The sequence below is a fragment of the Glycomyces sp. YM15 genome, from assembly GCF_016918015.1.
In the GTDB taxonomy this organism is placed as follows: domain Bacteria; phylum Actinomycetota; class Actinomycetes; order Mycobacteriales; family Micromonosporaceae; genus Glycomyces.
Map to the genome: position 1 here is coordinate 1 of NZ_JAERMK010000005.1, position 55,245 is coordinate 55,245.

At 70.0% G+C, this 55,245-nt stretch carries 55 protein-coding genes (1 of these 55 only partly in view); 19 read left to right on the top strand and 36 right to left on the bottom strand.

Translation table 11 applies throughout. From position 1 onward, the window contains the following. Positions 1 to 156 precede the first annotated feature (156 nt). The 5 genes from gatB to JHY01_RS07000 form a co-directional block, all read right to left on the bottom strand. The gene (gatB, locus tag JHY01_RS06980; protein WP_205324902.1) at positions 157 to 1,677 is read right to left on the bottom strand and encodes an Asp-tRNA(Asn)/Glu-tRNA(Gln) amidotransferase subunit GatB; all 1,521 of its coding nucleotides are present in this window, start codon (positions 1,675 to 1,677) and stop codon (positions 157 to 159) included. Between the two features lie 4 nt (positions 1,678 to 1,681). Beyond that, positions 1,682 to 3,181 (bottom strand): Asp-tRNA(Asn)/Glu-tRNA(Gln) amidotransferase subunit GatA, encoded by a 1,500-nt coding sequence (gatA, locus tag JHY01_RS06985; protein WP_205324903.1) that lies wholly within the window; start codon positions 3,179 to 3,181, stop codon positions 1,682 to 1,684. 3 nt (positions 3,182 to 3,184) lie between these two features. Further along, entirely contained in the window at positions 3,185 to 3,484 is a 300-nt protein-coding gene (gene gatC / locus JHY01_RS06990; protein ID WP_205324904.1) for an Asp-tRNA(Asn)/Glu-tRNA(Gln) amidotransferase subunit GatC, read from the bottom strand. Positions 3,485 to 3,838: 354 nt separating this feature from the next. Further along, on the bottom strand, positions 3,839 to 5,764 hold the full coding sequence (locus tag JHY01_RS06995) for an ABC transporter ATP-binding protein (RefSeq protein WP_307814295.1): 1,926 nt from the start codon (positions 5,762 to 5,764) through the stop codon (positions 3,839 to 3,841). Continuing rightward, positions 5,761 to 7,515, bottom strand: a complete 1,755-nt coding sequence (locus JHY01_RS07000) for an ABC transporter ATP-binding protein (protein ID WP_205324905.1) — start codon at positions 7,513 to 7,515, stop codon at positions 5,761 to 5,763. Before JHY01_RS07000 ends, JHY01_RS06995 begins: the two co-directional genes overlap by 4 nt. Before the next feature lie 267 nt (positions 7,516 to 7,782). Between JHY01_RS07000 and JHY01_RS07005 the strand changes: the two genes are divergently transcribed. Continuing rightward, on the top strand, positions 7,783 to 8,370 hold the full coding sequence (locus JHY01_RS07005) for an alpha/beta fold hydrolase (protein ID WP_205324906.1): 588 nt from the start codon (positions 7,783 to 7,785) through the stop codon (positions 8,368 to 8,370). Positions 8,371 to 8,405: 35 nt separating this feature from the next. Here JHY01_RS07005 and JHY01_RS07010 read toward each other — a convergent pair whose 3' ends face one another. The 3 genes from JHY01_RS07010 to JHY01_RS07015 all read right to left on the bottom strand — a co-directional run bounded on the left by JHY01_RS07010 (position 8,406) and on the right by JHY01_RS07015 (position 9,861). Continuing rightward, positions 8,406 to 8,945 (bottom strand): GNAT family N-acetyltransferase, encoded by a 540-nt coding sequence (locus tag JHY01_RS07010; protein WP_205324907.1) that lies wholly within the window; start codon positions 8,943 to 8,945, stop codon positions 8,406 to 8,408. A 75-nt stretch (positions 8,946 to 9,020) separates the two neighbouring features. Next, complete coding sequence (locus tag JHY01_RS26460) at positions 9,021 to 9,149, bottom strand: DUF1761 domain-containing protein (RefSeq protein ID WP_240192501.1); 129 nt, start codon at positions 9,147 to 9,149, stop codon at positions 9,021 to 9,023. A 70-nt stretch (positions 9,150 to 9,219) separates the two neighbouring features. Then, on the bottom strand, positions 9,220 to 9,861 hold the full coding sequence (locus JHY01_RS07015) for a dihydrofolate reductase family protein (protein WP_205324908.1): 642 nt from the start codon (positions 9,859 to 9,861) through the stop codon (positions 9,220 to 9,222). 75 nt (positions 9,862 to 9,936) lie between these two features. Between JHY01_RS07015 and JHY01_RS07020 the strand changes: the two genes are divergently transcribed. Continuing rightward, entirely contained in the window at positions 9,937 to 10,431 is a 495-nt protein-coding gene (locus JHY01_RS07020; protein WP_205324909.1) for a helix-turn-helix domain-containing protein, read from the top strand. A 36-nt stretch (positions 10,432 to 10,467) separates the two neighbouring features. Here the strand turns inward: JHY01_RS07020 and JHY01_RS07025 are convergent, their stop codons facing one another. Together JHY01_RS07025 and JHY01_RS07030 are read right to left on the bottom strand one after the other, a co-directional pair. Next, the gene (locus tag JHY01_RS07025; RefSeq protein WP_205324910.1) at positions 10,468 to 11,094 is read right to left on the bottom strand and encodes a tyrosine-protein phosphatase; all 627 of its coding nucleotides are present in this window, start codon (positions 11,092 to 11,094) and stop codon (positions 10,468 to 10,470) included. A 138-nt stretch (positions 11,095 to 11,232) separates the two neighbouring features. Next, positions 11,233 to 12,024 (bottom strand): helix-turn-helix domain-containing protein, encoded by a 792-nt coding sequence (locus tag JHY01_RS07030; RefSeq protein ID WP_205324911.1) that lies wholly within the window; start codon positions 12,022 to 12,024, stop codon positions 11,233 to 11,235. Positions 12,025 to 12,151: 127 nt separating this feature from the next. Between JHY01_RS07030 and JHY01_RS07035 the strand changes: the two genes are divergently transcribed. After that, complete coding sequence (locus JHY01_RS07035; RefSeq protein WP_205324912.1) at positions 12,152 to 12,517, top strand: nuclear transport factor 2 family protein; 366 nt, start codon at positions 12,152 to 12,154, stop codon at positions 12,515 to 12,517. 49 nt (positions 12,518 to 12,566) lie between these two features. Here the strand turns inward: JHY01_RS07035 and JHY01_RS07040 are convergent, their stop codons facing one another. The 8 genes from JHY01_RS07040 to JHY01_RS07075 all read right to left on the bottom strand — a co-directional run bounded on the left by JHY01_RS07040 (position 12,567) and on the right by JHY01_RS07075 (position 20,791). Beyond that, positions 12,567 to 13,721 carry a response regulator gene (locus JHY01_RS07040; protein WP_205324913.1) on the bottom strand — a complete coding sequence of 385 codons (1,155 nt, stop codon included), beginning with the start codon at positions 13,719 to 13,721 and terminating at the stop codon, positions 12,567 to 12,569. A gap of 76 nt (positions 13,722 to 13,797) precedes the next feature. Further along, a complete protein-coding gene (gene erm / locus JHY01_RS07045) occupies positions 13,798 to 14,601 on the bottom strand; it encodes an ErmE/ErmH/ErmO/ErmR family 23S rRNA (adenine(2058)-N(6))-methyltransferase (RefSeq protein ID WP_205324914.1) in 804 nt (267 codons plus the stop codon). Positions 14,602 to 14,792: 191 nt separating this feature from the next. Then, entirely contained in the window at positions 14,793 to 16,322 is a 1,530-nt protein-coding gene (locus JHY01_RS07050; protein WP_205324915.1) for a cation acetate symporter, read from the bottom strand. Continuing rightward, positions 16,322 to 16,672, bottom strand: a complete 351-nt coding sequence (locus tag JHY01_RS07055; RefSeq protein WP_205324916.1) for a hypothetical protein — start codon at positions 16,670 to 16,672, stop codon at positions 16,322 to 16,324. The genes JHY01_RS07050 and JHY01_RS07055 overlap by 1 nt, the downstream gene beginning before the upstream one ends. 70 nt (positions 16,673 to 16,742) lie before the next feature. Next, positions 16,743 to 17,492, bottom strand: a complete 750-nt coding sequence (locus JHY01_RS07060) for a LytTR family DNA-binding domain-containing protein (protein ID WP_205324917.1) — start codon at positions 17,490 to 17,492, stop codon at positions 16,743 to 16,745. Between the two features lie 106 nt (positions 17,493 to 17,598). After that, a complete protein-coding gene (locus tag JHY01_RS27245) occupies positions 17,599 to 18,603 on the bottom strand; it encodes a sensor histidine kinase (RefSeq protein WP_374199509.1) in 1,005 nt (334 codons plus the stop codon). A 152-nt stretch (positions 18,604 to 18,755) separates the two neighbouring features. Then, positions 18,756 to 20,435, bottom strand: a complete 1,680-nt coding sequence (locus JHY01_RS07070) for a cation acetate symporter (RefSeq protein ID WP_205324919.1) — start codon at positions 20,433 to 20,435, stop codon at positions 18,756 to 18,758. Then, the gene (locus tag JHY01_RS07075) at positions 20,432 to 20,791 is read right to left on the bottom strand and encodes a DUF485 domain-containing protein (RefSeq protein ID WP_205324920.1); all 360 of its coding nucleotides are present in this window, start codon (positions 20,789 to 20,791) and stop codon (positions 20,432 to 20,434) included. Before JHY01_RS07075 ends, JHY01_RS07070 begins: the two co-directional genes overlap by 4 nt. Positions 20,792 to 21,095: 304 nt before the next feature. Here JHY01_RS07075 and JHY01_RS07080 point away from each other — a divergent pair, with 304 nt between their 5' ends. Continuing rightward, complete coding sequence (locus JHY01_RS07080) at positions 21,096 to 21,515, top strand: VOC family protein (protein WP_240192502.1); 420 nt, start codon at positions 21,096 to 21,098, stop codon at positions 21,513 to 21,515. Between the two features lie 169 nt (positions 21,516 to 21,684). Here JHY01_RS07080 and JHY01_RS07085 read toward each other — a convergent pair whose 3' ends face one another. Then, positions 21,685 to 22,185 (bottom strand): hypothetical protein, encoded by a 501-nt coding sequence (locus JHY01_RS07085; protein ID WP_205324921.1) that lies wholly within the window; start codon positions 22,183 to 22,185, stop codon positions 21,685 to 21,687. Between the two features lie 274 nt (positions 22,186 to 22,459). On the opposite strand from JHY01_RS07085, the gene JHY01_RS07090 reads away from it, so the two are divergent. The 3 genes from JHY01_RS07090 to JHY01_RS07100 all read left to right on the top strand — a co-directional run bounded on the left by JHY01_RS07090 (position 22,460) and on the right by JHY01_RS07100 (position 24,842). Next, a complete protein-coding gene (locus JHY01_RS07090) occupies positions 22,460 to 23,374 on the top strand; it encodes a peptidase inhibitor family I36 protein (protein ID WP_205324922.1) in 915 nt (304 codons plus the stop codon). Positions 23,375 to 23,486: 112 nt separating this feature from the next. Next, positions 23,487 to 24,347, top strand: a complete 861-nt coding sequence (locus JHY01_RS07095; RefSeq protein ID WP_205324923.1) for a peptidoglycan-binding protein — start codon at positions 23,487 to 23,489, stop codon at positions 24,345 to 24,347. Between the two features lie 15 nt (positions 24,348 to 24,362). Continuing rightward, positions 24,363 to 24,842, top strand: coding sequence for a hypothetical protein (locus tag JHY01_RS07100; protein WP_205324924.1), 480 nt, complete (start codon positions 24,363 to 24,365; stop codon positions 24,840 to 24,842). Between the two features lie 77 nt (positions 24,843 to 24,919). Here JHY01_RS07100 and JHY01_RS07105 read toward each other — a convergent pair whose 3' ends face one another. From JHY01_RS07105 to ligA, 5 genes are all read right to left on the bottom strand, one after another. Next, positions 24,920 to 25,261, bottom strand: a complete 342-nt coding sequence (locus JHY01_RS07105; protein WP_205324925.1) for a hypothetical protein — start codon at positions 25,259 to 25,261, stop codon at positions 24,920 to 24,922. 72 nt (positions 25,262 to 25,333) lie between these two features. After that, positions 25,334 to 25,789, bottom strand: coding sequence for a VOC family protein (locus tag JHY01_RS07110; RefSeq protein WP_205324926.1), 456 nt, complete (start codon positions 25,787 to 25,789; stop codon positions 25,334 to 25,336). Positions 25,790 to 25,867: 78 nt separating this feature from the next. After that, a complete protein-coding gene (locus tag JHY01_RS07115; protein WP_205324927.1) occupies positions 25,868 to 26,839 on the bottom strand; it encodes a sigma-70 family RNA polymerase sigma factor in 972 nt (323 codons plus the stop codon). 107 nt (positions 26,840 to 26,946) lie between these two features. After that, positions 26,947 to 28,974, bottom strand: a complete 2,028-nt coding sequence (locus JHY01_RS07120) for a bifunctional diguanylate cyclase/phosphodiesterase (RefSeq protein ID WP_205324928.1) — start codon at positions 28,972 to 28,974, stop codon at positions 26,947 to 26,949. Between the two features lie 336 nt (positions 28,975 to 29,310). Beyond that, positions 29,311 to 31,551, bottom strand: a complete 2,241-nt coding sequence (ligA, locus tag JHY01_RS07125) for an NAD-dependent DNA ligase LigA (RefSeq protein ID WP_205325153.1) — start codon at positions 31,549 to 31,551, stop codon at positions 29,311 to 29,313. Positions 31,552 to 31,740: 189 nt separating this feature from the next. On the opposite strand from ligA, the gene JHY01_RS07130 reads away from it, so the two are divergent. Then, on the top strand, positions 31,741 to 33,177 hold the full coding sequence (locus tag JHY01_RS07130; RefSeq protein ID WP_205324929.1) for an alkaline phosphatase PhoX: 1,437 nt from the start codon (positions 31,741 to 31,743) through the stop codon (positions 33,175 to 33,177). Between the two features lie 79 nt (positions 33,178 to 33,256). On the opposite strand, the gene JHY01_RS07135 is transcribed toward JHY01_RS07130, so the two are convergent. After that, complete coding sequence (locus JHY01_RS07135) at positions 33,257 to 33,580, bottom strand: PIN domain-containing protein (protein ID WP_240192503.1); 324 nt, start codon at positions 33,578 to 33,580, stop codon at positions 33,257 to 33,259. Positions 33,581 to 33,675: 95 nt separating this feature from the next. Between JHY01_RS07135 and JHY01_RS07140 the strand changes: the two genes are divergently transcribed. Genes JHY01_RS07140 through JHY01_RS07150 form a run of 3 tightly spaced genes read left to right on the top strand, consistent with a single transcriptional unit; the run spans position 33,676 to position 35,785 of the window. Continuing rightward, positions 33,676 to 34,422 (top strand): ABC transporter ATP-binding protein, encoded by a 747-nt coding sequence (locus JHY01_RS07140; protein ID WP_205324931.1) that lies wholly within the window; start codon positions 33,676 to 33,678, stop codon positions 34,420 to 34,422. Between the two features lies 1 nt (position 34,423). Continuing rightward, positions 34,424 to 35,161, top strand: a complete 738-nt coding sequence (locus JHY01_RS07145) for an ABC transporter permease (RefSeq protein ID WP_205324932.1) — start codon at positions 34,424 to 34,426, stop codon at positions 35,159 to 35,161. Between the two features lie 9 nt (positions 35,162 to 35,170). Next, positions 35,171 to 35,785 (top strand): TetR family transcriptional regulator, encoded by a 615-nt coding sequence (locus JHY01_RS07150; RefSeq protein ID WP_205324933.1) that lies wholly within the window; start codon positions 35,171 to 35,173, stop codon positions 35,783 to 35,785. Between the two features lie 37 nt (positions 35,786 to 35,822). On the opposite strand, the gene JHY01_RS07155 is transcribed toward JHY01_RS07150, so the two are convergent. Then, positions 35,823 to 36,563 (bottom strand): VIT family protein, encoded by a 741-nt coding sequence (locus JHY01_RS07155; RefSeq protein WP_205324934.1) that lies wholly within the window; start codon positions 36,561 to 36,563, stop codon positions 35,823 to 35,825. 178 nt (positions 36,564 to 36,741) lie between these two features. On the opposite strand from JHY01_RS07155, the gene JHY01_RS07160 reads away from it, so the two are divergent. Both JHY01_RS07160 and JHY01_RS07165 read left to right on the top strand, forming a co-directional pair. Further along, positions 36,742 to 39,153 carry a DUF4153 domain-containing protein gene (locus JHY01_RS07160; protein WP_205324935.1) on the top strand — a complete coding sequence of 804 codons (2,412 nt, stop codon included), beginning with the start codon at positions 36,742 to 36,744 and terminating at the stop codon, positions 39,151 to 39,153. Positions 39,154 to 39,285: 132 nt separating this feature from the next. Then, complete coding sequence (locus JHY01_RS07165; RefSeq protein ID WP_275889702.1) at positions 39,286 to 39,939, top strand: sulfotransferase family protein; 654 nt, start codon at positions 39,286 to 39,288, stop codon at positions 39,937 to 39,939. A gap of 5 nt (positions 39,940 to 39,944) precedes the next feature. On the opposite strand, the gene JHY01_RS07170 is transcribed toward JHY01_RS07165, so the two are convergent. Genes JHY01_RS07170 through JHY01_RS07180 form a run of 3 tightly spaced genes read right to left on the bottom strand, consistent with a single transcriptional unit; the run spans position 39,945 to position 43,277 of the window. Further along, positions 39,945 to 40,958: a methionine synthase gene (locus JHY01_RS07170; RefSeq protein ID WP_205324937.1), complete on the bottom strand. Its 1,014-nt coding sequence runs from the start codon at positions 40,956 to 40,958 to the stop codon at positions 39,945 to 39,947. Further along, on the bottom strand, positions 40,951 to 42,063 hold the full coding sequence (gene mnmA / locus JHY01_RS07175; RefSeq protein WP_205325154.1) for a tRNA 2-thiouridine(34) synthase MnmA: 1,113 nt from the start codon (positions 42,061 to 42,063) through the stop codon (positions 40,951 to 40,953). Before mnmA ends, JHY01_RS07170 begins: the two co-directional genes overlap by 8 nt. Before the next feature lie 56 nt (positions 42,064 to 42,119). Then, positions 42,120 to 43,277, bottom strand: a complete 1,158-nt coding sequence (locus tag JHY01_RS07180) for a cysteine desulfurase family protein (protein ID WP_205324938.1) — start codon at positions 43,275 to 43,277, stop codon at positions 42,120 to 42,122. A gap of 312 nt (positions 43,278 to 43,589) precedes the next feature. Between JHY01_RS07180 and JHY01_RS07185 the strand changes: the two genes are divergently transcribed. Next, entirely contained in the window at positions 43,590 to 44,501 is a 912-nt protein-coding gene (locus tag JHY01_RS07185; RefSeq protein WP_205324939.1) for a hypothetical protein, read from the top strand. 58 nt (positions 44,502 to 44,559) lie between these two features. On the opposite strand, the gene JHY01_RS07190 is transcribed toward JHY01_RS07185, so the two are convergent. From JHY01_RS07190 to JHY01_RS07200, 3 genes are all read right to left on the bottom strand, one after another. Continuing rightward, complete coding sequence (locus tag JHY01_RS07190; protein ID WP_205324940.1) at positions 44,560 to 45,171, bottom strand: biotin transporter BioY; 612 nt, start codon at positions 45,169 to 45,171, stop codon at positions 44,560 to 44,562. Between the two features lie 324 nt (positions 45,172 to 45,495). Further along, positions 45,496 to 46,425: an electron transfer flavoprotein subunit alpha/FixB family protein gene (locus JHY01_RS07195; RefSeq protein ID WP_205324941.1), complete on the bottom strand. Its 930-nt coding sequence runs from the start codon at positions 46,423 to 46,425 to the stop codon at positions 45,496 to 45,498. Positions 46,426 to 46,434: 9 nt separating this feature from the next. Then, positions 46,435 to 47,205, bottom strand: coding sequence for an electron transfer flavoprotein subunit beta/FixA family protein (locus JHY01_RS07200; RefSeq protein ID WP_240192504.1), 771 nt, complete (start codon positions 47,203 to 47,205; stop codon positions 46,435 to 46,437). Positions 47,206 to 47,354: 149 nt separating this feature from the next. Between JHY01_RS07200 and JHY01_RS07205 the strand changes: the two genes are divergently transcribed. Further along, positions 47,355 to 47,672 carry a PLD nuclease N-terminal domain-containing protein gene (locus JHY01_RS07205; RefSeq protein WP_205324943.1) on the top strand — a complete coding sequence of 106 codons (318 nt, stop codon included), beginning with the start codon at positions 47,355 to 47,357 and terminating at the stop codon, positions 47,670 to 47,672. Positions 47,673 to 47,675: 3 nt separating this feature from the next. Here JHY01_RS07205 and clpX read toward each other — a convergent pair whose 3' ends face one another. From clpX to JHY01_RS07225, 4 genes are all read right to left on the bottom strand, one after another. After that, positions 47,676 to 48,977, bottom strand: coding sequence for an ATP-dependent Clp protease ATP-binding subunit ClpX (clpX, locus tag JHY01_RS07210; protein WP_205324944.1), 1,302 nt, complete (start codon positions 48,975 to 48,977; stop codon positions 47,676 to 47,678). A 303-nt stretch (positions 48,978 to 49,280) separates the two neighbouring features. Then, positions 49,281 to 49,943, bottom strand: a complete 663-nt coding sequence (locus JHY01_RS07215; RefSeq protein WP_307814298.1) for an ATP-dependent Clp protease proteolytic subunit — start codon at positions 49,941 to 49,943, stop codon at positions 49,281 to 49,283. A gap of 19 nt (positions 49,944 to 49,962) precedes the next feature. Further along, a complete protein-coding gene (locus JHY01_RS07220; RefSeq protein ID WP_374199507.1) occupies positions 49,963 to 50,616 on the bottom strand; it encodes an ATP-dependent Clp protease proteolytic subunit in 654 nt (217 codons plus the stop codon). Between the two features lie 270 nt (positions 50,617 to 50,886). After that, positions 50,887 to 52,044 (bottom strand): S8 family peptidase, encoded by a 1,158-nt coding sequence (locus tag JHY01_RS07225; protein ID WP_205324945.1) that lies wholly within the window; start codon positions 52,042 to 52,044, stop codon positions 50,887 to 50,889. A 126-nt stretch (positions 52,045 to 52,170) separates the two neighbouring features. Between JHY01_RS07225 and JHY01_RS07230 the strand changes: the two genes are divergently transcribed. From JHY01_RS07230 to JHY01_RS07245, 4 genes are all read left to right on the top strand, one after another. Continuing rightward, the gene (locus JHY01_RS07230) at positions 52,171 to 52,503 is read left to right on the top strand and encodes a hypothetical protein (RefSeq protein ID WP_205324946.1); all 333 of its coding nucleotides are present in this window, start codon (positions 52,171 to 52,173) and stop codon (positions 52,501 to 52,503) included. Between the two features lie 212 nt (positions 52,504 to 52,715). Next, a complete protein-coding gene (locus tag JHY01_RS07235) occupies positions 52,716 to 53,984 on the top strand; it encodes an ABC transporter substrate-binding protein (RefSeq protein ID WP_205324947.1) in 1,269 nt (422 codons plus the stop codon). A gap of 209 nt (positions 53,985 to 54,193) precedes the next feature. Then, a complete protein-coding gene (locus tag JHY01_RS07240; protein ID WP_240192517.1) occupies positions 54,194 to 55,006 on the top strand; it encodes a carbohydrate ABC transporter permease in 813 nt (270 codons plus the stop codon). After that, positions 55,003 to 55,245, top strand: partial view of a carbohydrate ABC transporter permease gene (locus JHY01_RS07245; RefSeq protein ID WP_205324948.1) — the start only. Its footprint extends 636 nt past the window's final position; the window shows 243 of its 879 coding nt (coding positions 1-243); the start codon lies at positions 55,003 to 55,005; its stop codon lies off the right edge, out of view. Before JHY01_RS07240 ends, JHY01_RS07245 begins: the two co-directional genes overlap by 4 nt.

The following is a 55,245-nucleotide window of genomic DNA, read 5'->3' on the forward strand; positions in this document are numbered from 1 at the left end:
CGTCGCCGCCGAACTCAACGGACGCCCACGCAAAACGCTCGCCTGGGAAACCCCAGCCGAGCGCCTCGCTAAACTCATCCACACCAGCGAATAACCAGCAGTGTTGCAACCACCCCTAGAATCCGCCCAGACGCCGCCCGGCCCCGAGTGCGCTCATCAGCTCAGTTTGTCCAGGATGATCTTGCGGACCGTGCCGGCGTCGGCCTGGCCCTTGGTGGCCTTCATCACCGCTCCGATGAGGACGCCGGCGGCGGCGTGGGTGCCGCCGCGGATCTTGTCGGCGACGGCCGGGTTGGCGGCGATGGCCTCCTCGACGGCCACTTCGAGCGCGCCCGTGTCGGAGACGACCTCGAGACCGCGCTTGGCGGCGACGTCGGCCGGGTCGCCTTCACCGGCGAGCACGCCGTCGATGACCTGGCGGGCCAGCTTGTCGTTCAGGCGGCCGTCGTCGACCATGCCCTGCAGCTCGGCGACCTGCTTCGGCGTGATGGCCAGCGCGGCGAGTTCCTCGCCGGACTCGTTGGCGCGGCGGGAGAGCTCGCCGAGCCACCATTTGACAGCGCCGGAGGGGGTGGTCCCGGCGTCGACGGTGGCCTGGATGAGGTCGACGGCGTCGGCGTTGACGACCGACTGCATCTCCTTGTCGCCCAGTGACCATTCGGCCTGGAGGCGTTCGCGGCGCTTGCGCGGGAGTTCGGGGAGGGTCGCGCGGAGCTCCTCGACCCATTCGCGGGACGGTTCCATGACGGCGAGGTCGGGTTCGGGGAAGTACCGGTAGTCGGTGGCTTCCTCTTTGGAGCGTCCGGCGCGGGTCTCGCCGGTGGTCTCCTGGAAGTGGCGGGTCTCCTGGAAGATCCGCTCGCCGGCGTCGAGGAGCGCGGACTGGCGGCGCACCTCGTAGCGGACGGCGCGTTCGACCGAGCGCAGGGAGTTGACGTTCTTGGTCTCGGTGCGGGTGCCCCACTCCTCGCCGGGGAGGTTGAGCGAGAGGTTGACGTCGCAGCGCAGGGAGCCCTGCTCCATGCGGACGTCGGAGACGCCGAGGGAGCGGACGATGTCGCGCAGTTCGGCGGTGTAGGCCTTGGCGACCTCGGGTGCGAGAGCGCCCGTTCCCGGAACGGGTTTGGTGACGATCTCGACGAGGGGGATGCCGGCGCGGTTGTAGTCCACGAGGGATTCGGTGGCGCCGTGGATGCGGCCGGTGGCGCCACCGACGTGGAGGGTCTTGCCGGTGTCCTCTTCGAGGTGGACCCGCTCGATCTCGACGCGGTACTCCTTGCCGTCCACGACCACGTCGACGTAGCCGTTCTCGCAGAGCGGCTCCTCGTACTGGCTGGTCTGGAAGTTCTTCGGCATGTCCGGGTAGAAGTAGTTCTTCCGGGCGAAGCGCGTCCACTCGGCGATGTGGCAGTTGAGGGCCAGGCCGATCTTGATGGTCGCCTCGATGGCGGCCTTGTTGGCGACGGGGAGCGCGCCGGGCAGGGCCAGGCACACCGGGCAGGTCTGGGTGTTGGGCTCGGCGCCGAAGGTCGTCGAGCAGCCGCAGAACATCTTGGTGCGCGTGTCGAGTTCGATGTGGGTCTCGAGGCCGAGGACGGGCTCGTAGGTCTCGACGGCCTTGTCGTAGTCGTTCAACCCGCTTCGGCGAGCTTGCGAGCCGTCAATTTGTTGGGTCATCGGGCTACTTCCCTTCGATCTCGGGCGCGGTGTCGGCGAGCAGGGTCTCCTGGGTGGATTCCAGGGCGGCCGCGACGCGATAGGTGATGTCGTCGCCCATGACCGGGCCCATGACCTGGAGGCCGACGGGCATGCCCTCGGAGAGGCCCACGGGCACTGAGACGCCGGGGCCGCCGTAGAGGTTGGTCGGGATCGTGTAGAGGTCGGCGAGGTACATCTGGTACGGGTCGCCGGTGCGCTCGCCGAACTTGAAGGCGATGAACGGCGTGGTCGGGCTGATGATGGCGTCGACCTGTTCGAAGGCCTTCTCGAAGTCCTGCTTGATGAGGGTGCGCACGAGCTGGGCCTTGCCGTAGAACGCGTCCACGTACCCGGCGCTGAGCGCGTAGGTGCCGAGGATGATGCGGCGCTTGACCTCCGGGCCGAATCCGGCTTCGCGGGTGAGGCTCATGACCTCTTCGAGGCCGCGTTCGCCGTCGTCGCCGGAGCGCAGGCCGTAGCGGACGCCGTCGTAGCGGGCCAGGTTGGAGGAGGCCTCGGAGGGGGCGATGAGGTAGTACGTGGGCAGCGCGTAGGTGAAGGACGGGCAGGAGACCTCGACGATCTCGGCGCCGAGCTTCACGAGCTGCTCGACGCCGGCCTCGTAGGCGGCGATGACGCCGGGTTCGGCGGCGTCGGTGCCTTCGGCGAACTCCTTGACGATGCCGAGTTTGACGCCCGAGAGGTCGCCGGTGGCGCCGGCCTTGGCGGCGGCGACCACGGGCGGGACGGGCGCGTCGATCGCGGTGGAGTCGCGCGGATCGTAGCCGGAGATGACCTCGTGGAGCAGCGCGCCGTCGAGGGCGTTGCGGGACACGGGGCCCGGGGTGTCCAGAGAGGACGAGAAGGCGATGAGGCCGTAACGGGAGTTGGACCCGTACGTGGGCTTGGCGCCGAACGTGCCGGTCACGGCGCCGGGCTGGCGGATCGAGCCGCCGGTGTCGGTGCCGATGGCGAGCGGGGCCATCTTGGCGGCGACGGCCGAGGCGGAACCGCCGCCGGAGCCGCCGGGGATGCGCCCGTTGTCCCACGGGTTCAGGGTCTTCCCGAAGGCCGAGTACTCGGTGGAGGAGCCCATCGCGAACTCGTCCATGTTCGTCTTGCCGAGGATCGGCATCTTCGCGGCCTTGAGGCGCTCGGTGATCGTCGCGTCGTAGGGCGGGATCCAGCCTTCGAGCATCTTCGAGGCGGCGGTGGTCGGGAGGCCCTTGGTGACCACGACGTCCTTGACGGCGATCGGGACGCCCGCGAGCGGGCCGAGTTCCTGACCGGCGGCGACGGCGGCGTCGACCTCGGCCGCGGTGGCGAGCGCGCCTTCGCGGTCGACGTGGAGGAAGGCGTTCAGGGTGCCGTCGACGGCGTCGATGCGGTCGAGGAACGCGGTGGTGACCTCGACGGAGGTGAGGCGGCCCTCGCGGATGTCCGCGGCGAGCTCGGCTGCGGTCTTGTCGATGATGCGACTCATGGGCTAGGCCTCCTCGTCCAGGATGCGCGGGACGCGGAAGCGGTCCTCGGCGGTGTCGGGTGCGCCCGCGAGGACGGCGTCGCGGGGCAGGGACGGCTGGGGCTGGTCTTCCCGGAACACGTTCACCAACGGCACCGCGTGCGAGGTCGGCTGGACGCCGTCCGTGTTCACTTCGGCAAGCGTCTTCATCGATTCGAGGATGACGTCGAGCTGGCCGGCGAAGGCGTCGAGCTCGTCATCGGTGACTTCGAGGCGGGCCAGTCGCGCCAGGTGCGCGACTTCCTCGCGTGAAATCGTACTCACGACAGGTGTTTCCTAACGGTTACTAGCTGCGGGAAGACCAGTCGAGTCTAGGCCGTGCGCGGCCAGGGCCCGACGCGGGCACCGCCCGGTGTGGGCCGGTGGGGAAGCGGGTTCCCGGAGGTGTGACGGACGGATCGCTAAATTCGTTCGACACGGATCGAGTGACCTGGATATGACCCCCTAGCCAGTGGACATGTGACGTGATACTCTTTCGGCACTGGTTCGGAACGGGTTTCCTGGTTTCCTTTCTGTTTCCTTGCTAAGAACGAGTCGGTGGGTGTTCCGACTTGTGGTGGTGTTCTCGAGCCAGTACAGGCCCCGGGCGAAAGCCCGGGGCCTGGTTCTTTGTTGGGGCTACAAGGTATTCGACGTAGCCGCGAACTCGTCTTCCTGCGCCGGTTCGGCGCGCTCGGCCTCGCCGTGCTCCGCAAACTTACGGCTCGATCCCTCGCCGTGCTCTGCACATTTACGGCTCGATCCCTCGCCGTGCTCTGCACATTTACGGCTCGATCCCTCGCCGTGCCAGGCCCGCCAAAGCGCGGCGTAGTGGCCGTCGAGCGCGATCAACTCGTCGTGGTTCCCCAGTTCGGCGACCCGGCCGTCCTCCACCACCGCGATGCGGTCGGCGTCGTGCGCGGTGTGGAGCCGGTGCGCGATCGCGATCACGGTGCGGCCCTCCAGGACCGCTCCGAGCGCGCGTTCGGTGTCGCGGGCCGCGCGAGGGTCGAGCATCGCCGTGGCCTCGTCGAGGATCACCACATCGGGGTCGGCCAGGATGATCCGCGCCAGCGCGATCTGCTGGGCGCTCGCCGCGTCGAGCTCCCGGTTCTTGCCGCCCAGCGGTGTACCGAGCCCCTCGGGCAGGTCGAAGGCCCAGTCCGCGCCGACCGCGGCGAGGGCGTCGCGCAGTTCATCGTCGGTCGCTTCGGCTTTGGCGAGGATCAGGTTGTCGCGCAGGGAGGCCGTGAAGACGTGGTGCTCCTGGGTGACCAGGGTGACGCGTCTGCGGCGCTCGTCGAGCGGCAGGGCTGCGACGTCGACGCCGCCGATCGCGACGCGGCCCTCGCGGGGCACGTCGGAGCCGGAGATGAGGCGCGCGAGCGTGGATTTGCCTGCGCCGGAAGGGCCGACGACGGCGAGGCGCTGCCCGGCGGGAACGCTGAGGGTGACGCCGTGGAGCACGTCACGGGGACTGGTCGGGTAGGCGTAGCGGACCTCGGTGAGCTCCACGGTGCCGTCCGTCGGGCGCTCGGTCGTGGCGTCCGCCTCGGCGTCTTCGGCTTCGGCCACGCCTTCGATGCGGGACATGGCAGCGAAGCCGCGCTGGACCTTCTCGACCCACATGAGGATGTGGTCGATCGGGAACATGATCTGGCGGGTCAGGACCGCGCAGGAGGCGACGGTGCCGAGGGTGACCTCGCCGTTGAAGTAGAACGCGCCGCCGACGAGCAGCACGGTCGCGGTCGGCAGGGCGTACGCGCCGTCGAGGAACGGGAAGTAGACGCTGCGCAGGAACAGCGTGTAGCGGGCGGCCTTCCAGTGCTTGGCGACCGTGGCGTCCCCGGCGGCGTCGCGCTGGGCGCGGAGCCGGTAGGCCTCGGTGGTGCGGGCGCCGTCGGCGGAGGCGCCGATGGTGTCGCCGATGTTCGATTCGGCCTCGCGTTCGGCGAGGTAGCCGTTGCGTCCGCGTTTGAGGTACCAGCGGGTGCCGACCCACAGCGGTGGGACGACCACGAGCATGCACAGGCCGAGCAGGGGGCTGGCGATGAGCATGGCGCCGAAGAAGACCAGGACCTTCAGGATCGAGACGGTGACCTGCGGGAGGCCGTCTCGGAAGAGGACGCCCGCTTCGGGGACGTCGGCGGAGGAGCGGGTCATGAGGTCGCCGGAGCCGGCCTGTTCGACGACGGGCATCGGCAGGCGCAGGGCGCGCTCGACGAACTGGACGCGCATCCGCGCGGACAGCCGTTCGCCGAGGCGGTAGGACACGTACGTGCCCGCCCAGGTGAAGGCCACGACCGCGACGATGGCGGCGACGATGCCGAGCGCGAGCTTGTCGATCTCGCCCGTCCCGGAGCCGGAGGACAGCGCGTCGAGCATGTCCCCCAGCAGGATAGGGGCGACCGCCGCGGCCACGGCGGCGACCAGGTGGAGGCCGACCGCGGTCACGGCTCGGCGCTTCTCGGAGCCGAGGAGCCGGAAGAACGCGCGGCGGACCGTCCGGGTGTCGGCGATCGGCAGCTGGTTCGTCCTCTTGTCGGTCATGGTGGTCGTACTCACTCTGTTCCTCTGGTGACGAGGGCGCGGTAGTCGGCGTGTTCGGCGATCAGGTCGCGGTGGGTGCCGTGGGCGATGACCTTGCCGCCCTGGACGAACGCGACCTTGTCGGCGCGGCCGAGCCACAGCGGCGAAGTGGTGGCGACGGCGGTGGCGCGGCCGCCGCGGGTCTCGGCGAGGCGCTCGACGATGCGGGCCTCGGTGTGGGAGTCGACCGCTGAGGTCGGCTCGTGCAGGAGCAGGGCCTCGGGGTCGGCGGCGATGGCGCGGGCGAGTCGGAGCCGCTGGCGCTGGCCGCCGGAGAGGGTGCGGGCCTGGTTGTCGACCTCGGTGTCGAGGCCGTCGGGGAGCGCTTCGACGACGTCGTACGCGGAGGCCGCTTCGATGGCGGCGTCCACGCGGTCGTGGCCGGCGCGGGCGGCGACGGCAGCGGCGACGGTCCCGGCGAACAGGTACGCGTCGTGGTCGGCGACGAGCACGCGGCGGCGCAGCTCGTCCCGGTCCAACTGCGACACCGGCACGGCGCCGAAGCGGGCTTCGGACTCGGTGAACCCGCCGAGGCGGTCGAAGACGGCGGCGACCTGCTCGGAGTCGGCGGACGCGACGGCGAGGAGTTCGCCGCCCGCCACGGTCAGTCCGGACTCGGGGTCGTGGAGCTCGGCGCCGCCGCGCGGGCCGGGCAGGACCTCGGCCGAGGTCTCGCGTTCGGGCGTGCTGAGCAGCTCGCAGACCTTGCCCGCGGCGACGCGGCCCTCGATGATGCGGTAGGTGCAGCCGATGAGCCAGTGCACGGGCAGCAGCAGCGCCCCGGTGTACCCGAACGCGGCGACCATCTGGCCGGGCGTGAGGTCCCCGGCGGCCACTTGGCGCGCGGCGATCCAGATGACGACGCCGAGGAGGATCGCGGGCGTGCCTTCGCCGAGGGAGTTGAGCCAGGCGGTGGGCCCGGCGACCTTGTATCCGGCGGAGCGGAGGGCGTCCGAGTCGCGGCGGTAGGAGGCGTTGAACCGGTCCTCGCCGCCGATGCCGCGCAGCACGCGCAGGCCCGAGACGATGTCGGAGGCGCGCTCGGTGATGTCGCCGACCCGCTCGCGGTACTGCTCTTGGCGGGTCTGGAGGCGGGTGAGCAGCGGGCCGGTGACGAGGCCGACGGCGAACACGCCGACGAAGATGGTGAGGCCCAAGGCGACCGAGGTGTTGAACAGGAGCACGCCGACGGCGATGAGCCCGACGAGGCAGCCCGCGGTGGGGGCGAGCGAGTCGACGGCCCACGAGATCCGGTTGATGTCGGTGGCGCCGACGCTCACGACCTCGCCGGTGGTGAGCTTCCTGCGGAGGTCGTCGCCGAGGCGGTTGACCTTGCGGGTGGCGAGCTGCAGGACCCGGTAGGAGGCGTCCGCGCGCCAGAACACGGTGAGGCGGTGCGACCAGACGATCATCCCGGCGGTGAAGAACCCGGCGAGGACCATGCCGAGGGACCAGAAGGTGAGCGCGCTCCAGTCCCGTTCGCGCAGACCGCTGTCGACGGCGCCGGTGAGGAAGAACGGGAGCACGGGCAAGGCGCCGAGCGCGATGCCGGAGGTGATGAGCGCCGCGGCGGTGAGGCCCTTGCGGCGCGTGGCCACCCACGCGAGGAGCAGCCACGGGGTGGTCGGCGGCTCCTTGGCCGATGCGGAGGACGACGGGTCGCCTCTGGTCCCTTCGGGGAGCAGCGGATCGTCGAGCGGCAGCACGGGGGCGCGGAGGAACCTCACTAGCCGAGCGTAAAGGGCGGGTCCGACACCCGGCAATCGATTAACCTCCCGAACGGGTGCCCACCAGGAACTTCGCTGAGCGTAGGGGATTCGTGAGAGATCAGGGTCGCACTGATCAGAAGGGATGAAACGGACCCTCGTAAAAATTACCTCACATCGCCTCGTAGACTCTGCGCGCCACCTCCGATACGGCGCCCCGCGATCCCCTGCCCGGCCGACGACAACGCCCACGACCCTTTCGCCGACCACTCGACAGGAGCCACCGCCATGCCGGCGCTGCGTTTCGAAGACCTCCTCCAAGACCCCGACCGGCGGCACGGCGCCGACCGCTGGGGCACCGACGGCCGCCCCGTCCTGCTCCTCAACCCGGCCGGCGGCGACCGCTCGGCCTGGTGGCCGGTCGCCGCCCGGCTCGCCGACGAGCACACCGTCGCGGTCCTCGACCTTCCGGAAGGCCGCTCGATCGGTGACCAGGCCGAAGCACTGGGGGCGTACGTGGCCGCCATGGGCACCCGGGCGCCGGTCGTCGCGGGCCACGGGCACGCGGCACTGGTCGCCTCGCTCTTCGCGGCCCGCTACCTCGCCCACGCCGTGGTCAACATCGAACAGCGCCTTGACGAACCGCACCACGACCCCGACACCGAACGCGCCCTCCAGGAGATCACCGGCGGACCGCGCCGCATCCGCTGCCGCTATCTCGCGATCTTCGCCGGCGGTCCCGGACCGGGCTACGAGGCCTGGCTCCGCGAGCGCATCCCCGACGCCGCCTGCGCGACCTACGGGACCGGCGGCGACTGCCCCCACCTGAGCGACCCGAAGCGCTTCACCGACGACCTCCGCGAACTCGCCGCTTGAGCGGACGGCTCCTCGTGGGCCTCGCCGATGCCGTCTCAAACGCTTGCGGCGTACTGGTCCGAGGACAACTCGAAGACCCGCACCGGCCGACCGGCGGCGGGGCTGACGGTCTCGCGGAACAGACGCATCCCCAGTTTCACCATGATCCGCTCGGAGGCGTCGTTCCCCACTTGAGCGACGCTGACGATCCGCTCCAGCCCCCGCTCCTCGAACGCGAACCGCACGGCGGCCGCAGCGGCTTCGGTGGCCAGACCCCGCCCCCAGTGGGCCCGTCCCAGGCGCCAGCCGACCTCGACCGCCGGCAGTATCTCCGGCAGGAAGTGGGGCACTGCGAGACCGGTGAACCCGGCCAGCTCGCCAGTGGACCGGAGCTCCACGGCGAACAGACCGAAGCCGTGGGACTCCCACTCGTCCTCCCACGCGCGGATACCCTCGCGAGTCTGCCGCTCATCACGGACGCTGCCGTCACGGATCCACCGCATGACCTCCGGGTCGGCGTTGACGGCGGCCATGGGCGCGATGTCCCCCTCCCGCCAGCGGCGCAGGATCAGGCGAGGAGTCTCGAGCGTGACCATCCGACGATTCTGGATCACCGATCGGCAAGGGCCGACACGGGTGTCGCCTGCGGTACCGCCCGGGATGGCCTCCGGCTACATCAGCCCGATCACCAGTGCCATGGCGAGGAACAGCACCAGCTGATAGGCGCTGTTGAGGATCGTCAGCTTCGCGGGTTTCAGCTCGAAGGAGCGGGAATTCGACGGCGAGATCGCGGACCGCAACGTGACCGTGGTCTACACGGCCCGAAGGTCGGCCTGAACCGAACGGCGCACGCCGGCGGGGGCAGGTCGGCTAGCGGGCGAAGGTCACGTGGGTGATGCCGCTCGGGGCTACCTCGCTGGTGACCTTGTAGTCCCGCTCGAACTCACGCAAGTCCGCCCATAGGTTCTGGCCGCGGCCGAGCAGGATCGGCACGACCGCGACGTGGAGGCGGTCGACCAGGCCCGCGGCCAGGTAGGAGCGTACCGTCCGGATCCCGCCTCCGATGCGCACATCGAGTTCGCCTGCGGCCTCCCTCGCGTCGGCGAGGGTCTCCTCGATCGAGGTCTGGACGAAGTGGAACGTGGTGCCGCCCTCCATCTCCAGCGTCGGCCGCTGCTCGTGGGTGAGCACGAAGACCGGGACGCCGAAGGGCGGGTTGGGTCCCCACCAGCCCTGCCAGTCGGGGTCGTCGGGGTGGAGGTGCAGTCCGAACATGCCCGCGCCCATGATCTCGGCGCCGATGTCCTCGAAGTACGCCGCCGCGTAGTCGTTGTCCAGACCGGTGGTGCCCTTGCCCGGCTGGCCGAGCACGCGCTCGCGGAAGGTCCGTGTCCCGACGTAGGCGGCGGTCAGGCGGTGCCAGTCCTGGCCGATCGGGTCTTCAGGAGTCTGGTCGGTGGTCGTCGCGTATCCGTCGAGGGAGATGTTGAGATCGACTCGTACCCGGCCCATTGCGTGCTCCTCAAAGTGGTTGTAAAATGCAATCACTAGTGTAGTTCGGGCTGCCGACGGCGTCAAGGAGGGATCATGGAACCGAGGTCCGGGTGCGCGATCAACGCGGCCGTGGAGGCGCTGGGCGACCACTGGTCGTTCCTGGTGCTGCGGGACATGGTCTTCGGCGATCGCCGGTACTTCCGCGAGCTGCTGAACGGTTCGATCGAGGGCATCGCGTCGAACATCCTCAGCGACCGGCTGAAGAAGCTCGTCGCCGCCGGCATCCTGACCAAAGAGGACGTTCTGCGCGGCCAGCGGGCCCGCTACAGCCTCACCGAGGCCGGCATCCAGACGGTGCCGATCCTGTTCGCGCTCGGCAACTGGGGCCTGGACTGGCGAACGGGCACACCGGAACTGCGCACAAGGCAGGAGCTCATGCGCGCCGAGGGAACGCCGTTCATCGAGGAGCTCATGGACGAACTGCGCGTACGCCACCTCGGGGCGGCACCGGTGGGACGCGAAGGACCCGGGCCCCTGGAACGGCTCGAAGCCGCGTATCGGGCCGCGGTCGGCGGCGAAGCGGCATAACCGATCAGCCCGCGCTGCGGACGGTCTGCCGAGTGCTCAAGTGAGGTCGGCCGTCAGGCGGACGCGCACCGTGTCCAGGTGACGGCGCTCGACCCCGGCTTCGACCAGATAGGCGGCCACTCCCCCGTGCGCTCGGTCGAAGTGGTCGAGCAGGTCCTGCATGGTCTTCGCTTCCGCGCCATCGGTGTCGGCGTAGTCGGCGACGATGTCCTCGCGGGCCGCCCCGGCGACGGCGAGGAGGATCGCCGTCAGGATCCCGGTGCGGTCGCGGCCCGCATGGCAATGCACGAGCACCGGTCCGGGCGGGGCTTCGGCGAACGCTGTGAACGCGGCCGCGACGCGGTCGGGTGCGTGGTCGACCTCGGGCCGGTAGTCGTCGGGCGCGGTCGGGTCGAAGCCGGGGTACACGCCCAGCAGCGGCAGGTTGCGGTAGATCTCGTCATCGCCGAAGGGGCTCGGGAACTCCCCGGCCTCCCAGCCGTGCCGCAGATCGAGGATCCGGACGACTCCGAGTTCGCGGACGGCGTCGATACCGGCTTCAGTGAGCAGGTCGTGGTTGTCCGACCGAAGCAGCGCTCGCATTCGGACGGTCGAGCCGCCGGGGAGCGGCGTGCCGCCGAGGTCGCGGGCGTTGACGCAGTCGGGGAGGTCGAGAAACGGCATGGCGCTCCAAGAAGGTCGGGGCCACGTGGGCTCGCTGCGGCGACCGTCCTGGCTTCGGGGCGGTCGCGAGGGCGTCCTCCACTGCGAACGGACCTGCACTTCACCACAGCGGTCGGTCGCTTCCTGCGTGGCTTCGGACTAGTGGCTCCGGCCCAGTGCTGCAGCGGTTTCGGGGTCGGCGGGGAAGAACGATTCGATGGCGAGCTCGGCGACCGTGACGTCCATCGGGGTGCCGAACACGGTAGTGGTGCTGAAGAACGAGAGGACGCCGCCGCCGGTGTCGATGCGGAGCGGGACGACGAGGCTGTGCGGCGGAGCGGTGTCGATGCCGCCGGGGTACCCGCGCAGTTCTGCTCGCAGCCGCTCGAGTTCGGGGTCGCCGGTGGCCCGGATCTGGTGGTCGAGGCGGGAGAGGATATGGCCCCGCCACTGCGGGAGGTTGCGGATGCGGGGCGCGATGCCCTTGGGGTGCAAGCTGAGCCGCAGCACGTTGACCGGCGGCTCGAGGAGTTCGGGGGCCGCGCCTTCGAGGAGGCGGTCGATGGCGGGGTTCGCGTCGACCAGGTTCCACTGTCGATCGACCACGACCGCGGGATACGGCATGTGGCCGTCGAGGATCTGGATGAGGGCCTTCCCGATGATGCTCGTCGAGGGCTGGTCGAGTGAGGATTCACTGTAGGCGGGGGCGTGTCCGGCTGCCATGAGGATGTCGTTGCGGTGGCGCAGCGGGACGTCGAGTTCCTCGCAGACCTTGACGACCATCGCGGCCGTCGGCCGGGAACGCCCGGTCTCGATGAAGCTCAAGTGCCGGGAGGAGATGCGGCACTGGAGGGCCAGCTGCTGCTGCGTCAGGTGCCGCTGCCTGCGCCAGTGCCGGATCAGGTCCCCCGGTGATCGTCGCGAGGCGGTCTCGGTGAGCGGTGCTGCCATGGGGCCCAGCCTAAACCCACAGGTAGTGCAGCCCATTACCGCTGAGGTAATCGACGGACGCCGTGATCGCGGCGAAGCTGGTGTCGTTCCCGGACATCGCCGGGGCAGTGAGAGACAGGGAATCGACATGAACGACTTCAACGCCGTCGCCGCCGCCTACATCGACGCCTGCAACGCGAGCGGCGCGGTAGAGCGCAAGCGCCTCGTCGCCGACGTGTTCGCCGCCGATGTCAGCTACACCGACCCCATGGCCGCCGTGGAGGGCCACGACGGCATCGAGGCCTTCATCGCCGGTGCGCACCGGCAGTTCCCCGGTTGGGTCTTCACGCTCGTCGGGCCGGCGGACGGCCACGGCCGGCAGGCCCGGTTCACGTGGAGCCTCGGGCCCGAGGGTGCCGAGCCGCCGGTCGTGGGCTTCGACGTGGTGGTGCTCGACGAGGACGGGCGGATCACCCAGGTGCTGGGCTTCCTCGACAAGGTCCCGAGCGCTTGAGCGGCGCCGGGGACGGGCGCGGCGGCGTTCGACGACCGTAGGGCGGGGCTCAGCCGTTGCCGAAGAACAGGCCGCCCCGATTCGAGCGCTGCGGTTGGTTCATGGCGTTGCGGCGGTGGGCGACCAGGTCCACGACATGGTTCACCAGTTCCTCGGGGCTGTTGGTGGTCGCGGCGGCGCGCGGGTGGGACATCGTGCGGACCTGCGGGTTGTCGGAGAAGACGATGGCGGGCGTGGGGAAGCCGCGCGCGACCATGCGGTCGAGCAGCGCCATCCCGGCGACCTGGTCCCCCGGGTCGCGTTCCCGGCGCAGGTCGGTGATGACCAGGTCGTAATCGTCGCGGTCGAGGTACCGGAGGGCCTCTTCCGTGGTGCCGACGGGGTCGACCCGCATTCCGGCCGTTCGGAAGAGGCGGATGAGCGGCTCGTTCCAGTGCGGGTGGTCGTCGACCCACAGGATCGCGCCGCCCTGGAGCAGGTCGGCCGCCCCGGCGAGCCGGGTGGCGGCGCGCAGTCCGCGCTGCGGGTCGGCCGTGGCCGCGAAGTACGACGGCGGCCGGTAGGCCGTGGTGCCGCCCGGCGGCGCGGCGGGAGGCGGGTACCTCGCCGGGAGTCCCTGCTGCGCGGGAATCGCGGGGTACACCGGGCCGCCGTTCGGCGGGGTCTCGGCCGGGCGCGGTTCGCGGGCCGCCGGAGCGGTCTGGACGCCCTCGCCGTCGTTCGCGCCGTCGACGGCCGCGATCTCGTCGAGCAGCGACTCGAGGTCGAGTTCGTCCTCATCGGAGTCGTCTGCGGGTCGCCTGGGCCGCAGCATATGCGTGGCATCGGAGTCGTCCGGCCGGGATCCGTTCCAGACTCCGGGCTCGGCGGAACCGCCGGGGGCGGGCGTCGCCCAGCCGCCCGGTTCGACCGGAACCTGCCGGCGCCATTGCGCCTCGTCGGCGCCTTCGGCCGGCAGGGGCGGCCCGGAGACCGGCGCCGCGCCCTCGGTTTCCGCGGCGGGCGTCTCGGGCCCGCGGTTGAAGGCCTGCTCGATCGCGTCCTGCGCGAAGTCGACGGACACGAACGGCGACTCCACGCGGGTCATTCGGTGCGCTTGCTGTGCGAGGAGCCGCTTGGCGACGAAGAGCGCCCCCAGGCCCAGCCCGAGCCAGACGAACGTGGGGATGATCTTGATCAGTTCGATCCAGATGGCTTCGCTCATCGATGGCTCCAAAGAGGGGATACCGGGGCCGGGCCTCTCCACTGTAATCGGCCTTCGCCCCGGAACCTCCGGTGCCTCAACGGGTGAGCGCGCGGTACAGGGCGATCCAGCGGTCCGGCGGGACGTGCCCCACGACCTGGCCGCGGGCGATCCCGGCCTCGGCGCAGGCGCTGAATGCGATGCCGCGCGGGACGACCCGGCACAGGGACGCGGCGAGGGAGCCGCCGACCCCGGAGAATCCGAGGTCCACCAGGTCGCGGTAGTCGGCCATGGCTCCCTTGGGCAGCAAGGGCTTCGGGCGGCGGCGCAGATGGAACACGGCCGCGTCGACCTGCGGCACGGGCCGGAACTCGCGGCGGTCGATGCGCCTCCCGAGCGCGAAGTCGAACTCGGGCCAGTGCTCGACGGTGAGGCGGCTCCAGCGGCCGTAGTCACCGGTGTGCTTGCGGGCGAATTCGAGCTGCGTGACCAGGGCGGCCGAGTCGAGCGTGCGCGCGGCGAGGCACCAGCGGACGATGTCCGTGGTGATCCCGAAGGGCGCGTTGGACACCACGGTGAACGGCTCGCGAGGCGGCACCACGTCGCGGAAATCGGCTTGGTGGCAGCGGAAGTGCTCGTGGTGGCCGAGCCGGGAGCGCAGGCGTTCGACGAAGTGCCGGTCCTTCTCGTAGGCGACCACGCGGCGGGCGCGATGGAGCAGTTGCTTCGTGACCATGCCGTCGCCGGGTCCGGCCTCGATCACGAGGTCGTCGGGCCCGACGCCGGCGGCGTCGACGAACGCGCGCGCCAGGTGCGGGTCGCGAAGGAAGTTCTGGGACAGGGCCTTGCGGGTCGAGACCTTTCGGTGCTCTCGGGCGCGCGGAAATTGGCTGCGGGACATGGGAAGGCTCCATGAGGACGAGTCGAATCAGGACGATCGAATCGCCTAGGCCCGAGCAGGGCGCTACGCCGTGAAGACGGCGGTCGAAGAGAAGCGCGTGCGGGGCCTAGGCCGCCGCGCGCAGCCGAATGAAGCACGGGCCGAACGCGGCGCACGCGTTCAACCCCGGTGATCCTGCCATGCCCGCGAGATTATCCGGTTTCATCCGGAGCGTCCACCCGGTTCTCGCGCCTCGCCCGCGGGATGGCCCCTGAGTCCCCGGACGAGTAGCGGCCCGGCACGTGGAGGCGCAGGACCGCCTCGTTCGCCCACTCGGGCACCGAGCCGGGCCTGGACGCCGCGATCATGACGAGGAACGCGAGTGGGACCGTCCACAATGCCGGTTGCGCGAGGAGCACCGAGAGGACGCCCGGTTCGAGGTCGAGGACCACCGAGGCGAGCGCCGCCCCGGTAGAAGTGCCCGCGCCCACGAGCAGGCCCGCCGTCGCGCCCGGCGCGGTGAGGCCGCGCCACCAGATGCCGAGGGTGAGCAGCGGGCAGAACGTGGAGGCGGCCACCGCGAAAGCCCAGCCGACGAGCACGTTGATGTCCACATCGGCCGCCGGGAGTGACAGCGCCACCGCGAGGGCCGTGCCGACCACGACGCCGAGGCGCAGCCGCGAGAGCGAACCGCCGAACAGGTCGTGCGAGAGGCCCCCGGCCAGCGCGAGCAGCAGACCCGAAGAGGTGGAGAGGAACGCGGCGAACGCGCCCGCCGCGACCAGCGCGGTCAGGATCGCGCCCACCGTGCCCGGGACGATCGCGCCGGGCACGAGGAGCGGCACGACGTCGGTCTCCTCGGGTGTGGGGGTGGCGATGCGGCCGAGGAGGCCGTAGACGACCGGCCACAGGTAGAAGAGGCTGAGCAGGACGATCACCGAGACGGCGACGCGGCGGGCCGCGCGGGCGCCGGCGACGGTGTGGAAGCGCATCACGACGTGCGGGAGTCCCATGGCGCCCAACGTGGTCGCGACCAGGACCGAGACGGTGGCGAGGATCGGGTGGCCGGAGCCGTCGAGGTCGAGGAGGGGGCGCGACCAGTCGGGGTCGGCGCTCAGGTTGAGGGCCGCGTCGCGCGTCTCGGGTCCGGCGAGGGCGATGAGGAAGACCGCGGGCCCGGCGATGAACGCGAGTTTCACCAGGTAGTGGAAGGCCTGCACGTAGGTGGCGGAGCGCATGCCGCCGACGGCGATGGTGGAGGAGACCACCAGTCCCGCGCCGACCACGCCGATCCAGTAGGGGATGCCGGAGACGAGTTCGAGGACGACTCCGGCCGCTTTGAACTGCGGCAGCAGGTAGAGCAGCATGATGACGAGCACGACGAGGCCGCACATGCGGCGGATGCGCGGCGAGCCGAGGCGGTACTCGGCGAAGTCGGGCACGGTGTACGCGCCGCTGCGGCGCATCGGCCCGGCCGCGAGCGCGGCGACGAGCACGTATCCGGCGGTGAAGCCCACGGCGTACCACATCGCGCCCACGCCGTTCTTGACGAGCAGCCCGGCGAGGCCGAGGACCGAAGCGGCCGAGACGTATTCGCCCGCGATGGCGAGGGCGTTCCAGCCGGGCACGATGCTGCGGGAGGCGACCAGGAAGTCCGGGGTGGAGCGTGCGGCGCGCACGCCCCAGACGCCGATGACGACGCTGGCGGCGAGGACCAGGCTGATCGCGGCGAGGCCGAGCATCAGTGGTCCTCGAGGTATTCGGCTTCGATGCGCTCGGCCCGGCGGACGTGGACCGCGGCGAGGGCCAGCAGGATCGGGTAGGGCGCGAAGAAGAGCACGGCCCAGCCGAGTCGTCCGGGGGTGACGAACGCGGCGGTGAGCAGGGCTGCGAGGGCGAACAGGAGCGCGGCGGCCGTGCGGACGGCGAGGCGGCGCTGGCGGCGGAGGGCGCGTTCGGCGTCGTCGAGGTCGATCGCGCTGCGGCCCACCGGGGGGCGGCCTGCGAGGCGGCTGAGGCGTCCGGTGGCGTCGGACCGGCGGCGCAGGGCGAGCCGGGTCTGGGGGCTGGTGACGCGTACCCGCTGGTTCACGGCCGCCTCCCCCCGGTCCGGGTCTTCGGGCGGCCGCCGTTCGCGACCGCCTCGCCTTGCGCGCCTTGGATCACCGCTGCGCCCCGCCTTCCCTCGCCGCCTGGAGGAGTCGTTCGCGCAGGAGGCGGGAGTGGCGGCGGCTCACCGGGACCTCGCCGGGTTCGGTGACGGCGACGAGGCCGGCCGTGGAGGTCACGCGCAGTTCGGTGACGTGGGCGAGGTTGATGAGGAAGGAGCGGTGCGCGCGTACGAAACCGGCCGCGTCCCAGACCTGTTCGAGGTAGGTGAGGGATTGGCGGAGCAGGTGCGAGCCCTGGTTGGAGTGGAGGCGCACGTAGTCGCCGTGGGCTTCGGCGTAGGCGATGTCGTCGCGGCGCACGAACACGGTGCGTCCGGCGAGCTCGACCTGGACGACGGCGAGGTCGTCGGCCTTGTCCCCCACCACGGGCGCGGAGCGGCGGCCGCCGATGCGGGCCACCGCTTCGGCGAGGCGCTCGGGTCGGAAGGGTTTCAGCAGGTAGTCGGCCGCGCCGAGGCCGAAGGCCTCCACGGCGTGGTTGTCGTAGGCGGTGACGAACACGATCTCGGGCGGGTTCGAGAGCCGCCTGAGGATGCGGGCCACGTCCATGCCGGTGAGGCCGGGCATCGCGATGTCGAGGAACGCGGCGTCGAACGAGCCGGAGCCGAGGAGGCGCACCGCCTCGTCGCCTCCGGCGGCGGCCACGACCTCGCCGACGGCGGGCAGTTCGGCGAGCTGGCCGGCGAGTTCGGTGCGGGTGGACGGCTCGTCTTCGACGACGAGCACGCGCAGGCTGCTCATCGGCGTTCACTCCGGTTCGGGAAGTGGGCTCGGTGAGGCGGGCGCGCAGCGCCCTCGATGTCGGGTGGAGGCGGGCGACGGGTGGGCGTGTAGGGATGGGGGCCGGTCATGCGTGCACTCCTCGGGCGTATCTGGGGATTCTCACGGTGGCCTTGGTTCCGGCTCCGGGGGCGGTGTCGAGCCACAGGCCGTATTCGGGGCCGTAGACGGCGCGCAACCGTCGGTCGACATTGGCGAGTCCGATGCGTCCGGCGCCTTGGCGGCTGCCGGTGAGGATCGCCTTGGCGGTCTCGGGTTCCATGCCCGCGCCGTCGTCCTCGACCTCGATGACGCAGAGCGCGCCCTCGGAGAAGCCGCGCACGGCGATGTGGCCGGTGCCGGGCTTCGTCTCGAAGCCGTGGCGCACGGCGTTCTCGACGATCGGCTGTACGACCAGGAACGGGATGGGCACGGGCAGGACCTCCGGGGCGATGCGGACGGTGATGTCGAGGCGGTCGTCGAAGCGGGCCCGCTGCAGTTCGAGGTAGGTCTGCACCGCCTGCAGCTCGTCGGCGACCGTGGCGTAGTCGCCGGTGTTCGCGAACGAGTAGCGCAGGTAGTCCGAGAAGTCGGTGAGCAGTTCGCGGGCGCGTTCGGGGTCGGTGCGGGTGTGGGCGCTGATGGCGGCGAGGGCGTTGTGCATGAAGTGCGGCGAGATCTGGGCCCGGAGGGTGCGCAGGTCCGCCGCCGCGATGCGCTCGCGCGCCCGGTCCAGGTCGGCGTGGTCGAGCGCGGTCGCCACGAGGTGGGCGGCCTCGGCGAGCTCCCCGTCGCTCACGTCCCCCGCCACGATCAGGCATCCGGCGAGGTCGCCCGAGACGATGAGCGGCGAGGCCCGCAGCGGCGGGGCCGTGACCGGCTCGAGCACGTCCAGCGTCTCGACCAGCAGGTTCTGGGCCGCTGCCGGGTCGAGCTCCCCGGCGACGGCGATGACCCGGTCGCAGTCGGCCAGCGCCACGGCGTCGGCCGCGAGGAGTTTCGCGAGGCGGCGGGCCGCGACCGGCGCGCCCTTGCCGGTGAGGCCGTCGGCGAGGGACTCACCGACCTGGCGGGAGAGCCGGAGGGCGCCCAGCGTCCCGGTACCGAGCGCGCGTCGGCGCGTCGAGGCGAGCCTCGATGCTCGGAGCGAGGCGGAAAGGCGACCGGGGATCACGTGTTTACTGTAACCGGGCCCACAGCAAAGGGCGGGGAGGGCCGCCCCGGCCCTCCCCGCCCGCGGGGGGCTCAGTGACCCACGGCCCGCTCCGAGCCCGCGCCGGTCAGGGCCCTCACCTGGAGGGTCGCGAACCGGTCGGGACGGGACTCGGAGGACATCAGCGTGCCGACCACGGCGCAGATGAGTCCGAGCGGGATGGACACCAAGCCGGGGTTCGACATCGGGAACCATGCGATGTCGACCCCCTCGCCGAGCAGCGAGCGTTCGGTACTTGAGAAGACCGGCGAGAAGATCACCAGTCCGACGGCGGAGATGAGGCCGCCGTAGATGCCCCAGACCGCTCCAGCGGTGTTGAACCGCTTCCAGAACAGGCTGAGCAGCAGCGTGGGCAGGTTCGCCGAGGCGGCGACCGCGAAGGCCAGCGCCACCAGGAACGCCACGTTGAGCGTCTGGGCGAAGATCGCCAGGACGATAGCGACGATCCCGACGCCGATCGCGGCGATCTTGGCGACCACGACCTCCTCGCGGTCGGTGGCCGCACCGCGCCGGATGACGCTGTTGTACAGGTCGTGGGCGAGCGACGAGGACGAGGCGATCACCAGCCCGGCCACGGTCGAGAGGATCGCGGCGAACGCGGCGGAGGCGATGATCGCCAGCAGGACCGCGCCCACCGTCGAACCGCCGAACGCCTCGCCGGCCTCCTGCGCCAGTTGCGGCGCAGCGGTGTTGCCCGCCGGGTTCTGGGCCGTGATGGCCTCGGCGCCGACCATCGCGGCGGCACCGAACCCGAGCACCAGCGTCAGCAGGTAGAAGCTGCCGATGAGCCCGATGCCCCAGTTGACGGACTTGCGGGCCGACTTGGAGTCGGGGACGGTGTAGAAGCGGATGAGGATGTGCGGCAGTCCGGCCGTGCCCAGGACCAGGGCCAGGCCGAGGCTGATGAGGTCCAGCTTGTTCCACATCGTCTGGGTGGCGTCGCCGGCGACTTCGACGCCGTAGCGCTGGCCGGGTTCGAGGAACGACGCGCCGGCAGCCGACGAGCTGGCGGCGTCGCCGAGCAGGTCGGAGATGTTGAACCCGTACTGGGCCAGGACCAGCAGCGCCAGCAGCGCGGCCCCGCCGAGGAGCACGATCGCCTGGACGATCTGCACCCAGGTGGTGCCCTTCATGCCGCCGAGCGCGACGTACAGGATCATGAGCAGCCCGACGAAGACGATGCCCACGTTCGAGGCCACGTCGGCGTCCATGCCGAGGAACGTCTCGCCTTCCTTGATGCCCAGGAGGAGTGCGATGAGGGCGCCCGCACCGACCATCTGCGCGAGCAGGTAGAAGATCGAGACGCTCATGGTCGAGATGGCGGCGGCGGTGCGGACCGGGCGCTGGCGCATCCGGAACGACAGGACGTCGGCCATCGTGAACCGCCCGGAGTTGCGCAGCAGCTCTGCCACGAGCAGGAGGGCGACCAGCCAGGCGACGAGGAACCCGATCGAGTACAGGAACCCGTCGTAACCGGAGAGGGCGATGATGCCGGCGATGCCGAGGAAGGAGGCCGCCGACATGTAGTCGGAGGCGATGGCGAAGCCGTTCTGCCAGGGCTTGAATCCGCGGCCGCCGGAGTGGAAGTCCGTCGCGTCGCGGGTGTGTTTGCGGGCCCAGACCGTGATGACGAGGGTGGCGGCCACCATCAGCAGGAACAGCGCGAAGGTGAGGGTGCGGCCGGTCTCGGTCTGCTGTGCGAGGAGATTCATCGGGCGTCCTCCCCGTAGTGGACCGCGTCGTGGAGTTCAGTGGCCTGCGGGTCGTAATTCCGGGACGTGTAGCGGGAGTAGGCCCAGGCGATGCCGAACGTGGAGACGAACTGGCCGAGGCCGAGGAGCAGGGCCACGTTGATGTTGCCGAAGACCACGGTGCCCATGAAGTCGCGGGCGTAGGCCGAGAGGAGCACGTAGAGCAGGTACCAGGCGAGGAATCCGATCGTGGCGGGCACGATGAAGCGGAACAGGCGGCGTTTGAGGTCCACGAAGCGGGGGTCGTCGTGCATCGCCGCGAGTTGATCGTCCGTGACGACGGGAGGGGGTCCGTCGCGGGTGGGGGTCGTAGCCATCGGGCCATTCCTCCTTGAAGGGCTTTATTACTGGGCCTACCCGGGCTGTTCCGCGTCGACGTTTCTGGCGCATGTCGGCGCGGTGACGGGTTTACAAGCAACTTAAGAGACCCGAGTGATCTTGAGAAGCATCGATGTGACGCGTGTCGCTAGGGGGCCCGCTTCCTGCGTTGAGGGTGTCGACGAACGGTCGGCGAACGGTCGGCGAGCGGTCGCATCGGGTTGCGTTCACGCGAACGATGAATCCCGCGCGGCGATCTCGTCTGTACTGGTGAAGGCACCGGAACACCGAAAGGACGGCACGATGGCCGACAAGATGATCTTCCTGAACCTGCCCGTGAACGACCTGGACGCGGCGAAGGCGTTCTACCAGGAGCTGGGCTGGAGCATCAATCCCGACTTCACCGACGAGAACGCCGCCTGCGTCGTCGTGGACGACAACATCTGCCTGATGCTGCTGACCAAGGAGTTCTACTCGACGTTCGCCGAGCGCCCGATCGCCGACACCGCGGCGTTCTCGGCCGCCGCGTACGCGCTGGCCCTCCCGAACCGCGAGGCCGTCGACGAGCTCACCGACGCCGCGATCAAGGCCGGCGGCACCGAGGAGACCTCCAGGCAGGACCGCCGCGCCCAGGAGGCCGAGATCGGCATGTACGGCCGCACGTTCCTCGACCTGGACGGCCACCAGTGGGAGCCGTTCTACATGCCCTATCCCCAGCAGTGAGTCCGATAGGAGATCAGGAGGCGGGGGGGGGGGGGGGGGGGGGGGGGGGGGGGGGGGCGGGGGGCCCGGCGGGGGGCGGGGGGGGGGGGCGGGCCCCCCCCCCCCCCCCCCCCCCCCCCCCCCCCCCCCCCCCCCCCGCCGGCCGCGTCATGGCCTGCGGGCTCGCGCGTCAGCCGCAGTGCACTCGCCGCTTGTCGCTCACGGCCCCTTGACCGTTGCGCCGCTCGATGAGGCCGTAGACGTCGATGCACTTGCCGGACATGTCGAAGCCGGCCTTCGTCCTCGCGGGCCCGGCGTAGTAGAGGAAGTCCCCGCTGTCGTCGCCGCACAGGCTCCCGTCGGCGTAGCCCGACGGGCAGATCGAGATCGCCTTGAGCCCTTTCCAGCCGTAGGTCGATCCGGTCCCGATCGCGAGGGCGCAGTTGCGCTTCTCCGTGGAGGACCAGTACAGCTCCACGTAGCCGGCCGGGTCCGACGCCGATCCGATCACGTAGGTGTCGATGCGGGTGTACGAGGCGCCGCACAGGTTCGCCTGAGCCCCGGCCTCGGCGGCGGTCGCCGTTCCGGACAGGGTGGCGATCATGACGAGGGCGGCGGCGACGCCCAGGAGTCGCGCGGTCCGGCCGTTCGCACGGCGGCGGACGGGTGGGGGCGGATCGGTTCTGGACATGGCTGCTCCCTTGAGGTGGTCTGCGATGAGCTGGGAATCTCGTCCAGCTGGGGGGGGAATCCTCCGGACACAGCGAGCGTATCGAAGAAATGTTTCTTCAAAGATGCGGTTTCTGGTGAAGATTTCTGTCAGATCCGTGACAGCAACCGGTCGACCTGCGCTCGGAGTTCGGAGCGCCGCAGGAAATTACGAAGCCGGTCGTTCCTATTGGAACCCGCTCTGGGCCATCATGAGAGAGGTCCCCAAATGCCACATCATCCCACAAGGAGCGGTCATGAGATGGATCCTTTCGAAGCGGCGAGGCCTCCTCGCACTAGTCGCGGCGGCCCTGATGGGCGCCATGACGGGCCTCACCGCGATGGCTCCGGCGCAAGCCGCGACGGCGCGCAACGGCATCTGCGAGTCCGGTGAGTTCTGCCTCTACTACAACAGCGACAACCAGGGGTCGGTGAGCGACTTCTCGGGGTCGATCAGCAACTACGGCACCGGCTCGAGCTGCTACGAGTACAAGGGTCCGGGCGCCGGGCAAGGGCAGTGCGTCAAGAACAACGCGGCCTCCGCCTGGAACCGGACCGGCAAATACGTCACGGTCTTCTACAACAGCGGCTACTCCGGACCGATCGACAACTTCAGCCCGGGTGCGCAGGCGAACCTCCGCGCCTACCTGAAGAACGACAACGCCGGGCACCTCGTCAACGCGACGGGCAACGCCGCCGACAACCTCGAGTACGCGCTGTACCACTCGTCCTCGGCCCACGTCACCGCCTACTTCGACGGATACACCACCACCTCGGGCCGCCACGAAGGCATCGACATCGCCCGCGGCGTCGGCTATTCCGTGTACGCACTCGTCTCCGGTACCGTGACCCGCGTGACCGAGGGCTCGCGAGGCTCCGGGGGCCTGTCCACCCTGGCGGTCTACAACTCGAGTCTCAACAAGACCATCGTCTACCTGCACTTGAATCCGAATGGCTTCAGTGTGGGCAGCTCCATCTCCAAGGGACAGGTCATCGGCGTCGAGGACTGGCGGGGCATCAGCTCCTCCGGTGGAGCGCACACCCACTTCGAAATGCGGAACGGCAGGGTGACCGCCGCGGCCACCAGCGTCGGCGACCCCGACCTGACCAACCCGAACCCGACCGGGTTCTGGAAGGCCAGGGGCTACAACATCTGCTGCCAGTTCAGCTGACCCTCCGCATCCGCACACAGCAGGCAGTCCGCACGGCCTCACCGCGAGCGGTGCGGACTGCCTTCGCCGCGGGTCGCACCGCGTCTTCCGAAACCGCCAGAGGAGACACCTCTTGAACGAACATCGCACACCGACGCGCCGCCGGCTCATCACGGCAGGCCTGGCCGCCGCGGGCGCGGCGGCCCTGCCCCAGCTCTTCGCCGATCCGGCCACCGCCCAGACCTCCGTCGACATGGAGCTGGTCCTCGTGGCCGCCACCGTCGACCCTCCCAAGTCCGGCCAAGGGACCACCCTGAACGCCGGGCCGCACGTCCAGGCGGTGGAAGCCGCGCTGGCCGCCAAGGGCCACCTCAACAGCGCCCTCGTGGACGGTCACTACGGAAGCTCGACCGTCACCGCCTACGCCGCTTGGCAGCGGGCACTCGGGTACAGCGGCATCGACGCCAACGGACTGCCCGGCCCGACCTCGCTGACCACGCTCGGCCGGGACGAGGGCTTCACCGTCAGCCGCGTCGTCAGCATCGGCTCCAGGAACGACGCGTACAGGGGCGTGCGGGTCAACACCCGGACCAGGAACATGCTCGCCGCCGCCGACGCGAAGGTGAGTTGGAACCTCACGCTGTCGCAAGGCTCCTACAACCCGGGAGGGGACCCCACCTCGGCCGGCACGCACGACGGCGGCGGCGTGGTCGACGTCGCCGTCGACGGATGGACGAGCACGCGGCGCTGGAGGACGGTACGAGCGCTGCGCGAGGTCGGCTTCGCGGCCTGGCTGCGCACGCCCTCGCAAGGGAACTGGCCCTACCACATCCACGCGGTCGCGGTCGCCGACACCGACCTGTCGGGCCCGGCCCAGCCGCAGGTGCACGACTACTTCTTCGGCAAGAACGGCCTGGCGAACCACGCCGCCGACAACACGCCGCCCGAATACCAGGTGGGCTTCACCTGGTGGGAGCAGTACAACCGACTCTGACAAGGGAGCAACACCATGTCCGAAACAGCACGACTCGACCGACCGCGGTCCATCGGCAGGCGGATCACTGGGACGCTCGCCGCCCTGTGCCTGGCCGTGACGGCCCTGCTCGCCACCGGCAGCGCGGCGACGGCCGACGTCACCGCCCAGGCGAACGTCTGCGGATCGTCATTCGCGCTCATCGACTCCTACTACGGCAGCGGCAACGGCCACACCGCGGTGCTGCGGCTGTACTACTCGTCGACGTACAAGCAGAACTGCGCCGTGATGGTGAAGACCAACCAGACCGACCACAAGGACCAGGTCGGCGTCCAGATCAGGCCGAGCGGCGGCACCGTCGACAGTGAGAACGACTGGTTCTACTCGTACGCCGGGCCCGTCTACACCCCCAGCAGCGTCAACATGTCCGGCAAATGCGTGGACGTCCACGGGTTCGTAGGCGGCGCCTTCGAAATCTTCTTCCAGATCGAGGAGCGCGGCGTGCACTGCGGCTGAGCAACGGTCAGCAGTAGACGCACGCGGTAACCCGTAGGGCCGCACCGCGTTCGCGGTGCGGCCCTACGGCACTTCGGTCAGCTCGGCTGCTGCGGATCTGTCGGAGGCGGAGGATTCCCGGGTGCCTGCGGTGGTGTTCCGGGCGGGTACGGAGGCTGCTGCGGACCGCCCTGCGGCGGCGGGTACCCCTGCCACGGCTGCGGACCGCCAGGAGGCGGGTACCTCGGCGGGAAGGACTGCTGCTGCAACTTCTTCTTGGAGGAGTTCGTGACGAGCACGACCGTCAAGACGATCGCACCGATCACCACCACCAGGCAGAACAACAGGATCAGCACGTACCTGGGCAGCAGGGCGCCCAAGTCGAAACCGTCGTTCGTGGGTTCGGGCAGTCGTGAGCTCTCATCGGGCAACTCGTCCACATTGGGGCCTCCGTTCGGGCGAGCGGCGTGGTCCCCCATCATCCCAGGCCCGGAGGCTCCTGTGAAGGACCCTCAGGAGTGGACGCAGAATTCGTTGCCTTCGGGGTCCCGCATGACGATCCACTCGGCGGGGCCTTCGCGGAGGCGGTCGCCGGCGCGGGTGGCGCCGAGGGCCTCGAGGCGTTCGGTCTCGGCGTCGATGTTGTCGCGGCCGACATGGAGGTCGAGGTGGAGGCGGTTCTTCACGGTCTTGGGCTCGGGCACCTGCTGGAAGAGGATCCGCATGCCCTGGCCCGCGTCGGAGGCCGGGTCGAAGGGGTCGTCGGGGTTGCGGATCGCGGCGAGGGTCTTCCAGGCGCGGCGTCCGTCGACCTCGGTGAGGAGGTCTTCGGTGATGATGCCCTGGGAGAGGAGCCCGGCGATGAACGACGAGTGGTCTTCGAGCTTGTAACCCATGGCCTCGGACCAGAACGCCGCGAGGCGGTGGGGGTCGGCGCAGTCGATGACGATCTTGAAATGGACAGGCATGCCGCGAGCGTAAGCCCGGGGTACGACAGTGTCCTCGAAACGAGGACCGCCCCGCCGTGATGCGGGGCGGTCTCCGGGCTATTCGCGGTATTCCAGGGGGAGACCGAAGAGCGGGAAGAGCTTCGGAGTGTCCAGGAAGTAGTTGAGGCCCGAGATCTTGTCGCCCTCGAGTTCGAGGACGGTGATCGACCAGGGCTCCCAGAGGCCGGGCGTGCCGCTCGGCTTGTAGTGGCCGAAGGCCGGGAGGCCGTTGGCGCTGACCGGGACGAGCTTGGAGTTCTCGCAGCCCTTGCCGGTGGTGAGCATGAACTCGGCGACGCTCGCGTGGCCCTGGACCCACAGCGGGATCGGCGGCATGGAGAGGGCCACGTCCTGCGTGCACAGGGCGGTGAGCGCTTCCATGTCATAGGCCTCGAAGGCGCTCACGTAGCCGTCGACGAGCTTGCGGAGATCGGCGTCGTCGATCGTGTAGGACTCGTCCGGTTTCGCGTGGACCTGCTCCATGGTGGCCTTGGCCCGCTGCAGCGCGGAGTTGACGCTCGCGGGGCTGAGCTGGAGCGCCTCGGCGGTCTCGGCGGCCGAGAAGCGCAGCACCTCGCGCATGAGCATCACGGCCCGCTGCTTGGCGGGCAGGTGCTGGACGGCGGCGACGAACGCGAGCCGGAGGGTGGCCTTCGCTTCGACGGCCGCGGCCGGGTCGGCCCCGAACGCCATCGAGTCGGGGATCGGCTCGACCCACAGGTAGTCGGGCTCGGGAGCCGGCAGGGGCGTGCCCGCGTCGGAGGCGGGGGCGAGGTCCATCGGGCGGGCCCGCCGCTGCGGGCCCTTGAGCATGTCGAGGCACACGTTCGTGGTGATCTTGTAGAGCCACGAGCGCAGCGAGGAGCGGCCCTCGAATGACCCGTGGGACTTCCACGCGCGGGTGAAGGCCTCCTGCACGGCGTCCTCGGCCTCGAAGGAGGAGCCGAGCATGCGGTAGGCGTACGCGCAGAGTTCACGCCGGTGGGGTTCGAACTCGGCGAGTACGTCGTCTCCGATCGCAACGTTCATGAGCACAGCCTCGCACAGGCCCCCGACATTCGCGGCGACGGTTTCGGAAATCTGATCCGCCGGGCCGCAAGGTGTCCCGAATACGCCCTTGCAGCGCAGGGAAAATCCTATTTGTTCCGCTGGTGGTCGCTCATCCAGCGCTCGAACGCGTCCGCGTCCATCGGGCGGGCGAAATGCCAGCCCTGCCCGGCGTGGCAGCCCCAGCCTTCGAGCTGCTTGCGGACCTTCTCGTCCTCCACGCCCTCGGCGACGACCTCGACGTCGAGGGCCCGGCCCAGGTCGATCGTGGTCGAGACGATCGCGGCGTTGTCCGGGTCGTCGATCAACGTGGTCACGAAGGACTTGTCGATCTTGATCTCGGTGACGGGCAGGCGGCGCAGGTGCTGCATCGAGGAGAAGCCGGTGCCGAAGTCGTCGAGGCTGATGCCCACGCCGAGGTCGGAGAGTCGCTGCACGTTGACGACCACGCGGCGGGGGTCGGCCATGAGCGCGGACTCGGTGATCTCCAGCTGCAGCTTCCGGGCGTTCACCCCGTAGGCGTCGATCCGCTCGGTCAGGAAGTCCGTGAACTCGGGCGACTGCAGGTCGCGCACCGAGACGTTCACGGCCATGCGCAGGTCGTAGCCCGATTCGTTCCAGGACCGGAGCTGGCGCAGGGCGATGTCGACGACCCGCTCGGTGAGCATCCGCATCACCGAGGAGTGCTCGGCGGTCTCGATGATCTCGGCCGGGTTGACGATCCCGCGCTCGGGGTGGTGGTAGCGCAGCAGGGCCTCGGCGCCGATGACCTCGCCGTCGACCAGGCGCACCTGAGGCTGGTAGTAGAGGTTGACGCCGGGGGTGTCCGGGTGGTCGAGAGTGCGGCGCACGTCGCCGAGGAGGAGGAGCCGCTCGGGCGAGTTGTGGTCGAACTCGGGCGCGTAGCGGGCGAAGGAGGAGGCGCGCTGCTTCGACTCGTACATCGCGATGTCCGCGTGGCGGAACAGGGTCTGGAAATCGGAGCCGTCGTCGGGATAGACCGCGACGCCGACCGAGCCGTCCACCTCGACGCTGGCGTCGCCGAGGACGATCGGGGCGTCCAGCCGGGCGCGGATCTCGCGTGCGCACTCCATCGGGTCGGTCATGCCGTCCAGTTCGGACCACATGAACGCGAACTCGTCGCCGCCGAGGCGCGCGATCGCCTTGCCCTTCGGCTTGTCCGACTCGAAGCGGTGCGCGAGCTCGGCCAGCAGCTGGTCGCCGACCGCGTGGCCGAGCGCGGAGTTGACGTCGGCGAAGCGGTCGAGGTCGAGGATGAGGACCGCGACGGCGGTGCCGGTCTCGGCCGCGTCCGTGAGCTTGCCGTCGACGGCCTGCTGGAAGCCCTTGCGGTTGAGCAGACCCGTGAGCGGGTCGTGGTCGGCCTCGCGCTCGCGGTCGGCGGCGGTCTGGAGGATGCGGTACACGGCGAAGATGGGGATCGCCGAGGCCGCGACCAGCCACCAGGAGGCGGTCGCGGCGGTCGCGACGATGGGCGCGATCGCGATCTGCGTGGCGCGCAGCGCCCATTCGCTCTTGAACCACTGCCAGAACAGCGGAAGCCATCCCTCCCCGGTGCGGAGGCTCTGCCGGCCGGCGACGAGCGCGAAACTCGTCAGCGTCCAGACCGAACCGGCGGCGAAGATGGCGAGCAGCTGCGTGGCCTCGCCGCTCCAGGCCGCGCCCTCGACGACCGCATCCCACACGTACCAGGCGAGGACGAGCGCGGCCGCCTGCTGGGAGATGTTGAAGACCGCCCGCCACGTGGAGGCCTTGAGCTGGATCATCAGCATCCCGATGGCCGCCGACTGGACGATCAGCGCGGGCAGGAAACCCCAGGTGATCATGGTGGCGAGGACGTACACGAGGTAGATCGACGCCATTGGCGACATCCACAGCCCGCCCCAGCGGGTCGGGCGGAGCTCGGCGACCATGGCGAGACCGGCGGTGAGCCAGAAGGCGAAGGGCACGCCGAACCAGCCGCCCTCGGGCACGCTGCTCGTAACGGTCACGGCGGCACTGCCGGCGATCGCGAATATCGCGACCACCGCCATGAAGCCGAAGTACCGGCCCGGATGCTCTTTCGGCGCAGTGTTGCGCATGAGCGTCGTGGCCATTTCGCTCCTCCCACTGCCGCGCCGGCTCCGGGTGACGCGCCAGAATCACCCGGGGTCGGTCGCGGCCGACTCCTCTGTCATATCGCGAATTCCGCTCCCACACAACGCCGGGAGCACATGCGGCACACTTGTGACCAGGCGCGACATGCCAATTACAGAAACCGTTATCCGGTGTTCACCGCAGCGACTCCCGTGGCCGGTTCCGGGCTCGGCGGCCCTTTCGGGCGATGGGAACCGAGCCGTTGGTACGACGGGGGCAAGCATCCACGAGATGACTCTGCCCTGAACTAACGAGTCTCCCCCCGTAAAGGAATACGGATCGTTACCGAGTTGTGATCATTCTGGTTCGGTCTCGCCGCTGGGCGAAGCCTGCGAGCCGTCGTTCGGCACAGCGGAGGTTTCCGGTGCCGACAACCCGTCTTCGAGCAGCGCCGCGAAATCCTCGCCCCGCACGATCGGGACCCCGAGGCTGACGGCCTTGTCGTATTTGGAGCCGGGCTTGTCCCCCGCCACGACCGCACTGGTCTTCTTGGACACCGAGCCGGAGACCTTGCCGCCGCGGGCCTTCACGGCGGCCGCGGCGCCCTCGCGGGTGTAGTCGGGGATGCCCCCCGTGATGACCAGGGTCAGTCCCTCAAGGGTCTGCGGGAGCGCCTCGGAGGGGTCGGGGGCGTCGTCCCGCATCCGCACCCCGGCCGCGCGCCAGCGCTCGACGATCGCCCGGTGCCAGTCGACGGCGAACCAGTCCTTGATGGCGGCCGCGATGGTGGGACCGACGCCGTCCACGGCGGCCATCTCCGCTTCGTCGGCGTTCGCGATCAGGTCGAGGTCGCCGAAGTGCTCGGCGAGGGCCTGGGCGGCGACGGGGCCGACGTGGCGGATCGAGAGCGCGTTGACGACCCGCCACAGCGGCTGCCGTTTGGCGGTCTCGAGGTTCTCGAGCATCTGGACGGCGGTCTTCTTCGGTTCGCCGTTCTTGTTGGCGAAGTAGGCGACGACCTTGTCCTCACCGGTCTTCGGGTCGGGTTTGGGCAGGCCGGTGTCGGGGTCGCGGACGACGACGTGGATGGGGAGCAGGTCCTCCATCTGGAGGTCGAAGACGCCGCCTTCGTCGGCCAGGACCGGCTCGGTGCCGAGCGGTTCGACCAGCGCGGCGCACGCGATGTAGCCCATGCGGTCGACGTCGAAGCAGGACCGGCCGGAGAGGTAGGCGAGGCGTTCCCGCAGCTGGCCGGGGCAGGAACGGGCGTTGGGGCAGCGCAGGTCGACATCGCCTTCGGACGCCGGGGCGAGCACCGAATCGCACTCCGGGCAGCGCTCGGGCATCACGAATTCGGTCTCGTCGCCGGTGCGGGCGGCCTCGACGGGCGCGACGACCTCGGGGATCACGTCGCCGGCCTTGCGGACGACGACGGTGTCGCCGATCCTGACGCCCTTGGCCTTCACCTGGTCGGCATTGTGGAGGGTCGCGAACTCGACCTCGGAGCCGGCGACGCGCACGGGATCGAGCACCGCGTAGGGGGTGGCGCGGCCGGTGCGTCCGATGGAGACCTTGATGTCGAGGAGCTTGGTGTTGACCTCTTCGGGCGGGAACTTGTAGGCGACGGCCCAGCGGGGGGTGCGGGAGGTCGCGCCGAGGCGGCGCTGCACCGCGATGTCATCGATCTTGATCACGACGCCGTCGATCTCGTGCACGAGTTCGTGGCGCTTCTCGCCGAACTCGGCGATGTAGGCGAAGGCCTCTGTCAGGGTGCTCACGACCCGCCAGTAGGGACTGGTGGGCAGGCCCCAGGCGTCGAGCGCGGCATAGGAGTGCGACTGCGAATCGGGGTCGAAGCCGCTGAGGGCCCCGAGGCCGTGGGCGATGAAGCTGAGGGGCCGCTCGGCGGTCTTCGCGGCGTCCTTCTGGCGCAGGGACCCGGCGGCGGCGTTGCGCGGGTTGGCGAACGGGGCCTTGCCCGCGGCGACCTGGGATTCGTTGAGACGCTCGAAGTCGGCGCTCGGGAAGTACACCTCGCCGCGCACTTCGAGCAGGTCGGGGACGGGGTAGCCCTCGGCGGCGGTGAGGCGCTGCGGGACGGCGCCGATCGTGGCGACGTTCGCGGTCACGTCTTCGCCGGTGACGCCGTCACCCCGGGTGGCGGCGCGAATGAGGCGGCCGTGCTCGTAGACGAGGTCGACCGCGAGGCCGTCGATCTTGACCTCGCACAGGTAGGGCTCGTCGGGGACCTCGGCGGTGATCCTGTCCGCCCAGGTCTGGACCTCTTCGAGACTGAAGACGTCCTGGAGGCTGAGCAGCTTCTCGAGGTGCTGCACGGGTGTGAACGCCTCGGAGAAGGTGCCGACCTGCTGCGTGGGCGAGTCCTCGTTCTTCAGCTCGGGGTAGGCCGTCTCGATGTCGATGAGCTCATGCATGAGCTCGTCGAACTGGCTGTCCGAGATGGTGGGTGCGTCCTCGGAGTAGTAGCGGCGACGATGCTCGGTGATCTCGACCGCCAGGTCCTCGTGGCGCGCGCGGGCGCGTTCGAACTCGGCACCTCCTGGGTGCTCGGTCGCGGTCCGGTCGGTGCCGTCCAGGTCTGTGTCAGTCGTGCTCACGGCCCCATTGTGTCAGCTGGGTCCGACGTTTCGGGGAGGCCGAAGCCTTATGCAACCGGTCACCCCCCGTTCACGTCGTGATTGCCTGACTCACCCCGAAGGCCGGAAGGATCAGCCGCGTACGGCCCGTACAGCCCCCTTTACGCCCCCGTCTCAAAGGAGTCAGGCATGGCGATCCTCTCGACCGGCGGTTCGAACCGCCGCAGTTTCCTGCGCCGCGGCGCCACCGCCGCCGGCGCGAGCCTCTTCGCGGTCGCCGCGATGGAGGGCCTCTCGATCCGCGCGGCCCACGCGAAGGACGGTGCGAAGGAACGCGACTGCCCTGACAACGGCGGCTACGGCGAGCTGCGGGAGCTCACGCGCACCGACCCCGAGACCGGGTTCGAGCAGACGCTGTGGCTCCCCGAAGGCTTCGACTTCAAGGTGTTCGCGCTGGCCGCGTCCCCGATGCGGGACGGCTACCGGACTCCGCTCGCGCACGACGGCATGGCCTGCTTCCCGACCGGGCGCCGCGGCGAATGGCGGCTCGTGCGCAACCACGAGGAGCGCAACGAGCCCGGTGTCGGTGTCCCGGCCGGGAGCCCCGAGCACCGCTATGACGCGCTCGGGGGCGGCGGGACCACCACGATGAGCGTCCGCTGGGAGGACGGCGAGCCGCACTTCGCGGAGGCCTGGCAGTCGCTGTCGGGCACGATCGTCAACTGCGCGGGCGGGCCCACCCCGTGGGGTTCGTGGCTGTCGTGCGAGGAGACGACGGCCGGTGCCGGCGCGGGCTGGGCGGCCGAGCACGGGTACGTGTTCGAGGTCCCGTCCGCCGAGAACGGCGAGACGGTACCGGTGCCGCTCAAGGAGATGGGCCGGTTCGTGCACGAGGCGGTGGCCGTGGATCCGCGCTCGGGCGTGGTCTACGAGACCGAGGACCAGAACACCTCCGGGTTCTACCGCTTCCTGCCGAACGTGCCCGGCGACCTCGCCGAGGGCGGGCGGCTGCAGATGCTCAAGATCGTCGACGAATGGAACTACGACACCCGCACCGGCCAGCGCGCCGGGAGGGGCCTGTACGTGGAGTGGGTGGACATCGACGACCCGGATCCGGCCGATGCCGAGGAGGACCCGCTCGCGGTGTTCAACCAGGGCTGGGCGCGGGGTGCGGCGGTGTTCGGCCGGCTCGAAGGCTGCTTCTACGGTGACGGCGCGGTCTATATCGCGTCCACTTCGGGCGGTGATGAGGGCGAGGGCCAGCTGTGGGAGTACCGGCCGCGCGGCCACAAGGGCGGCACGATCAAGCTGGTGTTCGAATCGCCGGACGCGGAGCTCTTGTCGTATCCGGACAACATCACGGTCTCACCGGGCGGGAACCTGATCCTGTGCGAGGACACCGGCCGCGACCTGCCCGCGATGCGGGGCCTGACGCGGGACGGCGAGATCTTCCCGCTGGTCTACCACGAGGGCAGGACCGAGTGGTGCGGCGCGACGTTCTCGCCTGACGGCAAGGTGCTGTTCGCGAACATGCAGGGCGCGACGCGGGGCCTGCTGGGCGATCCGGCGCTGGAGCCGGGCCGCACCATCGCGATCTGGGGGCCCTGGAGCAAGGGCGTCCTCTAGGACTCGACCTCCCGAGAAGCAACCGGCCGCGCACATTCGTCCCCGTGCGCGGCCGGTTTCGCCCTGAGCCCCTTGTGGATCAGGTACCTGGGGCTTCCACCTTCAGACCCTGTTCCTCTGCGGCGGCGCCGAGTTCCTTGTCGTACGTGACGAATGAGCCCAATTCGGAGCGGAAGAGCTCGGCCGTCGCCAGGTGGATCGAGTCCAGGCTCCCCAGCCGTTGGATCCGATAGTTGACGGCTGCCTGGAACGTGACTCTCGAGATGTACGCGACGTCGACGTTGTCCGGGATCTCGCCGACCCGCTCCGCGACCACCTTCGTAGAGAAACCGAGCCGGACCAGCGTGCGAGTGAGCTCGAGCTGCGCCAGTTCCGAGGTCACCAGGGTGTCGTCGGCACGCAAACCGTGAGAGCCGCCACTCCAGGTGTGATTTCATCGAGTAATGAATTCTCGTGGTACGGTGAATTCATCAACCGTTGAATTACTGGAGGCTTCCCATGCCACCCAACGCGACCGCCAACACCCCTGCGACCGCCATCGCGGTCGACGACCTCGTCGTCCACCGCGGTGGCCGGCCCGTCCTCAAGAGCGTCTCCACCCGCATCGCCGCCGGGACCGTCACCGGCCTGCTCGGCCCCTCGGGCTCGGGCAAGACCACGTTCATCCGCGCGATCGTCGGCACGCAGCAGGTCAAGTCCGGCACCGTCGAAGTACTCGGCCGCCCGGCCGGGACGAAGCCGCTGCGCCGCCGCGTCGCCTACGTCACGCAGGACGCCTCGATCTACCCCGACCTGTCCGTGAAGGCCAACGTCGCCTACTTCGCGGCCCTCTACGGCAAGGGCCGCGCCGAGGCCATGGCCGCCATCGAACGGGTCGGCATGGGCGACCACGCGCACAGGCTCGCCGCGAAGCTCTCAGGCGGCCAGAAGACCCGCACCTCGCTCGCGTGCGCGCTCGTCATCGACCCCGAGGTGCTCGTGCTCGACGAGCCCACCGTCGGACTCGACCCCGTGATCCGCGAGGAGCTGTGGGACCGGTTCCACGCACTCGCGAATCAGGGCACGACCCTGCTCGTCTCCAGCCACGTGATGGACGAGGCCGACCGCTGCGACCGGCTCCTGCTGCTGCGCGAGGGCCGCTTCATCGCCGACGACACCCCGGCCGACCTGCGCGCCTCCACCGGCACCGCGAACCTCGAAGCGGCGTTCCTCCACCTCATCCGCGAACTCGAGAAGGCGAACTGACATGTCGCTGCGCATCACCTTCATCACCGCCGGTCGCATCCTCCGGCAGTTGCTGGGCGACCGCCGCACCGTCGTGCTCATCCTGGCCGTGCCGAGCCTGATGATCGCGCTCATCAGCGCCATCATGGACGCCGCGCCGGAGGCCTTCAACTCGGTCGGGCTGATCCTGCTGGCGTTCTTCCCGTTCATGATGATGTTCATGATCACCTCGATCACGCTCCTGCGCGAGCGCACCGGCGGGACCCTGGAGCGGCTCATGACGACGCCGACCGGGAAGCTCGACCTGGTGGGCGGCTATGCGATCGCATTCGGTGTGGCGGCCGCGAGCCAGACCGTCATCGCCGCCGCCATCGCGTACCTCTTCCTCGGGCTGGAGACGGCCGGTCCGGCGTGGGCGGTGTTCCTCATCGCGATCATCGCCTCGCTGTTCGGAATGGCGCTGGGGCTCTTCGTGTCCGCGTTCGCCACCACCGAGTTCCAGGCGATTCAGTTCATGCCCGTGTTCGTCGTCCCGCAGCTGCTGCTGTGCGGACTCATCTGGCCGCGCGACCAGATGGCCGGCTGGCTGCAAGGGGTCTCGGACGCGCTGCCGGTCACCTACGCGGTCAAGGCGCTCAATGAAGTGCAGTTCAACACCGAGATCACGTCGGAGATGTGGGTCGACGTCGCGATAGTGGCCGCTGCGGCGCTCGTCGCAACGGCCCTCGGAGCCGCGACGCTGCGGCGGCGCACGGACTAGGGTGCACCCGTGGCCAGAACGAAGCGCGCCGGACGGCGGTCAGGCAATCCCGACACGAAGGCCGAGATCCTGGCTGCCGCCCGGCGGCTGTTCGCCGAGGAGGGGTTCGAATCGATCTCCATGCGGCGCATCGCTTCCGAGGCCGGCGTGGATCCTTCGCTGATCCACCACTACTTCGGGTCGAAGGACGACCTGTTCCTCGCCGCGATCGAACTGCCGCTGGACCCGGCTCCGGAGGTCGCGACCGTCCTGAAGGCGGGCGGCGTCGAAGGCGCGGGCGGGCGGCTCATGCACGCGTTCGTGAGCATCTGGGACGGCCCGCACCAGGACAAGCTCCTCGCGGTGGTGCGCACGAGCCTGTCGAAACCCGCGATGTCGTTCGTGCTGCGGCAGCTGTTCGAGCATCGGATCGTCAAGACGGTGCAAGACGTCCTGGGCGAGGAGGTCGACCGTGTTCCCGTGCGCGCCAGCTTCATCGCCAGCCAGGTGTTCGGCCTGGTGGTGGCCCGGTACATCCTCAAGCTCGAGCCGCTCGCGTCGCTGAGCGCCGACCAGCTCGCCGAGACGATCGGTCCGACCATCGACCGGTATCTCACGATGCCGGTCGACCAGTTCGAACGATGAGGGGTCGGAGCGGTTCGCCGCTGAAGCGGCAGCCGTGTCACGCCGTCACGACGCCGAACGCGGAGCCGATCACGTAGGTCGCGGCCATCGTCGCCGCGCCGACCGCCATGACCCGCACCATCGCCCTGCCGCGCGGCGCGCCGCCCAGCAAGGCCGCGGTGAAGCCGGTGAGCGCCAGCGCCGCGATCACCGCTATCGCGCAGCCGATCACGCGGATGCCCGCGGGCAGCAGGGTGATCGCCAGCAGCGGGAGCAGCGCGCCGCAGGTGAACGCGAGGAACGAGGAGAGCGCGGCCTGCCACGGGTTGGTGAGCTCGTCGGGGTCGAGTCCGTATTCGACCACGGCGTGGGCGCGCAGCGGGTTGCGCCTGGACAGCTCGCGGGCCGCGTTCTGGGCGGTCTCCTCGGAGAGCCCGCGGTCGCGCAGGCTGGTCGCGAGTTCGGCCTCGGCGTCCTCGGGACGCTCGTCGAGTTCGCGCTGCTCGGCCTCGACGAGGCTCGCCTCGGTGTCGCGTTGGGTCGACACGGAGGTGTACTCGCCGCCGGCCATCGAGAACGCGCCCGCGACCAGCCCGGCGACGCCGGAGATGAGGATCGTGGGCCGGTCGGAGGTGGCACCGGCGACGCCGATGACGATTCCCGCGACCGAGACGATGCCGTCGTTCGCGCCGAGCACGCCCGCCCGGAGCCAGTTGAGCCGGTTGCCGATCGAGCCGGGTCCACCGCCGTCGTGCGCCCCGCGTTCGTGCTCGTGGTCGTCGTGTCCGCTCTGCCCCATCACAAATCCAGTGAACCACAAGGTTGCATGCGGTGGGAGTTCTCACAGGAGACCGGAGAATGCGGTGACATGGGGGGAATTGTCCGGCACACCACGGCGACACTCTGTAATGGACACTTTCCCGGCTTGACGGCTGCCGCTATTGTCGGCACTCCCTCCGAATAGAAGGGGCTCTTCCATGAGCGAACCCGCTGACTCCCCAGATCCGCGGCCCGAGAACGCCGATGCGGCTCGAGGCGAGACGCCGAGCGAACCGCCCCAGAACCCAGCACCGGACGAACCGAACGGGCCCGAGACGCCGATGGGCGACTCCCGGCCCGAAGCCGAGCCCGAAGTGGCACCGCATTCCTCCGCCGGGTCCGAACCGGATCCCGCACCAGCGCCGGAACCCGTTCCCGCCCAAGCCGTGCCGGAGACCGAAACCCGAACGCCCGCAGCGGCCCCGGCACAGGCCCTACCGGCGGCGCAGCCGTCGCCCGTCCAGCGGCAGGGCCCGCCGCAGCCCCCCGCCAGGCCCCTGACCGCCGCCGAATACCACCAGCAGGCCGCCTACTACCAGCAGCTGAACCGGCAGCGGTACACGCCGCCGCCGAACCCGCGCTGGCATCGGCCCGGGGAGGTCCCCAAACCGGCCATCGTGGTCCTGGTCATCGCCATCGCCCTCTTCGGCGGGTGGGCCGCGTTCCACTCCACCGGCGTCGGCATCGGCCTGTCGCTCACCGGCATCGCCCTGCTCGCGGTCCCCCTGGCCGCCGGCGACACCCGGGACCTCGTGCCGCGGCTGCCGGGCGCGATCCTGGTCGCCGCCCTGTGGTCAGTCGCGGCGATCCGCGACGCCGGATGGGTCGTGTTCCTGTGCACCGCGGTCGCGTTCCTCCTGACACCGCTGGTGCTCACGCCGCAACGCCGCTTCAGCGGCACCACCGTCATGCTGTTCCAGGGCTGGCTCGAAGGGCTCGCCGAATCGTTCCGCTGGGCCAAGCGCGGCCGCCGCAAGGGCAACGACGGCCAAGGCGAGGGCAACGCCACCAGCATGCGGAACCTGTGGGTCGTGCTCATCACCGCCGCGCTGCTGCTCGTCTTCGGCGGGCTCTTCGCCGCCGCCGACAGCACGTTCGCCGACCTCGTCGTGGGGCTCATGCCCGAGGTGAGCGCGGGCGAGGTCATCCTGCGGATCCTCCTCGCCGGGATCCTGTTCCCCATGGCGCTCGCCTGGACCTACACCGCGGTCGCGAAGCCGAACTTCGACTCCCTGCAGCCCGAGGGCGAACACCGCACGGTCTCGCGATTCGAGCTCTCGATCCCGCTGGGGGCGTTGAACCTCCTGTTCGTCGCGTTCATCGCGGTGCAGCTGCGGGTGTTCATCGGCGGCGAAGAGTACGTCATGGAGACCGCCGGGCTCACCTTCGCCGAGTACGCGCGCAAGGGCTTCTGGCAGCTGAGCTTCGTCGCGGCGCTGTCACTCGGGGTCATCGCCGTCGCGGCCTGGCTCGCACCCAAACGCGCCAAGGCCGACCGCATGGCGGCCCGGATCCTGCTGGGCACCCTCTGCGTTCTGTCCATGGTGGTCATCGCCTCGGCGCTGTACCGCATGTACACGTACGCCGACACCTACGGGCTCACCCGGATGCGGGTGTGGATCTTCACCGTCGAGATCTGGCTCGCGGTGCTGTTCGCGCTGGTCGTCATCTGCTGCTGGAAGCTGCGGGCCACGTGGCTGCCGCGCGCCGTGCTCGCCTCGGGCGCGCTGGCGCTGCTCGGCCTCGCCGCCGCGAACCCCGACGCGCTCATCGCCCGCTACAACCTCGAGCACCACCACAAGCTCGACCTCGCCTACCTGGGGGACCTCTCCGACGACGCGGTGCCCGAGTTCGCCTCGCTGCCCGATGAAGACCTCGACTGCGTGCTCAGCGACCCGGTCGAGCGCGACCTCATGGCCTGGAACCTCGGCCACCAGCGCGCGGCCGAACTCCTGAAGGAGCACGAAAAGCGCTCGGCGTTCTGCGACTGGGGCGATGACCGGTACATGGGCGTGGAGGAGCACGGCGGCTCGCCGCCCGAAGATCTCCAGGAGACGCAGGACGCCCAGGAGACGGTCGGGACGGACGACGAACCCGAACCGCCCGCCGAAGCGTTCTTCCAGGTCGAGACCTGTGCATCGCTCGACGCGGGCCAGACCGGCCAATGGTTCGGCGACGATGTGGACGGGTTCGGCCTCGAGGCCGGGGCCTCGGACGCGTTCCTCTCCCTGGAGCCGCCGGTGACGGCGTGGCTCACCTGCGGGTACTTCGACAGCGACGTCACGATCGAAGCGCAGCTCGAATACGCGGAGTCCTCACTGGTCGCGGGCGACCGCGTGGGGAACGCCGTCAACGCCTACTCCGAAGGCGACTGGCTCGTCCAGGAGCGCTCGGACGGCTACGTGCTCTCGTACGGCGACGGCGCCCAGCGCCAGTTCCAATATTACCGCATCAGTGGGAACCTGATCTTCTACGCGCTGGTCACGGGCGTCCCTCGGGACGTGGTGTCCGAGGCCGCCGCCGACGATCTCACGGGGCAGATGGAAGGCCTGTACGGAACGTTTGCCTGACGGAATGTCCAAAGTCACCACGGGCGGCGCGGCGGCCACTGAGCTGCCGCGCCGCCCGCGCGTCCCCGGGGCGGCTACGCGCCAGCGCACTCCGCTATTGCCTGTTCCGTTGCGGCCGAATAGCTTCGGAGGATGCTTCGAGTTATCGGCGCGGGACTCCCGCGTACAGGAACCATGACCCTCAAGAACGCCCTCGAAACCCTCCTCGGGGCGCCCTGCCACCACATGGCCGAGGTCTTCGGCCGGGTCGACATCGACGCACCCGCGTTCAGCGCCGCCGCCAAGGGCGAATTCTCGGACTGGGACGGGCTCTTCGAGGGCTACGCCGCCGCCGTGGACTGGCCGGCCTCGGCCTTCTACGCCGAACTGGCCGAGCAGTACCCGGACGCGATCGTCGTCCTCTCCAAGCGCGAGAGCTTCGAGTCGTGGTGGACCAGCGCCACGAACACCGTCTTCCGGCGGTTCAACGAGATCGACGACCCCAGCGGCGGGCCGTGGCTGGCGATGGTCGAGGACGTGTGGGACTACACGTTCGACGGCGCCGCCCGCGAGGACGTCGCCGCCGTGGAGGCGGCCTACCATCGCTACCACGAAAAGGTCCGGGACACGATCCCCGCGTCGCGGCTCATCGAGTTCGAGACCGGTGCGGGATGGAAGCCGCTGTGCGAGGCGCTGGATCTGCCGGTCCCCGACGCGCCCTTCCCGCACCTGAACAGCACCGCCGACTTCAACGCGCGGATCGCCGCGACGATGCAGGGCGACGAGGCCGCGGCACCGGCCGAGTAGCGATGTCAGCCGCGGAGCCGCTCGGCGGCTTCGCGGCTGGCCTCCATCGCGAACCGCGCGTAGTCGGGGCCGGCCCCGGCCATGCCGCACGTGGTCGCGACGCTCACCTGCCGCGGCAGCTGCTCCGCGTTGAAGCCGAGGCGGTTCCACAGGGCCTGAACGCGTTCGGCCGCTTCCTTGCCGACGCCGGGCCGGGGCTGGCCGAGCGGGGGCACCACTCCGGCGATGAGGCGACCGCCGCCGTCGAGGTACTCCCCCAGGGCGTCGACCTTCGGCACGTCGTCGAGGTCGAGCAGGGTCAGGTCGACCGAAAGCGCCTGCGCCCCCGCCTCTTCCAGCAAACGCACCGGCACGTCCGGGGCGCAGCAGTGCACGACGACCGGAACGCCGACCCGCTCGACGAGCTCCCGCAGCCGCTCGCGCGCGACCTCGACGGGCACGCGCCGATAGAAGTCGAGCCCCGATTCGGTGTTCACACGGCCCGCCAGCGCCGCCGGGAGACTCGGTTCGTCGATCTGGATCGACAAGGCGGCCTTCGGCATCCGCGCCCGGGCGGCCGCGATGTATCCGCGCAGGCCCTCGGTGAGGGAGGCGGTGAGGTCGGCGACCGCGCCGGGGTCGGCGAGCATCGCGCCGCCGGTGCGCCGCCAGAGGTTGGCGGCGAGGGTGAACGGGCCGACCGCGGTCAGGCGGACCGGTCCGGCGGTGTCCACTTCGTGGAGCGCGTCGAGGTCGCGTTCGAGCAATTCGCGGGCGCGGCGGGCGTCGCGGCCGGGCAGATCGGCGATCTCCCAGCGGAAGGCCCACCACTGGACGGGCAGGCCTTCGAGGAGGGCCGCGCCGCGGCCGATCATGTCGGTGCCGAGCCCGCGGTCGGGCAGCTCGGGCAGGTAGGGCCATTCGGGGAGTTCGCCGAAGACGATGTTGACGGCCTCTTGGACGTCGGTCCCGGGCAGGGAGCCGACGCCGGTGGCGACGCCCATCGGCAAAGCGTCGATGTCGTCCATGGGTTCAGGCACCGGTCGCCTCGGCGGGTGCGCCGTCGCCGACGCCCGCGGAGGCGTAGGCCTGCGTCGAGTCGATGGTGCCGGAGGCGAGGACCGCGTCGCCTTCGGGCGAGGGCTCGTAGACCACGAGGGCCTGGCCGGCGGCGACGCCGAACGCGGGCTTGTGGAGCTTCGCGGTGAGGCCGCCGTCGTCGGGGGTGACGGTGGCCGGGTAGACCTCGCCGTGGGCGCGGAGCTGGATCTCGGCTTCGAACGGTGCGGTGCGCTCGGCGGCGAGCCAGACCGGCTTGCCGGTGCGGATGCGGTCGACGCGCAGGGCCTCGCGGGGTCCGACCTCGACGCGGTTGTCGACGGGCGTGATCGAGAGGACGTAGCGGGGCTTGCCGTCGGCGGCGGGGCGCTTGAGGCCGAGGCCGTGGCGCTGGCCGATGGTGAACTGGTGGGAGCCGTCGTGGCTGCCGAGGACTTCCCCGGAGGCGGCGTCGACGATCTCGCCTTCCTTCGTGCCGAGCTTGTTCTTGAGGAAGCCGGAGGTGTCGCCGTCGGCGATGAAGCAGATGTCGTGGCTGTCGGGCTTCTTGGCGACGGCGAGGCCGCGGGTCTCGGCCTCGACGCGGACCTGGTCCTTGGGGGTGTCGCCGAGCGGGAACAGGGATCCGGTGAGCTGGGCGGGGGTGAGCACGGCGAGGACGTACGACTGGTCCTTGCCGGGGTCGACGGCGCGGCGCAGGAGGCCGTCCTCGCCCTTGCGGGCGTAGTGGCCGGTGACGACGGCGTCGAAGCCGAGGGCCAGCGCGCGGTCGAGGACGGCGGCGAACTTGATCTTCTCGTTGCAGCGCAGGCACGGGTTCGGGGTGCGCCCGGCCGCGTACTCGGCGTAGAAGTCCTCGACGACGTCCTCGTGGAAGCGTTCGGCCATGTCCCAGACGTAGAACGGGATGCCGATGACGTCGGCGGCGCGGCGGGCGTCGCGGGAGTCCTCGATGGTGCAGCAGCCGCGGGCCCCGGTCCGGTAGGTCTGGGGGTTCTTGGACAGCGCCAGGTGGACGCCGGTGACGTCGTGCCCGGCCTCGACGGCGCGGGCGGCGGCGACGGCCGAGTCGACTCCGCCGCTCATGGCGGCCAGTACTCGCAGTTTCACGTCTTCAACCTTAGGCCCGTCTTCTGCAGAAGCTAGGAGAGCCCGGCGGTCTTGGCGCGCTTCACGGCCTCGGGCAGGGCCGCGACGAGCGCGTCGATCTCGGCCCTGGTGGTGGGCCAGCCGAGCGTGAAGCGCAGGGAGGAGCGGGCGTCGTCGGCTTCGGCGCCCATGGCGAGGAGGACGTGCGAGGGCTGGGCGATCCCGGCCGAGCAGGCGGAGCCTGTGGCGCATTCGACACCGGCGGCGTCGAGGAGCATGAGGAGGGCGTCGCCTTCGCAGCCGGGGAACGAGAAGTGGGCGTTGCCGGGCAGGCGCGATTCGGGGTCGCCGTTGTAGATCGCCTCGGGGATGGTCTCGCGGATGCGGTCGACGAGGTCGTCGCGCAGCAGCGCGAGCCGCTGCGATTCGGTCTGCTGGGTGCGCACGGCGTGCGTGACCGCTTCGGCGAGCGCGGCGATGCCGGGCACGTCCAGGGTGCCGGAGCGGATCTCGCGTTCCTGGCCGCCGCCGTGGAGGAGCGGGACGGCTTTCACGTCGCGGCGCAGGAGGAGCGCTCCGGTGCCGGTGGGGCCGCCGAGTTTGTGGCCGGAGAGGGCGAGGGCGGCGGCGCCGGAGGCGGCGAAGTCGACGGGGACGTGGCCGACGGCCTGGATGGCGTCGGTGTGCACGGGGATGCCGTGGGCGGCGGCGAGTTCGGCGATCTCGGCGATGGGCTGCAGGGTGCCGACCTCGTTGTTCGCCCACATGCAGGTGAGGACGGTGATCTCGGCGCCGCGCTCGTCGAGGAGTTCGGCGAGGACACCCGTGTCGACGCGGCCGAGCTTGTCGACGGGCAGTTCGGTGACGTCGGCCCGCTCGTGGTCCCCGAGCCAGGCGACGGCGTCGGCGACGGCGTGGTGCTCGATCGCGGTGGTGATCACGCGGCCCCGGCCCTCGGAGCGGCGGTGCCAGTGGATGCCTTTGACGGCGAGGTTGTCGGCCTCGGTCCCGGAGCCGGTGAAGATGACCTCCCCGGGTTTGGCGCCCAGGGCTTCGGCGATGCGCTCGCGGGCCTCCTCGACCGTGCGGCGGGCGGCGCGCCCGGAACCGTGGAGGGAGGAGGCGTTGCCGAGAGCACGGGCGGTGCGCACGTAGGCGTCGAGCGCCTGGGGGAGCATCGGCGTGGTCGCGGCGTGATCGAGATAGGCCATGGCCCGTCCATTCTACGTTTGATTCACGTCTCGCAAGCTTCGCCGTGGCCGGCGCGTCCCGGCTCACTCAGGCGGGCCGCGGCGGGGGTGTCGAGGCGGGGTCCGCGCCGTTCCGAGGGGTGGGATTTCGGTGCCGGGATCTTCCGCATTAGTCGGCGTAATGCGTCGTGGTGCGCGCGAGATAGAATCTGACGAATCCTCCTACCTTTCCGATCGTGAGGGGTCACCGCCCCGAGACCGGGTGCCGCGGAAACTGGTGTCCTAGGAAGCCGGAGCCTTCGCCGCCCGTGTCGAGAGAAAGTGTGAGTGCCGATGACGCCTGAGCTCGCCGAAGCGCTTCGCGCCGGGCCGTTCCACACCGCCCTGCGCGTGGCCATCCAGACCAGCGGGCTCGGTCTCGACCGTATCCGCCACCGCCTCGCCATGCGCGGCATCACCGTGTCGACCACGAGCCTGAGCTACTGGCAGTCGGGCCGGTCCCGGCCCGAGCGCGCCGAGTCCCTCGCCGCCGTGACCGCCCTCGAAGACCTCCTCGAGCTGCCCGCGGGGTCCCTGCGGGTGCTCTTGGGCCCCAAGCGGGCCCGCGGGCCGCGCTCGATCCGGGGGCAGCTCCCCCGGCCCGACGCGGTGCTGGGCGGCGACGCGGTGCGCGAACTGTGCGACCAGGTGCCCGCCTCGCGCGAGCACACCCTGGACATCCTCAGCCAGCAGGTGATCGTGCACGTCGACTCCGAATGGCAGGAGTCGGTGTTCGAACTGTCGATGCTGGTGCGCGCCAGGCGCGACGACGTGGACCGCTACATCTTGCTGTACCGCGGGGACGAGGGCTGCGACATCGACGACATCGAGTTCAAGCCGGTGCGCGACTGCACGGTGCCGAACATCCTGCGCCACAAGGAGGCGCCGGTCGCTCTGGCGGAGATCGTGTTCGACACGCCGCTGCCGCGCGGCGCGACCCACCTGTTCGAGATCGTCGTGCAGGGCAACGGGGGCACCTCCAGCGGGCACGGGAACGCGTTCCGGTACCCGGTGGACCAGTACTCGCTGCAGGTGCGCTTCGCGCCTGACGCGATCCCGAAGCGCGTGTACCGCTTCGCCCAGTCGAGCCTGCAGCGCGAGAAGCGCGAGACCGGGGACCTGCAGCTGGGCCCGAACCGGACCGTGGCGCTGGCGGAGCCGGTGCCGAGGCCGGGCGCGCTGGGCATCGGCTGGGAGATCGAGTAGGACCGAAGCGAAGGGCCCCACCGGAAACGGTGGGGCCCTTCGCTTCGGTCGCTGTGGCCTACTCGGCGTTGCGGAAGGTGTTGACGGCCGCCCAGGCTCCGGGCAGGAGCAGCGCCGCGATGACGAGCTTCAGCGCGTCGCCCGCGAGGAACGGGGTCATGCCCGAGGCAATCGCGTCGGAGGCGCTCATGTCGAGGGCGAAGGCCAGGTAGGGGACCCCGAAGGCGTACATGAGCACGTTGCCGACGACCATGAGCCCCACGGTCTTCAGGATCGTGCGGTCCCCGCCGCGCTTGGCGAGGAAGCCGACCGCGACGGAGGCGGCCAGGAAGCCGATGATGTAGCCGAAGGTCGGCATCGCGTAGCCGGAGGTGCCGTCGGTGAACCACGGGACGCCCGCGGCGCCGGCGGCGAGGTAGAGCGCCAGGGTCAGGCCCGCGCGCAGCGGCCCGTAGGCGGCGCCGAGGAGCAGCACGGTGAACGTGGTGAGCACGAACGGGACCGGGCTGATCTGCGGGATGGTGAACGCGATCTGCGCGGAAGCGCCGACGGCGGCGGCACCGCCGAGCACGAGCACGGCGTCGCGCGCGTAGGCGGCGGCCTTCGTGCGGGCGGGCAGGAGATCAGCGAGAACGCTTGGCGCGGCAATCGCGGCAGCTGGGGCGGCCATGGCGGATTCCTCCAACATCATCTGTAGGTTCTATATAACGAGAGGCTCCGGGAAGCGTAACTCACGCTTGTTACGACAACGTGACACCCCCGCAGGAGCACCCCGGAGCCGGGCCCGAAGGTTCCCCCGGCTGCGCGGCGCCGAAGGCGCTGGGCCCGCGTCCGGACCTGAGCGGTGTCGTGCCGCCCGGACCTGAGCAGTGCCGTACGGCCCGGGCCCCGAAGGGCCCGGGCCGTAATGGTCGGTGCAGGCGGGCGGGCGCCGCTCGACCCCGTTTCGCGGACCTGGCGCCTTCGGCGCCGTCGCGCGGCCTGGGGACCTCGCCTACTTCCGCTTCTCGATCTCCTCGAGCGCCTGCGGGAGCACCTGGAACAGGTCGCCCACCACGCCGAAGTCGGCCATGCCGAAGATCGGCGCGTCCGCGTCCTTGTTGACCGCCACGATGACCCGCGAGGTCTGCATCCCCGCGCGGTGCTGGATCGCGCCCGAGATGCCGGCCGCTACGTACAGCTGCGGCGACACGGTCGTACCGGTCTGGCCGACCTGGAACTTGTGCGGGTAGAACCCGGAGTCGGTCGCCGCGCGCGAGGCGCCGACCGCACCGCCCAGGGCGTCGGCCATGCGCTCGATGAGCGCGAAGTCCTCCGCCGAACCCACGCCGCGTCCGCCGGAGACCACCACGCCGGCCTCGGCCAGGCCCGGACGGTCGCCTGCGGGCTCGTCGACCCGCTCGGTGATGCGCACGCGCTGGTCGGCTTCGGCGACGCTCGCCGCCACCGCTTCCACGGTCGGCGAGCCCGGAGCCGGAGCGGGCTCGGTCGAGCCGGCCTTCACCGTCGCGAGCGTGAACCCCTTGGTGGCCTTCGACTTCACGATCGTGCCGCCCGCGAACGCGTCCTGCGTCGCGGTCCCGTCGGCCTCGAGGCCGGACACGTCGGTCAGCAGGCCGTTCTCCAGCGCCACCGCCACGCGGGCGGCCAAAGCCTTGCCCTCGTCGGTGCTCGGCAGCAGGAAGAAGCCCGGAGCGGCCGAGCGCGCCAGGTCGATCAGGACGGTCGCTTTCGGATCCACGAAATAGTCGTCAGCGCCCGGGGCGTCGACCCGGTAGACCTTCACCGCACCGTATTCGCCCGCGAGAGCGGCCGAGGCGTCGTCGAAGGCGATGGCCGAGACGTCGCCGAGCGAGCGTCCGAGAGTGAGGACCTCAGCGGCGTGCTTGCCCGAGTTCGGTACGTACACAAGGATGTCAGTCATCATCGGCTCCTAGATGAACTTCTCGACGGCGAGGAACTCGGCGAGCGCGACGCCGCCCTGGCCTTCGTCGGTGACGATCTGCCCTGCGGTGCGGGCGGGGCGCTCGGCGGCGCTCAGCACCTCGTTGCCCGCGGCGGCGGGCCCGGCCTCGGTCACGCCGAGGTCGGCGAGGGTGAGGGTCTCGACGGGCTTGCGCTTGGCGGCCATGATGCCCTTGAGCGAGGGGTAGCGCGGCGTGTTGATGGTGTCCCAGACGGACACGATCGCCGGAAGGCTCGCGCTGAGCACGTCGTATCCGTTGGTCCGCTGGTGCTCGACGGTGACGGTGGTGCCGTCGGTGTCGATCTTGCGGGCGCCGGTGAGCGCGGGAACGCCGGTGCGGGCGGCGAGCAGGTGGGGCATGACGCCCATGCCGGAGTCGGTGGACTCGGCGCCGGCGATCACGAGGTCCCATTCGAGGCGGCCGAGGGCCGCGGCGAGGATCTGGGAGGTGGTGAGCGCGTCGGAGCCGCCGACGGCCTCGTCCTCGATGTGCACGGCCTTGTCGGCGCCCATCGCGAGGACCTTGCGCACGGTCTCCGTGGCCTGGCCGGGGCCGAGGGTGAGGACGGTGACCTCGCCGCCGTGGGCCTCCTTGAGCTGGAGGGCGGCTTCGACGGCGTATTCGTCGAGCTCCCCCATGACGTTGTTGGCGCCGTTGCGGTCGACCCGCAACCGGGCGTCCAGCTGTCTCGCCAGCCCCGAGTCCGGGACCTGCTTGACCAGAACCACGATGTTCATCGACAACCTCCGAGGTCGTACTAGAGGACGCTTGTTGGCCTTAGTTTTCGTTCAGGCGTCTCGGCCTGAACTATATCCTACGAAGTTACTTACGAGTAACCACCCGAGGCGTTGTTGTCCCCGGCGCGGCGGACAGGCATGATTGGATCATGATCCGCGCGTTCGTCTTCCTGTTCCTGGCGCATCTGGCGCTGGTCATCGCAGCGGTCGCTGACTGCCTCGGCGGTGAACACGCCCCCAGGAAGCTCACGCGCGCCTGGTGGGTGCTCATCATCGTGCTCGCGCCCGTCGTCGGCGGCATCCTCTGGTTCACCGTCGGCCGGGCGAAGCCCCCGCGGCCGCAGCCGGGGCCGCGCCACGGCAGCGCCGGCCCGCGGAACCCGAAGGGCCCGGTCGCACCCGACGACGACCCGGACTTCCTGCGGGACATCGACCGCCGTCTGCGCGACGAGAACAAGGACGACTGAACCTCAGGCCGACTTCTCGCGCCGCAGCCGGACGGCCCGGCGCGGTGTGGCCTTCGTCCTCGGCACGAGCGTGGGGTTGACGTTGCGGCGCACCACGTCAGCGGTGATCTCGACCTTCGCGACCTCGTCGGCGCGCGAGGGGATCTCGAACATGACGGGTTGCAGCACCTCTTCCATGATGGCGCGCAGCCCGCGCGCGCCCGTGCCGCGCAGCATGGCCGACTCCACGATGGGTTCGAGGGCGTCCTCGGCGAACTCGAGCTCGACGCCGTCGAGTTCGAGCAGCCGCTGGTACTGCTTGACCAGCGCGTTCTTCGGCTCGGTGAGGATGCGCAGCAGCGCCTCCTTGTCGAGGTGGTCCACAGTGGTCAGGATGGGGAGGCGCCCGACCATCTCGGGGATGAGCCCGTACTTCAGCAGGTCGTCGGGCATGACCTGAGAGACGATCGCGTCCTCCGCGGAGTCCTCGGCGTCGTGCAGGTGGGCGGTGAAGCCTACGGTGCGCTTGCCGACGCGGGACTTGATGATCTCCTCGATCCCGGCGAAGGCGCCGCCGCAGATGAAGAGGATGTTCGTGGTGTCGATCTGGATGTGCTCCTGGTGCGGGTGCTTGCGCCCGCCCTGCGGCGGCACGGCCGCGTGGGTGCCCTCGAGGATCTTCAGGAGCGCCTGCTGCACGCCCTCGCCGGAGACGTCGCGGGTGATCGAGGGGTTGTCGGCCTTGCGTCCGGCCTTGTCGATCTCGTCGATGTAGATGATGCCGGTCTCGGCGCGCTTCACGTCGAAGTCGGCGGCCTGGATGAGCTTGAGGAGGATGTTCTCGACGTCGTCGCCCACGTAACCGGCCTCGGTGAGGGCCGTGGCGTCCGCGATCGCGAACGGGACGTCGAGCATCCGCGCGAGGGTCTGCGCCAGGTGGGTCTTGCCGGAGCCGGTGGGCCCGACCATGAGGATGTTCGACTTCTGGAGCTCCACGTGGTCGCCGCCGCGGATCGAGCCGAGCTCGTCGAGCTGCACGCGTTTGTAGTGGTTGTAGACCGCGACCGCGAGCGAGCGCTTCGCGGAGTCCTGGCCGATGACCCACTGGTCGAGGAATTCGACGATCTCCTTGGGCTTGGGCAGGTCCTCCCAGGCGACCTCGGCCTCTTCGGCGAACTCCTCTTCGATGATCTCGTTGCACAGGTCGATGCATTCATCGCAGATGTAGACGTTCGCCGGTCCGGCGATGAGCTTGCGGACCTGCCGCTGCGACTTCGAGCAGAACGAGCACTTCAAGATCTCGCTGTCACCCAGGCGAGGTGCCATCGCGGTAACTCCCTTCCTCGGCTCGCCCTGTGGGCCCTGCCGAGCGTGCTTTCGTGCTCCGTTGCTGAAAGGTCAACCCGTGCCACCGATCCGGCTCCGTTGATTCAGGACGAACCGGTGTCTCGATCCAGTATTTCGCATTTGCCGCCACCGCGCCACCCTTGCGGGGTTCAGGGCCGGCCTGGGCCACGGTATCGCGGCCGGGCGACATCGGGGGCGGATCGATCGGAGGTGAGGTTCCGTCGGATGGCGGTGCGGAGGCGGCGGGCCGGGCGTCCGGCCCGCCGCTCCTGGGGCTTGCGGTTACGCCGCGGCCTCGGCGGGCAGGGCGTTCTTCTTGCGGTAGGTCAGCACGTTGTCGACGATGCCGTACGCGACGGCCTCCTCGGCGGTGAAGATCTTGTCGCGCTCGATGTCGCGGCGGATCTTCTCGATCGGCTGACCGGTGTGGCGGGCGAGGATCTTCTCCAGCTGGTCGCGCATGCGCATGATCTCGCGGGCCTGGATCTCCATGTCGGAGGCCTGGCCGAAGGTGCCCTCGGTGGCCGGCTGGTGGACGATCACGCGGGAGTTCGGCAGCGCGGTGCGCTTGCCGGGGGTCCCGGCCGCGAGCAGCACGGCGGCGGCCGAGGCGGCCTGGCCCATGCACACGGTCTGGATGTCCGGGCGCACGTACTGCATCGTGTCGTAGATGGCCATGAGCGCGGTGAGCGAGCCGCCCGGCGAGTTGATGTACATGATGATGTCCCGGTCGGGGTCGTTGCCCTCGAGGACGATCAGCTGGCTCATGATGTCGTTCGCGGAGGTGTCGTCCACCGGGGACCCGAGGAAGATGATCCGGTCCTCGAACATCTTGTTGTACGGGTTCATCTCCTTGACCCCGTACGAGGTCTTCTCCGTGAACGACGGGACGATGTAGCGGGCGCGCGGGTCGTAACCGCCGGCCTGGGCGTGGATGTCCATCATCTGGTTCCCCTATTCCTTACTAGTTGGCCTCGGCGGGGACGTCGGCCACCCGCTTGACGACGTGGTCGATGAAGCCGTAGTCCTTCGCCTCGGCGGCGGTGAACCAGCGGTCGCGGTCGGAGTCGCGCTCGATCTCCTCGATCGTGCGGCCGGTGTGCGCGGCGACGCGCTCCTGGAACATCTGCTTGGTGTAGAGCATCTGCTCGGCGAGGATCGCGACGTCGGAGGCGGTGCCGCCGATGCCGCCGGAGGGCTGGTGCATCATGATGCGCGCGTGCGGGAGCGCGTAGCGCTTGCCCGGGGCGCCGGCGCAGAGCAGCAGCTGGCCCATGGAGGCGGCCATGCCCATGCCGACGGTGGCGACGTCGTTCTTGATGTACTGCATGGTGTCGTAGATGGCCATGCCGTCGTAGACCGAGCCGCCGGGCGAGTTGATGTAGAGCTTGATGTCGCGCTGGTCGTCCTCGGCCTCGAGCAGGAGCAGCTGGGCGCACAGGCGGTTGGCGATCTCGGAGTTGACGTCCGAGCCCAGGAACAGGATGTGCTCCTTGAGCAGACGATCGAAGACCATGCTGTCCAGGCCGACCGAGGAGGCGTCGCCGCCACCGCGCCGGGCCACCGCGCTGACGACGTCCTTCTCCAGCTGCGAGGAGAATGGAATCGAACGGTCCATGTCTTGCACCTTCATTCTGTCTCGGCGATATGCACTCGGCCTTGCGGTTACCAACCCAGACCTTAGCCCGTCGGGGCGACGATCGGACGCGCCTGGGCTCCGTGTTCGCTGCGAGCGGAGCGCCACTCGTCGCCCCGCCCCTCCTCGGCCACGGGCCGCCGCGGCGCCCGCACAGGAGGTCCGCCCTCCGGAGGAGCGGAGGCGCAGCCGGGGCCCGGAAACGCGATCGGGGCCCGGCCGCGATGGCCGGGCCCCTCACTCATGGGACGGTCAATCGGTGACGTGCAGGAGCAGGTTCGGGCTGCCCTGGACGTCGCCGATCGCGCCCGCGACGGCCGCGCCCGTGAGCGCGTCCGCCACCTCGGCGGGGGACGCGTCCGGGTGGGCCGAGAGGTAGACCGCCGCGGCCCCGGCCACGTGCGGCGAGGCCATCGAAGTGCCGCTCAGCGCGCTCGGCTGGCCGAGCAGGTAGGGCGAGGTGATGTTCTCGCCGGGTGCGAAGAGGTCGACGCAGTCGCCGAAGTTGGAGAAGTCGGCGCGGGCGTCGGCCTCGGTCGAGGCGGCGACGGTGATCGCCTCCGGGGTGCGGGCCGGGGAGACGCCGCACGCGTCGGCGGTCTCGTTGCCGGCCGCCACCGCGTAGGTGACGCCCGAGTCAATCGAGGCGGCGATGGCCGCGTCGAGGGCGTCGCTCACGCCACCGCCGAGGCTCATGTTCGCCACGGCGGGCTTGACGGCGTTCTCGGTCACCCAGTTCACCCCTTGGATGACCCCGGCCGTGGTGCCGGAGCCGAGGCAGTTGAGCACCTGCACCGGCACGATCGTGACCGCTTTGGCCACACCGTGGGCGGTGCCGCCGACGGTGCCGGCCACGTGCGTGCCGTGGCCGTTGCAGTCGAGCCCTTGGAGGCCGGGGAGGATCGCGGAGTAGCCGGTGCCGGTGCGCCCGGAGAAGTCCGCGGTGCCGGCCCAGATCCCGGTGTCGATGATGTAGGCGGTGACGCCTTCTCCGGCATTGGGATAGGTGTAGGAGCCCGAGAGCGGCAGGCCGGACTGGTCGATCCGGTCGAGGCCCCACGAAGGCGGGTCGTCTTGCGTCGCTTGGATCTCGACGGTCTGGTTCTGCTCGACGTAGGCCACGGCCGGGTCGGCCGCGAGCCGTTCGGCCTCGCTCTCGCTCATCGCGGCGAGCACGGTGTCGACGGAGCCGAAGACGGTCTCGACGTCGCCGCCGAACTCGTCCACGACCTCGGTCTCGACGTCGTCCTCGAAGGCGACGAGGTAGGAGCCCGCGATGGCGTCGGGGCTGTCGGCGGCGAGGATCTCGGCGGTCTCGGCTTGGACGGGGGCCGCCGCGAAACCGGTCGCGGCGAGGGTCACGAGCGATGCGGCGAGGAGGTAACGGCGTACGGGGGGATGGTTCACCATGTACATGCACCCTTCGGGAGGAAACGGGCTATGGCATCTGTCACAAGGTACCAAGAAATTGATAGATTTGGTTACCTCGCGGTAGCGAAAACCGAAAATCCCTCTTTAACCCACAATGGAGTGACTGTGTCCGGTTCCCCCACAACCCGTCTCCGCTTCCTCGGCCTGCTCTTCTGGATGGGCGGCGGCGTCGTCCTCACCCTCGCGTGGATGGGCATGGCCGAACTCGCCTACGTCGACGGGCAGATGCCGTTCCTCGTCTCCGGCGGCGCGGCCGGCCTCGCGCTCGTCGTCGTCGGCTCGACCCTCGTCCTCTCCGCGGCGATGTTCGATGCGGCCGAGCGCGGCGCCCAGCGCACCGCCGAACTCCTCAAGCAGGCCGCCGACGAGGCCGCCGACGCCCGGGCGCTCGCAGAACCGGCCGAAGACGATGTGAAGAGCGGGGCCGCGGCCGCCTAGGCGGGACTAGGCTCAAAGAAAAGTTGCAGTTCAATACCACCTAACGCGCGCTACTGTCGCGCGTTAGGAAACATCTGCTATGGTCGGGCAAGCGCATACCCGGGTGACTTTGCACACGTGGTCGCGCACCTGCGAACGCCCGGCCTGGGGTCGGCATTCGCTCCGAACCCCGACGGGTCCAACACCGGCCCGCATCCTGAAGAGAGAGCTCAATGAAGAGAAGACTCATCCTCACCGCCGGCACCGCCGGTGCGGCGGCCCTGCCCCTCAGCGCCTGCGGCTTCATCGGCGGCGGCGACGACGAGGGCGACGCGAAGACCGTCAAGTTCTGGCTCTCGGGCGACGCCAACCAAGGCGGCGGCTTCCAGAAGATGGCCGACAAGTACTTCGAGGAGACCGGGGTCACCGTCGACATCGACGACATCCCCTACGACGACTTCAACACCCGCCTGCGCAACGCCGCCCAGGCCGACGCCCTGCCCGACCTCGCCCGCGTCCAGTCCATCGACCCGATCTGGATGAACCAGCTCGAGGACCTCAGCGACGTCGCGAGCAAGGCCGGGGTCATGGACAACCTCGTCACCGAGAACGAGGAGGGCGCCGTCCCGACCTTCCTCACCGACCTCACCGCCGTCGGGCTGTACGTCAACAAGTCTCTGTTCGACCAGGCCGGGGTCGCCTACCCGACCACCGCCGACCAGATCTGGACCTGGGACGAGTTCATCGCCGCCGTCAAGGAGGTCAAGGCCGCGACCGGAACGCGCTACGGGCTCGTGATGGACCCGTCCTCGCACCGCCTGCGCTCGATGATGTACCAGTTCGGCAGCAACGGCTTCGAGCTCGGCGACGACTGCACGTACTCGACCGACGAGGCGACCACCGCCGCCGCGCTCGAGTTCTTCGCGAACATCAACGACGACGACGTGATGCCCCGCTCCGTGTGGGTCTCCGGCGACGACCCGAACGCGCTCTTCAAGAGCGGCCAGGTCGCGGCCTACTACTCCGGTTCGTGGCAGGTGGCCGACTTCCAGGCCAACATCACCGACTTCGAATGGGCCTCGGCCCTCATGCCCGCCCAGACGCGCCGCGCGACCAACCTCGGCGGCGGCTACGTGGTCGTCTACAAGGGCGACAAGTCCCAGACCGCGCTCGACTTCGTCAACTGGCTCTTCACGGCCGAGAACTACACCGAGATCTGCGAGATCTCCGGGTTCCTGCCGGTCATCCAGGGCCTCGACATCGACTACGGCGCCTCGCAGGTCAACTTCGACATGTACAACGAGGAGATCGCCGCGTCCGACCCGATCTCCAGCGCGCAGAGCAACGATCAACTCGAGATGGCGTACGCCGGCCAGAGCGCCGGCGGCGACGCCGACCCGCTCAAGGAAGAGGCCGTCAAGCTGGCCAACGGCGAGCAGGACGTGCCCACGACCATCGCCAACATCATTGCCGGACTCAACGAGAACATCGTCTGCGAGTAACCCTTGACGGCCACCGCCACCACCTCCCAGACCCCCGCCGGGCCGCGCGCGCGGCCCGGCCGGGGGCCCCCCGCCCCCCAACCGGGCCCCCCGCCCGCCCCCCCCCCCCCCCCCCCCCCCCCCCCCGCGGCCGGCGGGGGCGCCCGGGCGGGGGCCGCCGAGCCCAGTACCGGCTCGCGCCGCTCGCCCTCGCCGGCGCCAGCATCGTCCTGTTCCTCGTGTTCTTCGTCTGGCCCGGCGGCCTCGGCCTGATCTACTCGTTCACCGACTACTCCGGACTCGGGACGCCCGAGTTCGTCGGCACCGACAACTACGAGAAGCTCTTCGCCGACCCGACCTTCTACCAGTCGCTCACGCGGACCCTGCTGTTCGCGGTCCTCAGCGTGCCGCTGATGTACGTCATGTCGCTGGCGGTCGCCGCGCTCCTGGTCTCGAACCACACCAGGGGCAAGACCGCGGCGAAGCTCGTGTTCTTCTTCCCGTGGCTCATCTCCCCCATCGTCGCCGGCGTCATCTGGCGCTGGATGTTCGGCGAGAGCTTCGGCTTCGTCAACTACGTCATCGACCGGCTCGGCGGGAACCCCCTCGCCTGGCAGACCGACCCCGACCTCGCGCTCATGGTCGTCGTCATCGCCGCGACCTGGGGCGGCACGGCCTTCAACATGCTGATCTTCATCGCCGCGCTCAAGAACGTGCCGCGCGCCTACTACGAGGCCGCCGAGATCGACGGTGCGAACGCCTGGCAGCGGTTCCGCAGCATCACGCTGCCGTCGATCGCGCCCACCTCGTTCCTGGTGATCCTCCTGTCCTCGCTCGGCGCCATGAAGGAGTTCGCGATGATCCAGGCGCTCAACGAAGGCGGTCCGGGCACCTCGAACGTGCTCCTGATCCAGTACATCTACGAGACCGGCTTCCAGCGGGCCGACATCGGCTACGCCAGCGCCGTCTCGATGATCCTCCTGCTCATCCTGCTGACCATCGCCCTCGTGCAGATGGCCGTCAACCGGAGGAGCGCCGCATGAGCACCTCGACCATCGCTTCGAAGCAGACTGTGCAGCCGAAGGCGCGCAAGGCGAAAGAGCTCGGCAGCGTCGTCCCGATGACCACGTTCATGTGGCTGCTGGCGGTGCTGTACGCCTTCCCGCTCGTCTGGTTCCTCCTGAGCGCCTTCAAACCCGGCTCGGAGCTGTTCCAGTACCCGCTCACGATCCTGCCGGAGAACCCCACGATCGGCGGCTTCGAGAAGGCGTGGGACCGGTTC

Bases quoted from the DNA above. Each gene is read 5' to 3' on its own strand.
- gatA (WP_205324903.1), bottom strand. From the start codon at position 3,181: ATGAGTCGCATCATCGACAAGACCGCAGCCGAGCTCGCCGCGGACATC.
- JHY01_RS07140 (WP_205324931.1), top strand. From the start codon at position 33,676: ATGCCACCCAACGCGACCGCCAACACCCCTGCGACCGCCATCGCGGTC.
- JHY01_RS07200 (WP_240192504.1), bottom strand. From the start codon at position 47,205: ATGAACATCGTGGTTCTGGTCAAGCAGGTCCCGGACTCGGGGCTGGCG.
- JHY01_RS07145 (WP_205324932.1), top strand. From the start codon at position 34,424: ATGTCGCTGCGCATCACCTTCATCACCGCCGGTCGCATCCTCCGGCAG.
- JHY01_RS07100 (WP_205324924.1), top strand. From the start codon at position 24,363: ATGTCCGAAACAGCACGACTCGACCGACCGCGGTCCATCGGCAGGCGG.
- JHY01_RS07160 (WP_205324935.1), top strand. From the start codon at position 36,742: ATGAGCGAACCCGCTGACTCCCCAGATCCGCGGCCCGAGAACGCCGAT.
- JHY01_RS07010 (WP_205324907.1), bottom strand. From the start codon at position 8,945: ATGGTCACGCTCGAGACTCCTCGCCTGATCCTGCGCCGCTGGCGGGAG.
- clpX (WP_205324944.1), bottom strand. From the start codon at position 48,977: ATGGCACCTCGCCTGGGTGACAGCGAGATCTTGAAGTGCTCGTTCTGC.
- JHY01_RS07165 (WP_275889702.1), top strand. From the start codon at position 39,286: ATGCTTCGAGTTATCGGCGCGGGACTCCCGCGTACAGGAACCATGACC.
- JHY01_RS07155 (WP_205324934.1), bottom strand. From the start codon at position 36,563: ATGGGGCAGAGCGGACACGACGACCACGAGCACGAACGCGGGGCGCAC.
- JHY01_RS07085 (WP_205324921.1), bottom strand. From the start codon at position 22,185: ATGTCCAGAACCGATCCGCCCCCACCCGTCCGCCGCCGTGCGAACGGC.
- JHY01_RS07110 (WP_205324926.1), bottom strand. From the start codon at position 25,789: ATGCCTGTCCATTTCAAGATCGTCATCGACTGCGCCGACCCCCACCGC.
- gatB (WP_205324902.1), bottom strand. From the start codon at position 1,677: ATGACCCAACAAATTGACGGCTCGCAAGCTCGCCGAAGCGGGTTGAAC.
- JHY01_RS07120 (WP_205324928.1), bottom strand. From the start codon at position 28,974: ATGGCCACGACGCTCATGCGCAACACTGCGCCGAAAGAGCATCCGGGC.
- JHY01_RS07060 (WP_205324917.1), bottom strand. From the start codon at position 17,492: ATGAGCAGCCTGCGCGTGCTCGTCGTCGAAGACGAGCCGTCCACCCGC.
- JHY01_RS07035 (WP_205324912.1), top strand. From the start codon at position 12,152: ATGAACGACTTCAACGCCGTCGCCGCCGCCTACATCGACGCCTGCAAC.
- JHY01_RS07080 (WP_240192502.1), top strand. From the start codon at position 21,096: ATGGCCGACAAGATGATCTTCCTGAACCTGCCCGTGAACGACCTGGAC.
- JHY01_RS07020 (WP_205324909.1), top strand. From the start codon at position 9,937: ATGGAACCGAGGTCCGGGTGCGCGATCAACGCGGCCGTGGAGGCGCTG.
- JHY01_RS07115 (WP_205324927.1), bottom strand. From the start codon at position 26,839: ATGAACGTTGCGATCGGAGACGACGTACTCGCCGAGTTCGAACCCCAC.
- JHY01_RS07130 (WP_205324929.1), top strand. From the start codon at position 31,741: ATGGCGATCCTCTCGACCGGCGGTTCGAACCGCCGCAGTTTCCTGCGC.
- JHY01_RS07190 (WP_205324940.1), bottom strand. From the start codon at position 45,171: ATGGCCGCCCCAGCTGCCGCGATTGCCGCGCCAAGCGTTCTCGCTGAT.
- JHY01_RS07015 (WP_205324908.1), bottom strand. From the start codon at position 9,861: ATGGGCCGGGTACGAGTCGATCTCAACATCTCCCTCGACGGATACGCG.
- JHY01_RS07030 (WP_205324911.1), bottom strand. From the start codon at position 12,024: ATGGCAGCACCGCTCACCGAGACCGCCTCGCGACGATCACCGGGGGAC.
- JHY01_RS07025 (WP_205324910.1), bottom strand. From the start codon at position 11,094: ATGCCGTTTCTCGACCTCCCCGACTGCGTCAACGCCCGCGACCTCGGC.
- JHY01_RS07005 (WP_205324906.1), top strand. From the start codon at position 7,783: ATGCCGGCGCTGCGTTTCGAAGACCTCCTCCAAGACCCCGACCGGCGG.
- JHY01_RS07220 (WP_374199507.1), bottom strand. From the start codon at position 50,616: ATGGACCGTTCGATTCCATTCTCCTCGCAGCTGGAGAAGGACGTCGTC.
- JHY01_RS07180 (WP_205324938.1), bottom strand. From the start codon at position 43,277: ATGGCCTATCTCGATCACGCCGCGACCACGCCGATGCTCCCCCAGGCG.
- JHY01_RS07070 (WP_205324919.1), bottom strand. From the start codon at position 20,435: ATGAATCTCCTCGCACAGCAGACCGAGACCGGCCGCACCCTCACCTTC.
- erm (WP_205324914.1), bottom strand. From the start codon at position 14,601: ATGTCCCGCAGCCAATTTCCGCGCGCCCGAGAGCACCGAAAGGTCTCG.
- JHY01_RS07215 (WP_307814298.1), bottom strand. From the start codon at position 49,943: ATGATGGACATCCACGCCCAGGCCGGCGGTTACGACCCGCGCGCCCGC.
- JHY01_RS07090 (WP_205324922.1), top strand. From the start codon at position 22,460: ATGAGATGGATCCTTTCGAAGCGGCGAGGCCTCCTCGCACTAGTCGCG.
- JHY01_RS07225 (WP_205324945.1), bottom strand. From the start codon at position 52,044: ATGGTGAACCATCCCCCCGTACGCCGTTACCTCCTCGCCGCATCGCTC.
- mnmA (WP_205325154.1), bottom strand. From the start codon at position 42,063: ATGAGCGGCGGAGTCGACTCGGCCGTCGCCGCCGCCCGCGCCGTCGAG.
- JHY01_RS07040 (WP_205324913.1), bottom strand. From the start codon at position 13,721: ATGAGCGAAGCCATCTGGATCGAACTGATCAAGATCATCCCCACGTTC.
- JHY01_RS07235 (WP_205324947.1), top strand. From the start codon at position 52,716: ATGAAGAGAAGACTCATCCTCACCGCCGGCACCGCCGGTGCGGCGGCC.
- JHY01_RS07050 (WP_205324915.1), bottom strand. From the start codon at position 16,322: ATGCTCGGCCTCGCCGCGATCAGCCTGGTCCTCGCCGCCAGCGTCGTC.
- JHY01_RS07075 (WP_205324920.1), bottom strand. From the start codon at position 20,791: ATGGCTACGACCCCCACCCGCGACGGACCCCCTCCCGTCGTCACGGAC.
- JHY01_RS07185 (WP_205324939.1), top strand. From the start codon at position 43,590: ATGACGCCTGAGCTCGCCGAAGCGCTTCGCGCCGGGCCGTTCCACACC.
- JHY01_RS07205 (WP_205324943.1), top strand. From the start codon at position 47,355: ATGATCCGCGCGTTCGTCTTCCTGTTCCTGGCGCATCTGGCGCTGGTC.
- JHY01_RS07195 (WP_205324941.1), bottom strand. From the start codon at position 46,425: ATGACTGACATCCTTGTGTACGTACCGAACTCGGGCAAGCACGCCGCT.